This window comes from Xenorhabdus sp. SGI246 (assembly GCF_040838225.1).
GTDB classification, from domain to species: Bacteria; Pseudomonadota; Gammaproteobacteria; order Enterobacterales; family Enterobacteriaceae; genus Xenorhabdus; species Xenorhabdus indica.
Genome location: NZ_JBFPEZ010000020.1, coordinates 1 through 57,671, shown reverse-complemented (window position 1 = coordinate 57,671; position 57,671 = coordinate 1). Strand labels below are relative to the sequence as shown.

At 41.7% G+C, this 57,671-nt stretch carries 53 protein-coding genes, 2 pseudogenes and 1 riboswitch (1 of these 56 running past the window's edge); of the genes and pseudogenes, 30 read left to right on the top strand and 25 right to left on the bottom strand.

Features of this window, described 5'->3' with window-relative positions:
• Positions 1 to 561, bottom strand: partial view of a pyridoxal phosphatase gene (locus ABLA85_RS05495; RefSeq protein WP_367962074.1) — the 5' portion only. Its footprint begins 255 nt before the window's first position; 561 of the gene's 816 nt are visible here — the first part of the coding sequence; the start codon lies at positions 559 to 561; its stop codon lies off the left edge, out of view.
• Between the two features lie 148 nt (positions 562 to 709).
• On the opposite strand from ABLA85_RS05495, the gene pgl reads away from it, so the two are divergent.
• Positions 710 to 1,696, top strand: a complete 987-nt coding sequence (gene pgl, locus ABLA85_RS05490) for a 6-phosphogluconolactonase (RefSeq protein WP_367962072.1) — start codon at positions 710 to 712, stop codon at positions 1,694 to 1,696.
• Positions 1,697 to 1,770: 74 nt separating this feature from the next.
• Here the strand turns inward: pgl and ABLA85_RS05485 are convergent, their stop codons facing one another.
• Positions 1,771 to 2,343, bottom strand: a complete 573-nt coding sequence (locus ABLA85_RS05485; RefSeq protein WP_367962069.1) for a hypothetical protein — start codon at positions 2,341 to 2,343, stop codon at positions 1,771 to 1,773.
• A gap of 247 nt (positions 2,344 to 2,590) precedes the next feature.
• Positions 2,591 to 3,871 carry an adenosylmethionine--8-amino-7-oxononanoate transaminase gene (gene bioA / locus ABLA85_RS05480; RefSeq protein WP_367962068.1) on the bottom strand — a complete coding sequence of 427 codons (1,281 nt, stop codon included), beginning with the start codon at positions 3,869 to 3,871 and terminating at the stop codon, positions 2,591 to 2,593.
• A 95-nt stretch (positions 3,872 to 3,966) separates the two neighbouring features.
• Here bioA and bioB point away from each other — a divergent pair, with 95 nt between their 5' ends.
• The 5 genes from bioB (at position 3,967) to uvrB (ending at position 10,330) form a co-directional block, all read left to right on the top strand.
• A complete protein-coding gene (bioB, locus tag ABLA85_RS05475; RefSeq protein ID WP_367962066.1) occupies positions 3,967 to 5,007 on the top strand; it encodes a biotin synthase BioB in 1,041 nt (346 codons plus the stop codon).
• A complete protein-coding gene (bioF, locus tag ABLA85_RS05470; RefSeq protein ID WP_367962110.1) occupies positions 5,007 to 6,158 on the top strand; it encodes an 8-amino-7-oxononanoate synthase in 1,152 nt (383 codons plus the stop codon). Before bioB ends, bioF begins: the two co-directional genes overlap by 1 nt.
• Positions 6,142 to 6,915 carry a malonyl-ACP O-methyltransferase BioC gene (gene bioC / locus ABLA85_RS05465; protein WP_367962064.1) on the top strand — a complete coding sequence of 258 codons (774 nt, stop codon included), beginning with the start codon at positions 6,142 to 6,144 and terminating at the stop codon, positions 6,913 to 6,915. The genes bioF and bioC overlap by 17 nt, the downstream gene beginning before the upstream one ends.
• Entirely contained in the window at positions 6,905 to 7,588 is a 684-nt protein-coding gene (gene bioD, locus ABLA85_RS05460; RefSeq protein ID WP_367962061.1) for a dethiobiotin synthase, read from the top strand. Before bioC ends, bioD begins: the two co-directional genes overlap by 11 nt.
• 708 nt (positions 7,589 to 8,296) lie before the next feature.
• Positions 8,297 to 10,330, top strand: a complete 2,034-nt coding sequence (gene uvrB / locus ABLA85_RS05455) for an excinuclease ABC subunit UvrB (RefSeq protein ID WP_367962059.1) — start codon at positions 8,297 to 8,299, stop codon at positions 10,328 to 10,330.
• Positions 10,331 to 10,410: 80 nt separating this feature from the next.
• On the opposite strand, the gene yvcK is transcribed toward uvrB, so the two are convergent.
• Positions 10,411 to 11,319 (bottom strand): uridine diphosphate-N-acetylglucosamine-binding protein YvcK, encoded by a 909-nt coding sequence (gene yvcK, locus ABLA85_RS05450; protein ID WP_367962057.1) that lies wholly within the window; start codon positions 11,317 to 11,319, stop codon positions 10,411 to 10,413.
• 279 nt (positions 11,320 to 11,598) lie between these two features.
• Positions 11,599 to 11,810: riboswitch (molybdenum cofactor riboswitch) on the top strand.
• Between yvcK and moaA the strand changes: the two genes are divergently transcribed.
• The 5 genes from moaA to ABLA85_RS05425 all read left to right on the top strand — a co-directional run bounded on the left by moaA (position 11,797) and on the right by ABLA85_RS05425 (position 14,923).
• Positions 11,797 to 12,795 (top strand): GTP 3',8-cyclase MoaA, encoded by a 999-nt coding sequence (moaA, locus tag ABLA85_RS05445; protein ID WP_367962108.1) that lies wholly within the window; start codon positions 11,797 to 11,799, stop codon positions 12,793 to 12,795. (Overlaps the previous riboswitch by 14 nt.)
• Positions 12,796 to 12,827: 32 nt before the next feature.
• The gene (moaC, locus tag ABLA85_RS05440; RefSeq protein ID WP_367962056.1) at positions 12,828 to 13,307 is read left to right on the top strand and encodes a cyclic pyranopterin monophosphate synthase MoaC; all 480 of its coding nucleotides are present in this window, start codon (positions 12,828 to 12,830) and stop codon (positions 13,305 to 13,307) included.
• Positions 13,304 to 13,549: a molybdopterin synthase sulfur carrier subunit gene (gene moaD, locus ABLA85_RS05435; RefSeq protein WP_367962054.1), complete on the top strand. Its 246-nt coding sequence runs from the start codon at positions 13,304 to 13,306 to the stop codon at positions 13,547 to 13,549. Before moaC ends, moaD begins: the two co-directional genes overlap by 4 nt.
• A gap of 2 nt (positions 13,550 to 13,551) precedes the next feature.
• Positions 13,552 to 14,013, top strand: a complete 462-nt coding sequence (gene moaE / locus ABLA85_RS05430) for a molybdopterin synthase catalytic subunit MoaE (RefSeq protein WP_367962051.1) — start codon at positions 13,552 to 13,554, stop codon at positions 14,011 to 14,013.
• 199 nt (positions 14,014 to 14,212) lie between these two features.
• The gene (locus ABLA85_RS05425) at positions 14,213 to 14,923 is read left to right on the top strand and encodes a Bax inhibitor-1/YccA family protein (protein WP_323865467.1); all 711 of its coding nucleotides are present in this window, start codon (positions 14,213 to 14,215) and stop codon (positions 14,921 to 14,923) included.
• A 512-nt stretch (positions 14,924 to 15,435) separates the two neighbouring features.
• On the opposite strand, the gene ABLA85_RS05420 is transcribed toward ABLA85_RS05425, so the two are convergent.
• From ABLA85_RS05420 to cecR, 5 genes are read right to left on the bottom strand one after another with little or no spacing between them, the layout of a single operon-like run.
• Positions 15,436 to 16,542, bottom strand: coding sequence for an ABC transporter permease (locus tag ABLA85_RS05420; RefSeq protein WP_367962049.1), 1,107 nt, complete (start codon positions 16,540 to 16,542; stop codon positions 15,436 to 15,438).
• Positions 16,543 to 16,553: 11 nt separating this feature from the next.
• Positions 16,554 to 17,732 (bottom strand): ABC transporter permease, encoded by a 1,179-nt coding sequence (locus ABLA85_RS05415; RefSeq protein WP_367962046.1) that lies wholly within the window; start codon positions 17,730 to 17,732, stop codon positions 16,554 to 16,556.
• The gene (locus ABLA85_RS05410; RefSeq protein WP_367962044.1) at positions 17,729 to 19,465 is read right to left on the bottom strand and encodes an ATP-binding cassette domain-containing protein; all 1,737 of its coding nucleotides are present in this window, start codon (positions 19,463 to 19,465) and stop codon (positions 17,729 to 17,731) included. The genes ABLA85_RS05415 and ABLA85_RS05410 overlap by 4 nt, the downstream gene beginning before the upstream one ends.
• Before the next feature lie 9 nt (positions 19,466 to 19,474).
• Positions 19,475 to 20,464 (bottom strand): secretion protein HlyD, encoded by a 990-nt coding sequence (gene hlyD, locus ABLA85_RS05405; RefSeq protein ID WP_367962042.1) that lies wholly within the window; start codon positions 20,462 to 20,464, stop codon positions 19,475 to 19,477.
• Positions 20,465 to 20,498: 34 nt separating this feature from the next.
• The gene (gene cecR, locus ABLA85_RS05400; RefSeq protein ID WP_367962041.1) at positions 20,499 to 21,191 is read right to left on the bottom strand and encodes a transcriptional regulator CecR; all 693 of its coding nucleotides are present in this window, start codon (positions 21,189 to 21,191) and stop codon (positions 20,499 to 20,501) included.
• 331 nt (positions 21,192 to 21,522) lie between these two features.
• On the opposite strand from cecR, the gene rhlE reads away from it, so the two are divergent.
• The 5 genes and pseudogenes from rhlE to ABLA85_RS05375 all read left to right on the top strand — a co-directional run bounded on the left by rhlE (position 21,523) and on the right by ABLA85_RS05375 (position 26,072).
• Positions 21,523 to 22,884: an ATP-dependent RNA helicase RhlE gene (rhlE, locus tag ABLA85_RS05395; RefSeq protein ID WP_367962039.1), complete on the top strand. Its 1,362-nt coding sequence runs from the start codon at positions 21,523 to 21,525 to the stop codon at positions 22,882 to 22,884.
• Positions 22,885 to 22,888: 4 nt separating this feature from the next.
• Positions 22,889 to 23,842 (top strand): tRNA dihydrouridine(16) synthase DusC, encoded by a 954-nt coding sequence (gene dusC, locus ABLA85_RS05390; protein ID WP_367962036.1) that lies wholly within the window; start codon positions 22,889 to 22,891, stop codon positions 23,840 to 23,842.
• 40 nt (positions 23,843 to 23,882) lie between these two features.
• Positions 23,883 to 24,044: pseudogene (locus ABLA85_RS05385) on the top strand (IS1 family transposase); the annotation flags it as partial.
• 40 nt (positions 24,045 to 24,084) lie between these two features.
• Complete coding sequence (locus ABLA85_RS05380) at positions 24,085 to 25,359, top strand: bifunctional O-acetylhomoserine aminocarboxypropyltransferase/cysteine synthase (protein ID WP_367962035.1); 1,275 nt, start codon at positions 24,085 to 24,087, stop codon at positions 25,357 to 25,359.
• A gap of 464 nt (positions 25,360 to 25,823) precedes the next feature.
• On the top strand, positions 25,824 to 26,072 hold the full coding sequence (locus ABLA85_RS05375) for a GlsB/YeaQ/YmgE family stress response membrane protein (protein ID WP_367962033.1): 249 nt from the start codon (positions 25,824 to 25,826) through the stop codon (positions 26,070 to 26,072).
• 131 nt (positions 26,073 to 26,203) lie between these two features.
• On the opposite strand, the gene sseA is transcribed toward ABLA85_RS05375, so the two are convergent.
• Both sseA and ABLA85_RS05365 read right to left on the bottom strand, forming a co-directional pair.
• On the bottom strand, positions 26,204 to 27,043 hold the full coding sequence (gene sseA / locus ABLA85_RS05370) for a 3-mercaptopyruvate sulfurtransferase (RefSeq protein WP_367962030.1): 840 nt from the start codon (positions 27,041 to 27,043) through the stop codon (positions 26,204 to 26,206).
• Positions 27,044 to 27,150: 107 nt separating this feature from the next.
• On the bottom strand, positions 27,151 to 27,336 hold the full coding sequence (locus ABLA85_RS05365) for a hypothetical protein (protein ID WP_367962028.1): 186 nt from the start codon (positions 27,334 to 27,336) through the stop codon (positions 27,151 to 27,153).
• Between the two features lie 208 nt (positions 27,337 to 27,544).
• Here ABLA85_RS05365 and dinG point away from each other — a divergent pair, with 208 nt between their 5' ends.
• Positions 27,545 to 29,680 carry an ATP-dependent DNA helicase DinG gene (gene dinG, locus ABLA85_RS05360; protein ID WP_367962027.1) on the top strand — a complete coding sequence of 712 codons (2,136 nt, stop codon included), beginning with the start codon at positions 27,545 to 27,547 and terminating at the stop codon, positions 29,678 to 29,680.
• 54 nt (positions 29,681 to 29,734) lie between these two features.
• On the opposite strand, the gene ABLA85_RS05355 is transcribed toward dinG, so the two are convergent.
• The 3 genes from ABLA85_RS05355 to rhtA all read right to left on the bottom strand — a co-directional run bounded on the left by ABLA85_RS05355 (position 29,735) and on the right by rhtA (position 31,786).
• Positions 29,735 to 29,956, bottom strand: a complete 222-nt coding sequence (locus ABLA85_RS05355; RefSeq protein WP_047682950.1) for an alkylphosphonate utilization protein — start codon at positions 29,954 to 29,956, stop codon at positions 29,735 to 29,737.
• 170 nt (positions 29,957 to 30,126) lie between these two features.
• Positions 30,127 to 30,633, bottom strand: a complete 507-nt coding sequence (gene dps, locus ABLA85_RS05350; protein ID WP_367962025.1) for a DNA starvation/stationary phase protection protein Dps — start codon at positions 30,631 to 30,633, stop codon at positions 30,127 to 30,129.
• A 262-nt stretch (positions 30,634 to 30,895) separates the two neighbouring features.
• Positions 30,896 to 31,786 (bottom strand): threonine/homoserine exporter RhtA, encoded by an 891-nt coding sequence (gene rhtA / locus ABLA85_RS05345; protein WP_367962023.1) that lies wholly within the window; start codon positions 31,784 to 31,786, stop codon positions 30,896 to 30,898.
• 147 nt (positions 31,787 to 31,933) lie between these two features.
• Here rhtA and ABLA85_RS05340 point away from each other — a divergent pair, with 147 nt between their 5' ends.
• The 4 genes from ABLA85_RS05340 to ABLA85_RS05325 all read left to right on the top strand — a co-directional run bounded on the left by ABLA85_RS05340 (position 31,934) and on the right by ABLA85_RS05325 (position 34,937).
• A complete protein-coding gene (locus ABLA85_RS05340; protein WP_367962021.1) occupies positions 31,934 to 32,545 on the top strand; it encodes a TIGR00730 family Rossman fold protein in 612 nt (203 codons plus the stop codon).
• A gap of 23 nt (positions 32,546 to 32,568) precedes the next feature.
• Positions 32,569 to 33,033 carry an N-acetyltransferase family protein gene (locus ABLA85_RS05335; RefSeq protein WP_367962020.1) on the top strand — a complete coding sequence of 155 codons (465 nt, stop codon included), beginning with the start codon at positions 32,569 to 32,571 and terminating at the stop codon, positions 33,031 to 33,033.
• 20 nt (positions 33,034 to 33,053) lie between these two features.
• Positions 33,054 to 33,515: a GNAT family N-acetyltransferase gene (locus tag ABLA85_RS05330; RefSeq protein WP_367962018.1), complete on the top strand. Its 462-nt coding sequence runs from the start codon at positions 33,054 to 33,056 to the stop codon at positions 33,513 to 33,515.
• Between the two features lie 201 nt (positions 33,516 to 33,716).
• Complete coding sequence (locus ABLA85_RS05325; protein ID WP_367962017.1) at positions 33,717 to 34,937, top strand: CynX/NimT family MFS transporter; 1,221 nt, start codon at positions 33,717 to 33,719, stop codon at positions 34,935 to 34,937.
• Between the two features lie 102 nt (positions 34,938 to 35,039).
• Here ABLA85_RS05325 and ABLA85_RS05320 read toward each other — a convergent pair whose 3' ends face one another.
• Positions 35,040 to 35,657, bottom strand: a complete 618-nt coding sequence (locus ABLA85_RS05320; RefSeq protein ID WP_367962015.1) for a short chain dehydrogenase — start codon at positions 35,655 to 35,657, stop codon at positions 35,040 to 35,042.
• A gap of 52 nt (positions 35,658 to 35,709) precedes the next feature.
• Positions 35,710 to 36,714 carry a Gfo/Idh/MocA family protein gene (locus tag ABLA85_RS05315; protein WP_367962014.1) on the bottom strand — a complete coding sequence of 335 codons (1,005 nt, stop codon included), beginning with the start codon at positions 36,712 to 36,714 and terminating at the stop codon, positions 35,710 to 35,712.
• Positions 36,715 to 36,996: 282 nt separating this feature from the next.
• Here ABLA85_RS05315 and ABLA85_RS05310 point away from each other — a divergent pair, with 282 nt between their 5' ends.
• Positions 36,997 to 38,592, top strand: a complete 1,596-nt coding sequence (locus ABLA85_RS05310; protein ID WP_367962013.1) for an ABC-F family ATPase — start codon at positions 36,997 to 36,999, stop codon at positions 38,590 to 38,592.
• 44 nt (positions 38,593 to 38,636) lie between these two features.
• Here the strand turns inward: ABLA85_RS05310 and moeB are convergent, their stop codons facing one another.
• Both moeB and moeA read right to left on the bottom strand, forming a co-directional pair.
• Positions 38,637 to 39,395, bottom strand: coding sequence for a molybdopterin-synthase adenylyltransferase MoeB (gene moeB / locus ABLA85_RS05305; protein WP_367962012.1), 759 nt, complete (start codon positions 39,393 to 39,395; stop codon positions 38,637 to 38,639).
• 30 nt (positions 39,396 to 39,425) lie between these two features.
• Positions 39,426 to 40,667 (bottom strand): molybdopterin molybdotransferase MoeA, encoded by a 1,242-nt coding sequence (moeA, locus tag ABLA85_RS05300; RefSeq protein ID WP_367962010.1) that lies wholly within the window; start codon positions 40,665 to 40,667, stop codon positions 39,426 to 39,428.
• A 181-nt stretch (positions 40,668 to 40,848) separates the two neighbouring features.
• Here moeA and ABLA85_RS05295 point away from each other — a divergent pair, with 181 nt between their 5' ends.
• From ABLA85_RS05295 to ABLA85_RS05280, 4 genes are all read left to right on the top strand, one after another.
• Positions 40,849 to 42,027, top strand: a complete 1,179-nt coding sequence (locus tag ABLA85_RS05295) for a YbfB/YjiJ family MFS transporter (protein WP_367962008.1) — start codon at positions 40,849 to 40,851, stop codon at positions 42,025 to 42,027.
• Positions 42,028 to 42,202: 175 nt separating this feature from the next.
• Positions 42,203 to 42,871: a GTP cyclohydrolase I FolE gene (gene folE, locus ABLA85_RS05290; RefSeq protein WP_047682933.1), complete on the top strand. Its 669-nt coding sequence runs from the start codon at positions 42,203 to 42,205 to the stop codon at positions 42,869 to 42,871.
• A 15-nt stretch (positions 42,872 to 42,886) separates the two neighbouring features.
• Positions 42,887 to 43,393: a hypothetical protein gene (locus tag ABLA85_RS05285; protein ID WP_367962006.1), complete on the top strand. Its 507-nt coding sequence runs from the start codon at positions 42,887 to 42,889 to the stop codon at positions 43,391 to 43,393.
• A gap of 57 nt (positions 43,394 to 43,450) precedes the next feature.
• Positions 43,451 to 44,050, top strand: coding sequence for a DUF418 domain-containing protein (locus ABLA85_RS05280; protein WP_367962005.1), 600 nt, complete (start codon positions 43,451 to 43,453; stop codon positions 44,048 to 44,050).
• 34 nt (positions 44,051 to 44,084) lie between these two features.
• On the opposite strand, the gene sanA is transcribed toward ABLA85_RS05280, so the two are convergent.
• The 6 genes from sanA to metG form a co-directional block, all read right to left on the bottom strand.
• Positions 44,085 to 44,807, bottom strand: a complete 723-nt coding sequence (gene sanA / locus ABLA85_RS05275; protein ID WP_367962004.1) for an outer membrane permeability protein SanA — start codon at positions 44,805 to 44,807, stop codon at positions 44,085 to 44,087.
• A 204-nt stretch (positions 44,808 to 45,011) separates the two neighbouring features.
• Positions 45,012 to 46,709, bottom strand: coding sequence for an NAD-dependent malic enzyme (locus tag ABLA85_RS05270; protein ID WP_367962002.1), 1,698 nt, complete (start codon positions 46,707 to 46,709; stop codon positions 45,012 to 45,014).
• A 215-nt stretch (positions 46,710 to 46,924) separates the two neighbouring features.
• Positions 46,925 to 47,809, bottom strand: a complete 885-nt coding sequence (cdd, locus tag ABLA85_RS05265) for a cytidine deaminase (protein ID WP_367962000.1) — start codon at positions 47,807 to 47,809, stop codon at positions 46,925 to 46,927.
• 162 nt (positions 47,810 to 47,971) lie between these two features.
• Positions 47,972 to 48,667: a CidB/LrgB family autolysis modulator gene (locus ABLA85_RS05260; RefSeq protein WP_367961998.1), complete on the bottom strand. Its 696-nt coding sequence runs from the start codon at positions 48,665 to 48,667 to the stop codon at positions 47,972 to 47,974.
• 2 nt (positions 48,668 to 48,669) lie between these two features.
• Positions 48,670 to 49,095 carry a CidA/LrgA family protein gene (locus ABLA85_RS05255; RefSeq protein ID WP_367961996.1) on the bottom strand — a complete coding sequence of 142 codons (426 nt, stop codon included), beginning with the start codon at positions 49,093 to 49,095 and terminating at the stop codon, positions 48,670 to 48,672.
• 182 nt (positions 49,096 to 49,277) lie between these two features.
• Positions 49,278 to 51,305, bottom strand: a complete 2,028-nt coding sequence (gene metG, locus ABLA85_RS05250; RefSeq protein WP_367961994.1) for a methionine--tRNA ligase — start codon at positions 51,303 to 51,305, stop codon at positions 49,278 to 49,280.
• A gap of 180 nt (positions 51,306 to 51,485) precedes the next feature.
• Between metG and apbC the strand changes: the two genes are divergently transcribed.
• The 4 genes from apbC to asmA all read left to right on the top strand — a co-directional run bounded on the left by apbC (position 51,486) and on the right by asmA (position 56,392).
• Positions 51,486 to 52,598: an iron-sulfur cluster carrier protein ApbC gene (apbC, locus tag ABLA85_RS05245; RefSeq protein ID WP_367961992.1), complete on the top strand. Its 1,113-nt coding sequence runs from the start codon at positions 51,486 to 51,488 to the stop codon at positions 52,596 to 52,598.
• Between the two features lie 590 nt (positions 52,599 to 53,188).
• Positions 53,189 to 53,830 (top strand): uridine kinase, encoded by a 642-nt coding sequence (gene udk / locus ABLA85_RS05240; RefSeq protein WP_367961990.1) that lies wholly within the window; start codon positions 53,189 to 53,191, stop codon positions 53,828 to 53,830.
• A 48-nt stretch (positions 53,831 to 53,878) separates the two neighbouring features.
• Positions 53,879 to 54,460, top strand: coding sequence for a dCTP deaminase (gene dcd / locus ABLA85_RS05235; RefSeq protein WP_047682917.1), 582 nt, complete (start codon positions 53,879 to 53,881; stop codon positions 54,458 to 54,460).
• A gap of 78 nt (positions 54,461 to 54,538) precedes the next feature.
• The gene (gene asmA, locus ABLA85_RS05230; RefSeq protein WP_367961988.1) at positions 54,539 to 56,392 is read left to right on the top strand and encodes an outer membrane assembly protein AsmA; all 1,854 of its coding nucleotides are present in this window, start codon (positions 54,539 to 54,541) and stop codon (positions 56,390 to 56,392) included.
• Between the two features lie 148 nt (positions 56,393 to 56,540).
• Here asmA and ABLA85_RS05225 read toward each other — a convergent pair.
• A pseudogene (locus ABLA85_RS05225) lies at positions 56,541 to 57,671 on the bottom strand (hypothetical protein); the annotation flags it as partial.

Below are 57,671 nucleotides of genomic sequence, written 5' to 3'. Positions count from 1 at the left end.
AAACCAGGACCATTCACATTCCAGACCCACATTTTTCTCAATTTGCTCGCTAACCTCACGCAGTTTCTCTAAATCGGGAGAGCTGGTAGCGAACTTCCAGATGGAATTCACATTGTGCAGCGCTTCCTGAAAATTCTTAATGTGCTGGAGAGTAGGGCGTTGGTGCTCAGGCAGAGAATTTGACCACGCAAAGGTACGGGTAACTGTGTGTGGAAATTCATATAAAATAGCATTATCAACATACATCAGATGCTCAACTTCCGCACCCTGTAAATAAGAAAGTGCTTGAGAGGCTTCTTGAATAGAGAGAGGATTGGCAGCCAGAACCTTTTTAGCGTGGTAATCGTATGAATAAGCTCCGTTACAGCAAATAGCCGGAGTATCGAGTTGGAGTGCTTGGTAGAAAGGGTGAATAGCAACGTGATGACGCCCAGTGACAATCAAGACCTTAATACCCGCCTGGCAAGCTTCATTTAGGGCTGTGATTGATTCTGGCAGAATCTTTTTTTGTGGATCAAGTAGTGTTCCATCCAGATCCAGCGCAATAACGCGGTATGACATGAGTTAGCCTCTAGATTGTTGATGATTTGAGCAAATATTATATGTTAATTAAAAACAGTTAAACTGATATGCACTCAGTTTAACAAACAAATTTTTCCAAGAATCATTACAGATCAATAAAATAGTGATGGAGCTTTAAGGAGAGAAAATGAAACAAGTGGTTTATACAGCCAGTCCGAATAGTTGTCAGATTCATGTCTGGTCTCTGAATATTGTTGGAGAACTTTCGTTACTCCAGACGGTAAATGTACCGGGTGAAGTACAACCGATGGTAGTTAATCCTGATGGTAAGCACTTATATGTAGGGATACGCCCTCAATTCAACATCGTAACTTATAAAATTGGCTCTGATGGGCGATTGGAGCAGCAAGCCATTGCACCATTACCGGGTAGCCCGACTCATATTTCAACGGACAAAGCAGGGCGTTTTTTATTTTCTGCTTCCTATAGCTTCAACAACTTAAGTGTTCACCCTATTGACAAAAATGGAGTGGTTAGAGCACCGATCCAAATTGTAGAAGGATTGAAAGCGCCACATTCGGCCAATATTGATCGGGAGAATCGCCAATTATTGGTTCCATGTTTGAAAGAAGATCATATTCGTATTTTTGATTTAAATGAGCAGGGATATCTGACAGAAAGCCGTGCCGACGAAATTGCAACAGAAGCTGGCGCAGGCCCACGCCATATGGCTTTTCATCCAGAAAAAGAGGCAATTTATTGCATTAATGAGCTCGATTCAACCGTAGATGTGCTACGTAAATGGGAGAAATACCGCATAGTACAATCTGTTGATTCATTGCCTGCTGATTTTTCCAGTGTTCGTTGGTCTGCGGATATTCATATCACACCGGATGGCCGTCATCTCTATACCAGCGAGCGTTCTAAAAGTGTGATTAGTCACTTCCGTGTTTCACAAGATGGCTATCATCTGACATTAGCAGGACATTACCTGACAGAAAGTCAGCCTCGTGGTTTTGCTATAGATTACAGCGGTAACTTTTTAATCTCTTCAGGGCAGAAATCCGATCATATTTCAGTATTCAGCATTGATAAATACAGCGGAAAACTGACTCCTTTGGCACGTTATCCGGTTGGTAAAGGCCCTATGTGGGTAACAGTATTGACATTGTAATTAGAAGCCGCGCAAATTTTTAGCGCGGCATTTGATTCTTCTTCTGAAGAATTATGCGGATATCCGGCCGTCTTTTAGACAAGACTAAAGGTGCCAACCCCTGAGAAAACAATAGGATATGTAACCAGTATATGATGTTGATATACAGAAATTAAATCTCCCAAATAAACACTTCCTTTAAATAAACGTAGATAGATTTTTTGCGGGTAAATGAAAAGTTGGAAATTAAGTGGAGTGTTTATAACTGTATTGGTATGGTGTATCACACCACCAAGATAGAGATTATTAAAATTCAATTGTGGCATATTATATCCACCATAAATATACCCATTGAAATTAGCATTCCTTCTTGTATTCGGAGCAGTTCCAATTAAAACAGGATAAGATGATACTTGAATAAACGGATAACTTCCATATTGGAGATATGTGTTAATATTAAAATATCCACTGACATATTCTGTTATATTTAAGCCAGGATGAGGTAATGAATTTTCCCCAGGTTTTTTACAAAATAAATGAGCCAGTTCAGGTTTTTCTTTTGCTATTGCCTCATAATGTGATTGTTCTTGTGCATACATATCGTTGGACTGTGCAAATATGGCTTCCAGTTCGTCTTTAGAAGGTACAACTAAGTTTTCTTGGTTCATGATATATCCCTCTCTGGTTAGAATAAATATGACTGTGTACGCAATATATCAGAAAATTTATTTTTAAATGATGAAGAATATAACCAATTATTTACTAATATTTATCAGTGACTGATTTTTGAAGTTAAATCGGATAATGACATGGAGAGTTTAATGATATAAATCGATAAATAAGCTGGAAAATAGAAGAGATAATTAAAATTTTAGGAAAATAAGGCCAGCATAATTATAATACTGACCTTAATTGTTAAATTATTGCATCAGTAACAGCATTTGTCAGTTTCGACAATTGCTCAGGCTGAATAATATAAGGAGGCATTAAATAGATTAAGCGTCCAAATGGTCTTATCCAAACCCCCTGTTGTACGAAATGATGCTGTAGAGAGGCCATATCAACAGGCTGTTTCATTTCTACAACGCCGATTGCACCTAATACCCGTACATCTTCAACCGTTTCGTGTGATTTCAGAGGCTGTAACTCTTTTTTTAACTGAGATTCAATTGACTGAATTCGTTGTTGCCACTGGCTCTCAGTAAGTAGTTTCAGGCTGGCGCTGGCAACGGCACAAGCCAGTGGATTGCCCATAAAAGTTGGGCCATGCATAAAACAGCCGGCCTCACTCTGGCTGATGATTTCTGCTACATGGCGAGTTGTTAACGTTGCGGATAACGTCATATAACCGCCCGTCAGTGCTTTACCTAAGCATAAAATATCTGGTTCGATATCAGCATGTTCACAGGCAAATAACTTACCCGTGCGGCCAAATCCAGTAGCAATTTCATCCACAATCAGCAAAATCTGGTATTCATGACAAAGCTGACGGACCTGACGCAGATACTCAGGGTGATAAATTCGCATTCCGCCCGCTCCCTGAACAATCGGTTCCAGGATGACAGCAGCGATTTCGTCATGATGCTGTTGTATCAATTGCCGGAAAGAAACGATATCTTCAGGCTGCCATTCACCATCAAAACGGGATTGAGGGGCATCCGCAAACAGATGATTGGGGAGATAGCCTTTATAAAGGCTATGCATTGAATTATCGGGATCACAGACTGACATTGCGCCAAAAGTATCGCCATGATAACCATGACGTAGTGTCAGAAATTTCTGACGTCTTTTCTCCTGTTTTTTCTCTTTGGCTTGCCAATATTGCAGCGCCATTTTCATGGCAACGTCCACGGCAACAGATCCGGAATCGGCCAGAAAAACACACTCTAATGGCACAGGGGTCATTGCCACTAGCTGTTTACACAGTTCAATAGCAGGTGGATGGGTAATACCGCCAAACATTACATGAGACATTTTGCCAATTTGCGTTGTTGCCGCTTCATTAAGCACAGAATGATTGTAGCCGTGGATGGCGGCCCACCATGAAGACATGCCATCAATTAACTTACGACCATCTGACAATACCAGTTCAACGCCGTTGGCTGAAACAACAGGATAAGTCGGCAGTGGATTGCTCATTGATGTATACGGATGCCAGATATGGCGCAGGTCAAATTCAATATCTGAATGATTCATGATAAATTTGTTGTAAACCTTTTTTAGTTTGTTTTAGTTGACATGATAGCGACGTTATTTAAACTGACAACATTTTTTACACTGGAGAAATTACTGTGAGTGAGCGTCAACAATGGACTATCAAACAGGCACAGGCGCTGTTTGATAAACCTTTTTTTGAATTATTGTTTCAGGCACAGCAGATACACCGCGAACATTTTGATCCACAGCAAGTACAGGTCAGCACACTTCTTTCAATAAAAACCGGAGCCTGTCCCGAAGACTGTAAGTATTGTCCACAAAGTTCCCGTTATAAAACGGGTCTGGAAAAAGAACGCCTGATGGAGGTGGAAAAAGTCATTGAATCTGCACGCAAAGCCAAAAATGCAGGTTCAACCCGTTTTTGCATGGGGGCAGCATGGAAAAACCCACACGAACGGGATATGCCTTATCTGGAGAAGATGGTCAAAGAAGTTAAGGCATTGGGCATGGAAACTTGTATGACACTGGGAATGTTGAACCCATCTCAGGCACAGCGTCTGGCAGAGGCGGGTCTGGACTACTATAACCATAACCTGGACACCTCGCCGGAATTTTACGGCAATATCATTACCACACGCAGTTACCAGGACAGGTTGGATACACTGGAAAATGTCAGGGACGTAGGCATTAAAGTGTGTTCTGGAGGTATTGTCGGCCTGGGTGAGGAAATTCGTGATCGGGCAGCATTATTGGTACAACTGGCAAACCTGCCGAAACCGCCTGAAAGCGTGCCAATCAACATGCTGGTAAAAGTTAAAGGAACGCCACTGGAAAGTAACGAAGACGTTGATCCATTTGACTTTATTCGTACCATTGCGGTGGCTCGGATCATGATGCCGAAATCTCATGTCCGCTTATCCGCAGGACGTGAACAGATGAATGAACAGACTCAGGCTATGTGTTTTATGGCCGGAGCCAACTCTATTTTTTATGGCTGTAAATTGCTGACGACTCCGAATCCGGAGGAAGATAAAGACCTGCAACTGTTCCGCAGATTGGGCATCAATCCTCAGCAGACAAAAACAGCATTCGGTGATAATCAGCAGCAGCAACACCTGACAGAAGCGATCATAAACAGTGCTGAAAATGAACAATTCTATAATGCGGCAATATGATGAATTGGTCAGATTTTATCTCCCGGAGTTTAGCCGAACGCCGGGGCACATCCTTATGGCGTAGCAGACAAGTCCATTTGGGTTCAGATGGACAACGCTTAGACACTCCTGATGGCCCGTATCTGAACTTTTCCAGTAACGACTACCTTGGGTTGAGTCAACATCCGCAAATTATTGCTGCCTGGCAACAAGGGGCGGAGCGGTATGGTGTAGGCAGCGGTGGTTCGGGGCATGTTACAGGTTATACCGCAGCTCACCATATGCTGGAGCAACAACTAGCGGAATGGCTTGGTTATTCCCAGGCTTTACTGTTCATTTCTGGTTATGCCGCTAATCAAGGCGTGATAGCGGCATTGATGGAAAAAGAGGATCGTATTATTGCTGATCGCCTGAGCCATGCTTCATTGATGGAAGCAGCGATGCAATCTCCAGCTCAACTGCGGCGCTTTCTGCACAATAATCCTGATTCTCTGAAACAGCATCTGGCAAAAGAGTGTGCAGGTAAAACATTCGTGGTCACCGAGGGCATTTTCAGTATGGATGGAGATAGCGCGCCACTTGATGTGATCGCACAGCAAACACAAGCTACGGGCAGTTGGTTACTGGTTGATGATGCTCACGGTATTGGTATTCGTGGGGATGAAGGACGGGGTAGTTGTTGGTTGCAGAATGTGAAACCAGAGCTTTTAATCGTCACATTTGGTAAAGCGTTTGGTTTAAGTGGTGCAGCTGTGCTGTGTGATGAACAGACCGCAGAGTACCTGATTCAATATGCCCGACACTTGATTTACAGCACGTCTATGCCACCTGCTCAGGCTGTAGCGCTTTCTGAAGCTGTGCGGCAAATCCGGGCTGGAGATGAATTACGCTACCGTCTGCAAAGTAATATCCGTTATTTTCGCCGTGAGGCGCAAAACTTACCTTTTTCCCTGATGGATTCTGAAACGGCTATTCAGCCTGTGATCATTGGTGATAATGAACGTTGTATCGCCTTATCCCACTCGCTTATGCAACAAAAATTTTGGGTAAAAGCGATTCTTCCTCCGACAGTGCCACCGGATAGTGCCCGCTTGCGTATCACTCTGACAGCAAATCATACCCGACAACATATTGATGCATTACTGGAGGTGTTGCGTGGTTCTGTCTGTTAAATGTGTTGATAAACAGGCGATTGCGGGAGCTTTTGGCAGGGCAGCCTCATGCTATGACACGGTTGCTAAGCTGCAACAACAAACAGGGGAATACCTGATGGAATTGGCTCGTGCAGAAAATACCGGTATGCGGGTATTGGACGCTGGTTGTGGCACAGGTTTTTTTAGTAACCGCTGGAAACAATGGGGTAAACAGGTTATCGCATTAGATCTGGCTGCCGGCATGTTAAACCATGCTCAGAGTCAACAAGCTGCTAACTATTACCTGCAAGGCGATATTGAGCATTTAGGGCTGGCAGATAGTAGTGTAGATATCTGTTTCAGTAACTTGGCTGTACAGTGGTGTAATGATCTGCCATGTGCATTACAGGAATTCCATCGTGTAACCCGTCCCGGAGGCCTTATTTTATTTTCCACTCTTGCACAGGGCTCACTGTGCGAGCTGGAAGCAGCATGGGAGCGCGTTGATTCTTATCGACACATCAATCAATTCCTGTCCTTGCAGGCAATCGCTGATGCGTGTCAACCGTATCGGCATCAATTTATACACAAGCAATATAGCCAGCATTATCCACAATTGCTGCTTTTATTGAATTCCTTAAAAGGTATCGGAGCTACACACCTTCATCGTGGCCGTCAACAGGGTTTGATGACGAGAAAACGCCTGAATGTTCTTTCAGAAGTGTATCCGAGAAATAATGGAAATTACCCATTAAGCTATCAAATTGCTTTTGGAGTCATTTACTGTGACAAATAAATACTTTCTTACCGGAACTGATACCGAAGTGGGTAAAACGGTTGTCAGTTGTGCCTTGTTACAAGCGGCAAATAAAAAAGGCTATCAAACTGCGGGTTATAAACCAGTGGCATCAGGCAGTGAAGTCACTTCGGAAGGGGTACGCAATAGAGATGCTTTAGCTTTGCAGTATAACAGTTCAGTATCTCTGTCTTATCAGGAAGTGAATCCATTCGTATTTGTGGAACCTACTTCTCCCCATATTATCAGTGCGGAACTCAATCAGCCGATCGAATTTACTGTGATGTCACAAGGCCTGGAAAAACTGGCGGTAAAAGCGAATTGGGTGTTAATTGAGGGGGCTGGTGGTTGGTATACACCGTTATCTGAAAACACCACTTTCGCAGATTGGGTGGTCCAGGAAAAACTGCCTGTGATCTTGACGGTAGGGATTAAATTGGGCTGTATTAACCATGCTGTCTTAACAGCAAAAGTTATTCAAGGTTCAGGTTTAGAATTAGTAGGTTGGGTTGCGAATGAAATAGAACCTGCTGGCAAGCGTCAGACTGAGTATTTAGCAACATTAAAACGGATGATTTCTGCACCCTTACTTGGTGTTATCCCCCATTTAAGCGACTCAGATAAAAAAAATAACATTGGAGAATATATAAATATTGATTTATTGGTTAACTAATTATTTATTCTCTGTTAGTTAAAATAGCCCATTGAATAAGTGGGTTCTTGTGGAGATGTCGATATAAAATACATTTTATTTTAACAATTATTGCCCTGTTTTTGTACAAAAAATAGCGTGAAACTATTTCAAAATAGTATGAAAACATTTCGCTATTGAAGAAATCCACAGAAGAGGATAACTCTGCAACCTCCCATACCTAATAGGATTTGTTGAGTTATCCACTGTTCCTGTGGATAACCTTGTGTATTAGGTTTAGAAAAGTAGTCTGACACAAGATGATACGCGGCTTGCGCAAGATTTGCTGTTATTCTCTCCTTTGAATTTTTTTTGTTTAAAATTAGTTGCTTATATAAAATCAATCCTTTTCAATGCCTCTTTATCATTCCCTGCTTTATCATTTCAGTAGCTAAAATGAAAATAGGAAAAAGTAAAATAGTTATCTGGGGATAAAAATAGCCTCAACTAATGTTAACTTAATGTTAATATCACCTTGCGGTTGTTTCTGCTCTTGGTTAACGGTCTGTCGGGTACAACTTTTGAATTGGGGACAATATTATTTTGCTGATCTACTTGAAGCTGGTTTTTTATCCAGTATTATAAGGGCGTTTTGGTTAGCATATATACGTGATGGATTTCAACGTGCAGTCAGCAAAGTTGTAACTTGAAAGATGAGTGTATAAGGCATGCAATGATATCGGGTGGAAGATGAGTAAAGAGACGAGCAAAGTATTCAAGTTATGTTCTGATTTCGAACCTGGCGGAGATCAGCCAGAAGCTATCCGAAAATTACAGGATGGGCTGGAAGATGGTCTTGCCCATCAGACGTTATTAGGGGTTACGGGATCAGGCAAAACATTCACGATAGCTAATGTTATTGCAAATATGAATCGACCAACGATGATTTTGGCTCCGAATAAAACATTGGCGGCTCAGCTCTATAGCGAAATGAAGGAGTTCTTTCCTGAGAATGCAGTAGAGTATTTCGTTTCTTACTACGACTATTATCAACCAGAAGCCTATGTGCCCAGCTCTGATACTTTTATCGAAAAAGATGCATCTGTGAACGAGCATATTGAACAGATGCGCTTGTCTGCAACAAAAGCTTTGTTGGAGCGAAAGGATGTTGTTGTGGTTGCTTCTGTTTCGGCAATTTATGGTTTGGGTGATCCCGATAGTTACCTGAAAATGATGCTGCATCTGACTAACGGGATGTTAATAGATCAGCGCGCTATCCTGCGTCGTTTGGCAGAATTGCAATATACGCGTAATGATCAGGCATTCCAGCGAGGAACTTTCCGTGTACGTGGTGAAGTGATTGATATTTTTCCTGCTGAATCAGATGAACATGCGTTGCGTGTTGAATTGTTTGACGATGAAGTAGAACGGCTTTCTTTGTTTGATCCGTTGACAGGGCAGGTACAATATAATGTTCCCCGTTATACTGTTTATCCTAAAACTCACTATGTAACACCACGTGAGCGTCTCCTTCAGGCGATAGAATATATTAAAGTTGAGCTAGATGAGAGACGTAAAGTTCTTCTGGCTTCAGATAAGCTGCTGGAGGAACAGCGTATAACCCAGAGAACCCAATTTGATCTGGAAATGATGAACGAACTGGGGTATTGCTCTGGGATTGAAAACTACTCCCGCTATTTGTCCGGCCGTGCTCCCGGAGAACCGCCTCCGACTTTATTCGATTACCTGTCAGCAGATGGTTTGTTGATCGTGGATGAATCCCACGTCACTATTCCACAATTGGGTGGTATGTATCGGGGGGATCGTTCTCGTAAGGAGACACTGGTGGAATATGGTTTCCGGTTACCATCAGCGTTGGATAACCGTCCGATGCGCTTTGAAGAATTTGAAGCTCTGGCACCACAAACCATTTATGTATCGGCAACACCCGGTCACTATGAACTGGAGAAATCCGGTAATGAAGTGGTTGAACAGGTGGTGCGTCCAACGGGTCTTATTGACCCAGAGGTTGAAGTTCGTCCAGTTGCGACTCAGGTTGATGACTTATTATCTGAAATTCGTGCCCGTGCAGCAAAAAATGAACGTGTGCTGGTAACCACTCTGACCAAGCGTATGGCGGAGGATTTGACAGAATATCTGGAGGAGCATGGCGAGCGGGTGCGTTATCTTCATTCTGATATTGATACCGTTGAGCGGGTGGAAATCATCCGTGATTTGCGTCTGGGAGAATTTGATGTACTGGTTGGGATCAACTTGTTACGTGAAGGTTTGGATATGCCGGAAGTCTCTTTAGTTGCAATTTTAGATGCCGATAAAGAAGGTTTCCTTCGGTCAGAACGTTCTTTGATCCAGACGATTGGGCGTGCTGCGCGTAACCTGCATGGTAAAGCAATTCTGTACGGTGATAAAATTACCGATTCTATGGCGAAAGCAATTAGCGAAACAGAACGTCGTCGTGCTAAACAACAGGCGTTTAACGAAGAGCACGGTATTACACCAAAAGGGTTGAATAAAAAAATCGGCGATATTCTGCAAATTGGTCAACCTGTTAATGGTAAAGGGAGAACTAAGACCAAAAACAGAGGTAAAGCAGATTTGGGGGGGGATGATTACCAGAAACTCTCGACGAAAGAATTGGAGAGTAAAATCCGCGAATTGGAAGAAAAGATGTACCAATATGCCCGGGATCTTGAATTTGAACAAGCGGCTAGCGTGCGCGATCAGGTTCAGACATTAAGAGCACAGTTTATTGTCAATTCTTAAATTGAAATGGAGAGTGAAATCATCACTCTCCATCGGCAATTTAGTTATGTAATCTGTAAAATAAGCCACTAGCGAATGAATTATCCCAGTTTTTGTAGTGTATCTTCTATCGCTTGCCGTAATAATTCGCGATCATGACGATAAGGTATATCCTGAGCTTCCAAAATTTGCTGTGTGATAATCTTGTCATTTACATTGCTGGTATCTGTGCATGGGCCAACAATGATTGCATTAATCATCTTGCGGCCAATCGTATTCTCTATCATATCGAGTTTATCTTTCAATGAGAGATCAGCAGCAGCGTGACTGAGTTCTTTTCCTAAATTACCGATATAAATCATATTGGCATTACTGCGCCGCAAGGATTGAGTTAAATCTTCTAACAGTAATACCGGCATCAAACTGGTGAAAAAACTACCGGGGCCGATTAGAATTAAATCAGCCTGTTCAATTGCTTCCAGGGCTTCTTTAGTGGCGTTAACATGGGGGTAAAGCATTAACTCTCGCGGAACACAATTTAGTTGGTCAATATTCACTTCACCATACACCGTATTTCCCTGATCATCTACGGCCATTAAATCAACGGATTGTTCAGACATAGGGATCAGATGAGCATTCACTTTCAGTAGATTGCGGATCAGATTAATCGCCTCAAGAGGCCGGACACTTAAATGATCCAACGCTTTCAACATCAAATTACCCAGATTATGTCCTGCCAGCTCGCCATTACCGCCAAACCGATACTCAAACATGGCTGAAGCAATAGTAGGTTCCGTAATCAACTGATTCAGGCAATTGCGGGTATCTCCCCAAGCGATACCACCTTCGGAACGTCTTATTCTTCCGGTTGAGCCACCATTATCTGTTGTCGTGACAATACCAGTCAGCCGGGTACTGAGAGATGAGAGGGAAGACATGACGCGCCCAAGTCCGTGACCACCTCCGAGGGCAACAACACGATCCAAATCGGCTAATGTTCGGTTTCGCATAGGGTTCCTGTTACTGAATAAATACAATTGAATAAATTTTATGTAATCTATCATAAAGTATGACGTTTTGAGCAATTGCCATGATTTTATGTGGTTTTTATCAACTATTTTTCTGCATAAATAGAATGAATAGACGACAACAGTTTGATGTTGATGATATTTCTTAACTCGTTGTATATAAAGATATGTATTGGTAACGAAGTTAGCTTTTTATTGCTTTAAGCGTTAGAATCCACACCAAGACTTGGTTATTCACGTAAAAGTTTACATGATGACCAAGTTTGAAATTAACCCCTAGCCTCTGCATCTAAGTCTTTGCTGTGTAATTTTTACTAATTAGTTCTACCATAATAAGTAGTTCTACCATAAATAGTTCTATCAAATGGATACCACATCGATATGATGCTTTGGCCGTGGCTCTTGAGTCACCAGGGTGCAAGGCAGAAATGCCTGCATCCCCCATGATTGGAAGGTGTTATAGTGGAACAACTCATAGATATGTTCTCCCGCAAGTTTTACTACTTGAGGCTATCGATCACTGATGTATGTAACTTTCGTTGCACCTATTGTCTGCCCAATGGTTACCAACCTAACAGTTTTCCCTCTAAGGAACACAAATCATTTCTGACCCTGCCGGAGATCCGTCGTATCAGTCGTGCATTTGCTGAGCTTGGCACAGAGAAGATCCGTCTGACCGGAGGAGAACCCACTATGCGCCGTGATTTTTGCGATATTATTGCGACGGTGCATGAAAATCAGCAGATTAAAAAAATTGCTGTCACAACTAATGGCTACCGTATGGAGCGTGAGGTTGCTCGCTGGAAAAAAGCTGGCCTTACAGCAATCAATGTAAGTGTGGATAGTCTCGATCCCCGCCAATTTTACGCTATTACCGGACAGGATAAGTTTTTTCAGATTATGCGTGGCATTGATGCAGCCTTTGAAGCGGGTTTCAGCACAGTAAAAGTTAATTCGGTGTTGATGAAGAATATCAATGATACCAGCCTGCCAGCTTTTCTTGATTGGATAAAGCACCGTTCAATTCAATTGCGCTTTATCGAGTTGATGGAAACGGGAGAAGGGAGTGCAATTTTTCAGCGTCATCATCTTTCCGGTGATGTGATTCGACGCCGTTTACTTCAACAAGGTTGGCAGCAGCAGCAGCGAGCACGTAGTGACGGGCCGGCTCAGGTGTTCAGGCATGCAGACTATCAGGGAGAAATCGGCTTGATCATGCCGTATGAAAAAGATTTCTGTCAAAGTTGTAATCGCCTGCGTGTTTCCGCTATTGGCAATCTTCACCTGTGCCTGTTTGGTGAACAGGGGATCCCCTTACGTGATTTATTATCCGATGACACATCACTTAATGATTTGAAATTACGTATTCAGGGCGGGTTGCGTCATAAACGTGAAACGCATTTTCTGCATCAGGGGAATAGTGGCATTACCCCTAATCTTTCTTTTATTGGCGGTTAATTTAACGGCTCAATTTATTTTCAGGAGCAAGCATGTCCCAATTAACTCATATCAATACTGCGGGTGAAGCTCATATGGTGGATATTTCTGCCAAAGCAGAAACTGTGCGTGAGGCCAGAGCGGAAGCTTTTGTTGAAATGCAGGCCGAAACGCTGGCTATGATTGTGGCTGGCGATCATCACAAAGGGGATGTTTTTGCAACGGCCCGTATTGCAGGTATTCAGGCAGCGAAGCGGACTTGGGAATTAATTCCCTTATGTCATCCTTTGTTACTCAGCAAAGTTGAGGTTCAATTAGAGGCACAAACAGAGCATAACCGCGTCAGAATTGAATCCTGTTGTCGTCTGGCAGGCAAAACCGGGGTGGAAATGGAAGCCCTGACAGCCGCTTCCGTAGCAGCACTGACAATTTACGACATGTGCAAGGCAGTACAAAAAGATATGGTTATCGGGCCCGTACGTTTACTGGAAAAAAGTGGTGGAAAATCGGGAAATTTTAAGGTGGAAAAATGATAAAAGTTCTGTTTTTCGCTCAAATCCGTGAGTTGGTGGGAACCGATTATCTTGAAGTGCCCAATGAATATCCAACGGTGGCCCATCTTCGTCAGGCGCTACTTGAAAAAGGCGAGCTCTGGAAATTGGCATTGGAAGAAGGCAAATTGCTGGCATCTGTGAATCAATCTTTTGTTCATGCTGAATATCCTCTGCGTGATGGTGATGAAGTAGCATTTTTTCCACCTGTTACAGGAGGATAAGCGTGAAAAATATACGGATTTGTGTCCAGAAAGAGGTATTTAATGTTGGAGCAGAATACCAATGGCTGGCTCAGTGTGATGAAGATGGTGCGGTCGTGACCTTTACAGGCAAGGTGCGTAACCACAATCTTGGCGATAATGTCCGGGCGTTAATATTAGAACACTATCCGGGCATGACGGAAAATATGTTGCAGAAGATTGCTGAGGAAGCTCGCCAGCGTTGGCCATTACAACGTATCAGCATTATTCATCGTATTGGAAAGTTATATCCGGGGGATGAAATTGTATTTGTCGGCGTAACAAGTGTCCATCGCAGCATGGCTTTTGCTGCGGCTGAATTTCTGATGGATTATTTGAAGACTCAGGCTCCTTTTTGGAAAAAAGAACTCCTTACTGATGGAGAGCGCTGGGTGGAAGCAAAGGAAAGTGATCGGGAAGCTGCCAGTCGTTGGTTAACTCAATGATATAAAATCAGAAAAAATACATCAGTGGAGTATTTTGCGAACTATCTCTAAAACTGGGTAAAGAAATAATATGTCACTAAAATTGTCATTAATTGGCAGATGGTTTTGTTCATGTTTTATGCTAATGTATAGCATTTGAAATAGATTGTTTATTTTTAACAGTCTTAACCCTTAAACATTGTCATAAAAGGTACTCGTCATGGACCGATATCAACGTTCTAGTGGTTCGATTGTCCAGCAAGCTGGTTCAGGTATACAAACTTATATGGCGCAAGTCTATGGCTGGATGACTTGTGGTCTGTTGTTAACCGCATTTGTTGCATGGTATGTGGCAAATACGCCAGAAATTTTATATGCCATCTTCAGTAACTCTATCGTATTTTATGGTTTGATCATTGCCCAACTTGCATTGGTCTTTGTGCTGTCTGGTCTGGTGCATAAAATGAGTGGTGCTCTGGCGACAGGGTTGTTTATGCTCTATTCCATGCTAACCGGGCTGACGTTATCCAGTATTTTTGTCGTTTACACCAGTAGCTCTATTGCCAGCACTTTTGTTATTTCGGCAGCGATGTTTGGTGCACTGAGTGTCTATGGTTATACCACGAAGCGTAGCTTGAGCGGTTTAGGCAGTTTCCTGTTTATGGGGCTAATCGGTATTGTACTGGCTTCTCTGGTCAATATCTGGCTAAAAAGTCCGGCTCTGATGTGGGCTATTACCTATATTGGGGTTCTGATCTTTGCTGGTTTGACTGCTTACGATACTCAGAAACTGAAAGAAATGGGTGCTGAGCTGGATGTCAATGATAAAGAGAACCTGCGCAGATACTCCATTACTGGTGCACTAACGCTGTATCTGGACTTTATCAACCTGTTCCTGATGCTGTTGCGTATTTTGGGTGATCGTCGTTAATTGCCCACGGCTTAGATTTTTGATGAAAAAGACCTTGTCTGATACAGGGTCACATTGTGAATAGCCCCTAAACCTCATTATTTAAAGTAATGAGGTTTATTTTTTATAGAATAATTGGCATACAAATAATTATCCTATATACCATCAAAATATGGTCAACAAAGCGGTAACTTGAGGTGCGATAGCAGGACAGTGGCACAGAATGTATGATATATAGCTTAGCTCTAATGCGAAGGTATGAACGTAAACTCACGAGCGAAAGTATACCTGTTAAACTTAATAATCCCGGTAAAAACGAATCTATTGAATCTAATGTTATTAGGAAAGTGATTACTTATAATAATTCAATTTTTCTAAAGAGAAAAAGAGATATTGAAAAGTTATTAGGTGTTTATAAAAAATAATAACGGGTGTCACTCTATAGAATATGTGCTAATTCATTTAAAGAAAAAATAGTTAATTCACTTATATGGGCATTTGTTATTACAACAGTATAAAAGTAATCTAAAACATCACGCAATCTTACTCCGAAATAACCGATAAGCGATTCCATTTGTAGTGACAATAATCAGCAATAATGGCCATAAACTATGCCAAATAACCGAAAAGTCAGCACCTTTTAAATAAATCTGCTTGGTTATATCTGTAAAATGTCGAATTGGGTTTATCCACGTTATGTTTTGCAACCAGACTGGCATATTCTCGACGGGAGATATATAACCAGAGAGCAAAATAGCTGGCATTATAAACACAAACACACCGATGAAAGCCTGTTGTTGAGTTGAACAGATGGCGGAGATAAGGAGGCCAAATCCAACCAACGACAATCCATAAACCAGAATACAACCATAAAATAATAACAGTGAACCGGAGAAAGGGATCTGGTAACACAATGTTCCAATCAGTAAAACGATACTTGCCTGAATCGTTGCTACAACTAACGCTGGAATGGCTTTGCCAATAAAAATCTGCCAGGTAGTCAGCGGGGAAACCAGTAATTGATCCAATGTTCCCTGTTCTCTTTCACGGGCAACGGAAAGGGCAGTAACGATAAGAACACCAATAGTCGTTATCATGGCAACCAAAGATGGAACGACAAACCATTTGTAATCCAGATTGGCGTTATACCAGTTACGAATGATCAACTCACTGTTATTGAGACTCGGTGCATTACCCAGTAATTCTTTCTGGTAATCCATTACAATTTGTTGAAGGTAATTAGCGGCAATTTGTGCACTGTTTGAATTACGTCCATCCAGCAGGACTTGAATTGAAGTAGGGGTATGGCTGGCGAGATGGGCACTGAAATTTTGTGGGAAACGGACCAGTAACAGGGCATCACGATTATCCAATGTTGGGCGGATTTCTTGTGAACTGTTCAACATAATAACATCAGGAAAGGCTTTCGATTTAGCTAGCCGCTGGGTTAATTCAATGGAAGCCCGTCCTTTGTCTTCATCATAAATTGCAATAGTAGCGTTTTTTACTTCCAGTGTAGCAGCCCACGGAAACAGGCTCATCTGGAAGATCACGGGTAAGATCAGCGTGGCTCGTGTCTTAGGATCTCTCAGGAGAGACTGCAATTCTTTCATGACGAGTGTATATAGACGATGAAACATGTTCTTTCCTTTTAATCCAGATGCCGGCGGGTTTTCCATGCAGTCAGGCTAATAAACACGATGGCACTGGCAATCAGAAACAGCAAGTTTGTGATTAAAACAGTACCGACATTACCTACTAAAAATAGCGTCTGTAAGCTGCTGACAAAATAACGAGCAGGAACGATATAAGTGAATACCTGAATCAAAGCTGGCATGCTGTTAATTTCAAACACAAAGCCGGATAGCATAATCGCTGGCAAAAAGGCGGTATTCAGGGAAATCATTGCGGCATTAAACTGATTGCGTGTGACCGTTGAAATAAATAATCCCATTCCCAAAGCTGTAGCAAGATACAGGCTGGAAATCAAAGCGAGTACCCAGAGGGAACCATGATAAGGAATGCCCATAATAAACACAGCGAATACCATGCAAAGCACCATAACGAAAGAGCCCAGAACCTGATAAGGCAATAACTTAGAAAGCAACAGTTCGGTTCGGGTAACCTGGGTGGATAAAAGGGCCTCCATGGTGCCTCGTTCCCATTCACGTGCGACAACCAGAGAAGTAAGGATTGCGCCAACGACTGTCATGATAATTGAAATAGCACCGGGGATTAGGAAATGTTGGCTGATAGCGGCAGGATTAAACCAATAACGAACTTGCATATCAATCAATGGAGTCGTTGAAACGCCACGATCCTGACTTTGTTGCTGTAACCAGATTTGCCAGATACCTTTAGCGTAGCTTTGCACAAAATTGGCGATATTGGGTTCACTACCATCTGTGATTACCTGAATCGGAGCATGATCGCCGACACGAGCAAGCCGGGCATCGAAATTAACCGGAATAACAATAATGCCGCGGATTTCACTCGCCTGTATTTTATTGATTAAAAGTTGGCGATCATTGCTGATTGTGGCATCGATATAAGGCGATCCTATAAATGCGTGCACCAACTCGCGGGCATCTTCGCTTTGTTGCTCCATCAAAATTCCGAGGCGAAGTTTGCTGGAATCAAGGTTGATCCCATAACCAAAAATAAACAGTAATATGATTGGAATAACCACAGCAATTAAGGTACTACTGGGATCGCGGATAATCTGTTTGCTCTCTTTAATACAAAGTGCTTTTAATCGCCGCCATGAAAAACTGACTGCTTTTTGAGTAGAGGGAATAGAGGCAGGATGATTCTGTTCAATGCCATTCATTGCAGCTCCTTATCATAGTTCACCACGAGATCGATAAAAACATCTTCCATGGAAGGATTAGGGCGGTCAGTGGCTGATATTTGTTGTTTCAGCTCATCGGGTGTACCTGCTGCAATTAACTTTCCGCGAAAAACCAGCCCGATACGGTCACAATACTCTGCTTCATCCATGAAATGTGTCGTTACCATCACAGTCACACCTTTATCCACCATACCGTTGATATGCAGCCAGAATTCACGACGAGTCAGTGGATCAACGCCCGAAGTGGGTTCATCCAAAAAAAGAATATCCGGTTCATGCATCAGGGCGCAGGCGAGGGCAAGGCGCTGTTTAAAGCCGAGTGGCAAGCTGTCGGTAGTTTGGTACAGAATTGGCTTCAGACTAAAAGCACTGATCATATCTGTCATTTTTTTCTGTTGATGGCGGCCACTCAAACCATAAACACCGGAAAAGAATTTCAGGTTTTGTTCTACAGTTAAGTTACCATAGAGTGAAAATTTTTGAGCCATATAACCGAGACGCTGGCGAGCTTTACCTGAACTGGTTTTTAAATCCATGTTCAGTACCAGCGCATTGCCGTGAGTGGGAAGCATTAATCCGCACATCATTTTGAATGTCGTCGATTTCCCGGCTCCATTCGGTCCCAGTAAGCCGAAAATCTCCCCGCGTTTCACCTGAAAGTTCACATGATCTGTCGCAGCAAAATCCCCGAATTTTTTTGTCAGGTTACGGGCTTCTATCACGATTTCTGTCGGATTCGGTGGGATTTGGGGCATGATTTCTGCCAGCTCTGAGCGGTGGGAAGGGCCACCACCTAAGAGGTCGATAAAGGCATCTTCAAAACGTGGTTCGGCATCCAGAATTTCTACATCGGGTAAACCTAGTTGCTGAAGTAACTCATCTTTATCTGCATCCGCTTTTAAAATTAAACGGAGATATTTGCCCTGGATCACACCATCAGTCACTTGTGGCAAGGTGAGTGCATGTTGCAGTGTTTTTCGGCGGGAGTCAGGTTCGATATCAAGCAGAAAAGAGCGTCCGACAATACTTTGGGTTAATTTCTGTGGTTGGCCGCGATAGAGTAATTCTCCCTGATTCAGTAACAAAACATCAGGGCATAACTCAGCCTCATCCAAATACGAGGTGCTCCATAAAATCAACATGCCATCGGAAGCGAGTTCATGCACCATCTGCCATAATTCCCGCCGGGCAATGGGATCTACGCCAACACCGGGTTCATCAAGCAATAACACTTTTGGGCTGCCGACCAATGTACAAGCAAGCCCTAGCTTTTGCTTCATTCCGCCAGAAAGTTTACCTGCCAGCCTGTCAGTAAAACGTGTTAAATCAGTGAAGGTCAGTAACTTTTGGAAGGTGATTTTTCGTTCCTCTCCAAGTACACCGCGGAGATCAGCATACAAGTTGAGATTTTCTAATACGGTTAAATCTTCATACAGACCGAACTTTTGCGGCATATAGCCAAGCTCAGAACGAACTTCAACACTGTCTTTAATGGGATCAAGCCCCATGATTTCAATATTGCCACTATCAGGTTTTAATAACCCTGCCAGCATTCTTATCAGTGTGGTTTTTCCTGCTCCATCCGGGCCGACAAGACCCGTTACAGAACCCCCGAAGATTTCTGCATTCAGATGGGATACAGCGGGTTTTTCTAACCCTGGAAAAATTTTCTCCACACCGTTCAGTTTTATCGTATATTCTGAACTGGTCATATTTCAGCCTTACTTGTGTGGTTCAGTAAAACGTAATGTGACAGGCATTCCTTGTTTCAACCCCTCATCGGGATCGCTGACAATAATGCGCAATCGGTAGACCAGATCGGTTCTTAAATCCGGGGTTTCAACATTTTTGGGGGTAAATTCAGCAGTCGGAGAAACAAAGCCAATTTTACCGTGATAGGGTTGGTTTTTCCGCCCATCGGTATAAATCAGGATATCGCGTCCTGCCACCGCCTGATTGAGGTTAGGTTCATTGATATATGCTCTGATCCAGACCGGACTAGTCAGTGATAGCGTAAGTACTGTATTTCCGGCGGCCAGAATAGTCCCTGGTTCAATGGCTCTGGTAAGAATAATGCCGGCGGATGGTGAAATAAGGCGGGTATCTTGTAAATTGAGTTCAGCTTGTGCAACAGTTGCTTCGGCCTGTGCGAGTTGTGCTTTAACGGCGGCGATTTCTTCTTTGCGATACCCTGCTTCAAACTGACGTAATTTATCTTTTGCGGCTTGATAAGCGGCCAATGCCTGACGTTGCCCTGTTCTGGCGTTTTCCAGATCATTGGCTGAGATCATTTTACGTTGCCATAATTCCTGTTGACGTTTCAGAAAACTATCAGCAAAGCGGAATGCTGACTCTTTCTGAGCAACTTCGGCGCGTACCTGAGCGATTTCTTCAGAGCGATAACCCGCTTCTGTTTTGGTAAGATTTGCCCTGGCTGCATCGCGATTTGCTTTAGCTTGATTCAATGCATTATTAAAAGGGGTGTTATCGAGTTGACCAAGGAGCTGTCCTGTGGTGATGGTATCTCCTTCATCCACTAGCAGATTTTCTAATTTACCACTAACCCGAAAGCCAAGGTTGACAGTTCTGACATCAACATTGCCATATAGGGTTAACTCTTTGTCATTCTTCTCCTGATAATAATAAAGACTAATAACACCGATAATCATGATGATCGCCAATAGGACAAGAGCAAACTTTTTAGTGTTCATACTACTATCCCTTATGCGTTATTAAATTTTCAAATTATGCTGTTTTTTGGTTGTTTTTTCGCAACCCATTAAGCAAGACATTAATGTGTTGAGTCAAAACCTGGTTAATTAATTCGTACTCTTTGGTGCCAATATTATCCCAACCAGTTTGGCGTAATAGTGCTTCTCGTGCCAGCCGGAAAGAGAGGATCTCGCCTAATAAGGCATGAGTATGGATTTGTGTTGAAATTTTTCTTTCATCAACACCGATATAATGGGCGATCAACTTATTCAGGCGAGAGTAAATTGGGGCAAGCCCTTGTTCATGGATGACGTTATAAGCTTCTGTCGGTGTCAATTGCTCATGTGACATAATGCGACTGAGATTCATACTGCTTTTATCGAAAATAAGACGGTTATAGCTAATCAAGCCTTGATGAATAAATGCCAATATCTGGTCTTGTGAGTAAGGTTGAGGAGTGGTGATAAAAAATTGATCAATAGTTTTAATCAGCAGAGAAAATTCAGCTTTTAGTCTGTCTGCAATATGGTGTGCGACGGCGAGGTATAACCCTTCTTTGGAACCAAAATAATAAGCGATAGCAGCAATATTCTGTTTTGCGTGTTGGGCAATATGACGAGTGGTTGCACCTTCCAGACCTGATTTACCAAAAATTTCTAATGCAGATTCAAGAAGTTGTTGTTTAGCTTGTTCACCTCGTAAAGTCTGAGCCGTTTTCGCTGCCATGTTAAGAAATATCCTGTGATAAAAATTGCTGAAATGGTTATAAATATATCAATCGTATGATTAACTTTAAAGCCATAGCCACTGGATTTCAAGATGTAGTCAACAAAGCTAAATTTGCACGACAAACGACAAAAGAGTATAAAACAGGCTGATGTAAATTTACTTGTGTGCTCATGCTGATTGAAAAAACATATCTGTTATAATGCCATGCTTATGGTGCATTGCAGTTTGTGTAATTTCTTTTGCGGTTTAATCGCGTCTGTTTTTTCTTCCCATAAAACTGCCCCTGAATTGATATCAGGAATGGTGAAGTCCGGAGTATTTCTTATTTATGAATTTTGAGTCACTCGGCTTGTCGGCTGATATTTTGCGTGCCATTGAAGAACAAGGCTATGCAGAACCTACCCCTATTCAGCAACAGGCAATTCCTGTTGTGCTATCTGGTAAAGATCTCCTGGCTAGTGCCCAGACAGGAACGGGGAAAACGGCGGGTTTTACTTTACCTGTCTTGCAGTTATTGATCGAATCTCCCATTCAATCCAAAGGGCGTCGTCCGGTCAGGGCATTAGTCCTGACACCAACCCGTGAATTAGCCGCACAAGTCGGTGAAAATGTGCGTAATTATAGCAAATATCTCCGATTGCGTTCATTTGTAGTATTTGGTGGGGTTAGCATCAATCCACAAATGATGAAATTACGTGGTGGAGTCGATATTTTGGTCGCCACACCGGGCCGTTTGCTGGATCTGGAACATCAAAATGCCGTGGACTTATCCCGTGTGGAAATTCTGATTTTGGATGAAGCCGACCGCATGTTGGATATGGGATTTATTCATGATATCCGTCGGGTACTGAACAAACTGCCCGCTAAGCGTCAGAACTTACTGTTTTCAGCCACATTCTCTGATGAAATCAAAAATCTTGCTAATAAATTGCTGCGTGATCCGGTTAGTGTGGAAGTCGCTCGTCGTAACTCGGCTTCTGAACAGATCGATCAGTCTGTCCATTTTGTGGACAAGAAACGCAAGGGAGAATTGCTTTCTTATATGATTGGCAGCCAAAACTGGCAGCAGGTGTTGGTATTTACCCGCACTAAACATGGTGCGAACCGTCTGGCAGAACAACTTAATAAGGATGGTGTTACTGCGGCGGCTATTCATGGTAACAAGAGTCAAGGAGCCAGAACTCGTGCATTGGCCGATTTTAAAGCAGGCCGGATACGAGCATTGGTCGCAACGGATATTGCTGCTCGTGGATTGGATATCGACCAATTGCCTCATGTTGTTAACTATGAATTACCTAATGTTGCAGAGGATTACGTACATCGTATTGGCCGCACGGGTCGCGCAGAAGCTACAGGACAGGCAATATCACTGGTATGTGTTGATGAGCATAAGCTATTAAAAGATATTGAACGCTTGCTGAAACGGGAAATTCCACGTATTGCGATTCCTGGTTATGAACCTGATCCTTCCATTAAGGCAGAGCCTATTCAGAATGGACGCAACGGGCGCAGTAATCAATCTCGTGGTCAGGATCAGCGAAACAGTAACAAACAGGATGGTCAACAACATCATAGCCGTAACTCACGTGATAGCCGTAACCCACGTGATAGTCGCAACCCACGTGGCAAAGGCGCATCATCACAGCCGCGCCGTCATCGTAGGCCAGTCAAAGCGGTAGCAGGAGAGTAATTCCATGCGTGTTTTGCTGGCTCCGATGGAAGGGGTTTTGGATTCATTGGTTAGGGCGTTGTTGAGTGAGGTCAATGAATATGACCTTTGCATTACCGAATTTTTGCGTGTAGTGGACCGCTTGTTGCCAGTGAAATCTTTTTACCGTTTATGTCCTGAATTGCATCATCAGAGCAGGACTCCATCGGGTACGCCGGTCAGGATACAGCTTTTGGGGCAATATCCTGAATGGTTGGCTGAAAATGCGGTCAGGGCGGTGGAATTGGGATCGTGGGGAGTTGATTTAAACTGTGGCTGTCCTTCCAAAGCAGTTAATGGTAGTGGAGGAGGGGCCACGTTACTGAAAGATCCTGAACTTATCTATCGTGGTGCTAAAGCCATGCGAGAAGCTGTACCGGCAGAATTGCCGGTTACAGTCAAAGTACGTCTAGGGTGGGATTCCGATGCCCGTCAGTTTGAAATTGCGGATGCTGTTCAGCAAGCTGGTGCAACGGAATTGGTTGTACATGGGCGTACTAAGGAAGATGGCTATAAAGCAGAATGCATAAATTGGCAGGCAATTGGAGGGATCCGCCGACGCCTTACTATTCCGGTGATCGCTAATGGTGAAATATGGGATTGGCAGAGTTCACAGGAGTGTATCAACGTTACCGGGTGTGATTCGCTAATGATTGGACGTGGTGCGCTACATGTGCCGAATCTAAGCCGTGTTATTAAATATAATGAACCGAAAATGGCATGGCATGAGGTGCTCCAACTCCTGCAAAAGTATATCTGGCTGGAAAAACAAGGAGATACAGGCATATATCATGTCACACGTATCAAGCAATGGCTTGGTTATCTACGCAAAGAATATGATGAAGCTGATGAACTATTTATGCAAATCAGAGTATTGAAAACTTCGTCTGCTATATCTGAAGTTATTTCTTTATCCGTAGAGAGTGGTTTGTATGTATAATTAATTAAAGTGGCAGTGCAATTTTTATTATATACCTTTCTTCACACTACATATCGAACGTAGAAACTTGACCTTATTTAACTGAATTTAAAGGCTAAATAGTAAAGTATTGGGTTATTCAGAATCACTGAAAATGCACGATAAAGTCATTGGTGCCTTTATCGAAACAACATATTATGTTGGCGGTCGATCAGCAGGTTGAATACATGACCTTACTCTGTAATTCACTGAAGGAAATGACAATGAAATTAGAAACACTGTCCATCCATGCCGGTTACTCACCTGACCCTACAACCAAAGCCGTTGCAGTCCCAATCTATCAAACAACGTCCTACTCTTTTGATGATTCCCAGCATGGTGCTGATTTATTTGATTTAAAAATTGAAGGCAACATTTATACCCGCATCATGAACCCAACTAATGATGTATTGGAAAAACGTATCGCTGCTTTAGAAGGAGGGATTGGGGCGCTTGCAGTTGCTTCTGGCATGGCAGCAATCACCTACGCCATCCAGACGATGACTGGCTTGGGAGATAACATTGTTTCCGTAGCAAAATTGTATGGTGGAACTTATAACTTAATGGCACACAATTTACCGAGTATTGGGATTGAAGTTCGTTTCGCTGATCATAACGATTTTACTACCCTTGAAGCGATGATTGATGAAAAAACCAAAGCCGTCTTTTGCGAAACCATCACCAATCCAAGCGGAAATATTGTTGATATCCGGGCATTAGCTGATATTGCCCATCGGCACGGCATTCCGCTTATTGTCGATAATACTGTTGCAACACCTTATTTGTGCCGCCCGTTTGAACATGGTGCGGATATTATCATTCACTCTCTGACCAAATATATCGGCGGTCATGGAACTTCTATTGGTGGAATAATTGTTGATTCAGGCCAATTTTCTTGGGCAGAACATCAAGATCGTTTTGCGGTTTTAAATACACCGGACCCTTCCTATCACGGTATAAACTATATCGAACATTTTAGTTCCGCGGCGTTTATCGCTCGCTGCCGTGTCGGGCAACTGCGTAGCACTGGTGCGGCACTTTCCCCTTTTAATGCCTTCTTGATCCTACAAGGTCTTGAAACATTAGCTCTTCGTATGGAGCGCCATACTGAAAATGCCCTGAAAGTTGCTCAGTATCTGGAACAACATTCTCAGGTTTCCTGGGTGAATTACGCAGGGTTGCCGGCACATCCTGAATATGATTTGGCTGTTCGATATATGGATGGTAAATCGTCTGCCATTATCTCTTTCGGTATCAGAGGAGGGGAAAAAGCAGCGATTCGCTTTATTGATACCCTGCAATTGATTATACGTTTGGTTAATATTGGTGATGCAAAATCATTGGCTTGTCATCCGGCGTCCACAACTCACCGCCAACTGAATGATGAAGAATTAGTAAAAGCTGGAGTGTCACGTGATCTGATCCGTCTATCTATCGGAATCGAACATATTGATGACATTATTGCCGATCTTGCACAAGCACTGGATGCAGCAAAATAATTTTCAATACTATTTGAATAAAAGCCTAAATTGGATAGGCTTTTATACTATTATGAGAGTATATGGATTTTGATGATAAATAAAATTATTTATATTAATTAATCCATTTTTTTATTTTTTATCTTATTCTGATTTTTTATAAATATTATTTATGATAATTTTCAGTCGATCTACAAGTTGTATTATTTACAAAAATTAGAACTGGCTAATTTATGATAATGCTTAATCTGGAAAAATTAATACTGATATTAAATTAATTAGTGCCGATTTTTAATATCAGCGAATTCTATAAATATCACTCATTACTTACAAATACCTTATCTTTTACTATTTGCAATTCTTTTATTTAGTGTCTTAAATTAGGACGTAGAATTAAGAAAATTTCAGTAAGATCATCCCATAGCTACTTTTAGCTATTAACTAATATTAACTCTTAATTAACTAATAAATTCAGGAGGTTGGATATGGGTATCTTGTCATGGATTATCTTTGGTTTAATTGCTGGAATTATAGCAAAGTGGATTATGCCGGGAGATAATAGCAGTGGTATCATTATGACGGTGATTCTGGGGATCATTGGTGCGGTTGTTGGTGGTTATATCAGTACTTTCTTTGGTATGGGAAAAGTAGATGGTTTTAACTTGGGAAGTTTCGCTATTGCAGTTATTGGCGCATTAATCGTTCTGTTTATATACCATAAAGTTTCTAACTAATCGATTGGCAAAAGTAATAGGTTTAATTTGGTTGATATCATATGGTCGATAGAAAAAAGTATTAGAAAAAGGGCATAATACTTTAATGCCCTTTCTAATTTCGATGTGTTTATACTCTATCAAACAGATCTCTACTTTTCTAATGGAAGCATATCATCCGCTCCCCATTCAGCCCAGGAACCATCATAGAGTCCTGCTGTTTTATAGCCTATTATATCAAGCCCTAATACTAAAACGGCTGCTGTCATACCAGAGCCACAACTGGTAATAATTGGTCGATTTAAATCGACGCTTTGATGTTGAAAGATTTGTTCGATTTCATCTGGCGATTTATAACGTCCGTTCTCAATTAATGCTGTCCACGGGACATTTTTGGCACCAGGAATATGACCCATTCTTAAACCGGGACGCGGCTCTGGTACTTTGGCCTGAAAACGATCTTCCGTTCTGGCATCAATAAACTGTGTCGGCGCCTTGCTTTGCAGGGCATCAAGGATCTGTTGTTGGGAAAAAACATATTCAGGCGTAAATTGAATATTGAATTTCTGCGGCTGGCGGTTGACTGCTCCTGATTCCGTTGGATAACCTGCCTGTAGCCAGCCTTGTAAGCCACCTTCCAGAATACGGATATGCTGAGCACCAAAAATCTTAAACGTCCACCATGCACGAGGGGCAGAAAACATGTTCCCTTGATCGTAAATCACTACCAAATGATTTTCACTGATCCCCATTGTGCTGGCAGCCAACTGGAAAGTTTCTGGCTCCGGTAGCATATGTGGTAATTCGGTTTGGAGATTAGCTATTTTATCAAGATCAAAAAACTGGCTGCCTGGGATATGGTTTTCCACCCACTTCTGATAATAATCGATAGCTTGGGTTGGCATAGGAGCACTGGCATCAATAATGACGACATTCTCATCATTGAGATGTTCGCTTAACCACTGTGGAGTCACAAAATATTCATTGTTCATAAGCTTCCTCATCTGATGTGCAATGTCAGATATTGCATACATTATGCTGTTTAGTTCAGATACTGTTAAGTTCAGGGGTTGCGATAAATTTGAAAGTGTATTGATGACTATTGTTGTTTTGTTGATGTACTTTCTTGTTGTACTGCTTCCTGCTGTATTTGCTCTTGCTGTGCTTGTTGAGGTTCTTTTGTTGATGCTATTGAACGGTTATACATATTCATTCCTGCTAAAATAATGCCGCCAATGGAGCCAAGAGTGAATAATACGATAATAATAAGCAGGATTTTTTTCATATTTGTTCTCAATAACGTTCTTGGTTACAAGGTTTTTTAGTTACAAGGTTTTTGTCACATAGAAAGCCAGCAGTATATAGGCTTCTGCATTCCAGACAAGCGATATACCCTCCACTTTTAAAAGCGGTTTCTAATAATTACGATACCAGGCTGATCTGATAGCAACTCTGTGGGAGAATAGTGTTCCAATTTTTATGCAGCAAAACTCATGGCACTTTCCAATTCAATAAAAACTCAAATCAGCCAATGGTATAAGGCACTATCCATCCATATCAACGGCTTCGTTCCAAGAGCTCCGCAGCGTCAGATGATTGCAGAAGTAGCAAGAACATTGGCTGGTGAAGAAGGGCGGCATTTAGTGATAGAAGCGCCAACAGGTGTGGGAAAAACGCTGTCTTATCTTCTCCCCGGTATTGCTGTCAGTCGGGCGGAACAAAAGCCACTGGTGGTAAGTACAGCTAATGTCGCCTTACAAGATCAGATTTACAGCAAGGACTTACCATTATTGCAAAAGATTATTCCCGATTTGAAATTTACCGGGGCTTTTGGTCGTGGGCGTTACGTTTGTCCGCGTAATCTGGAAGCTCTCTGTGCTGCTGATGGAGAGCAAATTGATTTGATGTTTCTGATGGAAGATCAGACAACGATTGCTAATAGTGAGGAACGGGAGCTGTGCCGCCGATTACGCAATGATTACGCAACTTCTGTTTGGGATGGCTTACGCGACCACCATAAACTGGCATTGTCGGATTCATTATGGTTAAAGATCAGCACGGATAAAATGAATTGTCTGGCGAGAAATTGTCAGTTTTACCATCGTTGCCCATTCTTTCTTGCCAGAAGGGAGATTGAAGATGCTGATGTCGTGGTTGCCAATCATGCTTTGGTTATGGCAGCACTGGAAAGTGAATCTGTCTTACCGGAAGCTAAAAATTTGCTGCTGGTTTTGGATGAAGGCCATCATGTTCCCGATGTTGCAAGAGATTCACTGGAAGTTGAAGGGGAAATCACATTATTTCAGTTAAATGGGCAACTGGATTCGTTTGTTCGTCACGTAGAACAGTATTTGCTTCAGTTTCGTCCAGCAAAACCGCCCACTTTAGCCAATATTACCCGTTTGCAGACACACTGTGAAAAAATCCGTGAATGTTTTAAAGAATTATCGGGTATTACACAGGTATTATTGCCTGAACACAGTGAAGTGGAAGAATATCTGTTTGAATTGGGAAAACTGCCGGATAATTTGCTGTTGTGTTGCCAGCAACTATTCAAACTTACTGATGGATTACGCGGCTTATCTGAAGCGATTTTAAGCGATCTTACCGAGCAAACAGCCAAACAGGATATTGTCAGACTGCACCGTGCTATTTTGCAAACCAGTCGGACATTAGGTTATTTCGAAAATATGGCGAAACTATGGAGATTGGCTGCACAGGAGGAATCTTCCCATGCTCCGATATCAAAATGGTTAACACGCCGTTATGAGAAGAATCAATCACATTTCTACTTTCATTGCGCAGGCATTCGGGTAAGTGAGCAATTAACTCAATTATTATGGCGGAATATTCCTCATGTTGTGGTGACATCGGCAACATTACGCTCCCTGAATAGTTTTTCCCGTATTCAGGAGCTGACAGGGTTACATGAAAATCATGATGATCGTTTTATTGCGTTATCATCTCCTTTTGAGCATGTGCGGCAAGGGCATCTGGTTATTCCTCAGATGACAGAAGAACCTACAATTCATAATGAAATGAAGCATCTTGAAGAGATGGCTCGTTATTTTCGTGCACAAGTTCTACAAGGTAAACATCAGGGAATGTTGGTGTTATTTAGCAGCCAACGGGCAATGGACGGTTTTCTCATTTTCGTAAAAGACTTACGATTGATGTTACTGGTACAAGGAGATCAGCCGCGATATCGACTGGTGGAAACCCATTGCAAACGTATTGATGAAGGGCAGGCCAGTGTTCTGGTTGGGTTACAATCTTTTGCAGAAGGGCTGGATCTAAAAGGCGATTACCTTTCACAAGTGCATATCCATAAAATTGCTTTTCCACCTGTTACAAATCCCGTCATTATCACTGAAAGTGAATGGCTTAAGTCTTTAAAGCGTTATCCATTTGAAGTGCAAAGTCTGCCGAGTGCTTCTTTCAGTTTGATCCAACAAGTGGGGAGATTGATACGCAGCCATGAATGTTATGGGGATATAGTGATTTATGACAAACGTCTATTGACTAAGCGTTATGGTTCCCGATTGTTGAAGGCGTTGCCTGTATTTCCGATTGAACAGCCCAAAATACCCTCGGAAGAAGAATTGGTGCGGATGAAAAAGGATAAATAATAAAAGAGTTAATATTATTTATCCTTTAAGTGAAATTTTATGGATAACCGCTATTTATCCTACTTTTTTCAAAAAGCAGGTTTTTAATACTAATCCTTTGATTTTATCGGCATTACATTCAATTTCATCTTCCCGATTGGTCAGACGAATATTTTTAATTAATGTGCCGCGCTTCAATGTCTTAGAGGTTCCTTTGACTTTCAGATCTTTAATGACCTGGACTGAATCACCTTCATTCAGCAGTGCACCATTAGTATCTTTGACTTCGATATCCATCGTATATAATCCTCATGTTTATTTTTAGAACAGACAGGATTATAGAGAGAAAAATAATTTTTTAAAGGTTAGTCTGTTTTTTTATGCCAAAACTTCTATTTTAGGTATTTTTAATAACAAAAAAGGCCGTGGTAGCGGCCTAAAAATCATGAAAGGATACTCTCACTATCTTATTGCTCAATATTTGCTTCAATAAACCATAAAAATTTGTCGAGATCACGAGAAGCGGCGGTGAACATATCTGCGGTGTCTTCATCTTTTGCATCAACAATAGCCTGACGGATATCATTGGCAACAATGGCATAGCGATCTGCCAGTGCTTTTAAGTGATCTTGTACATCATGAATATCTGTTGGATAACTTTCTAACCGAGTCCCTTTATGAACATCCTGAGTTGTTCCCAGAGCCGTACCGCCTAACTGCACTACACGTTCTGCAAAAGTATCAAGATGCTCAACAAGTGTAGTACGGAAATCATCCAGCATTTGGTGAATGGCAATAAAGTTTTTGCCGCGTATATTCCAATGAGCTTGTTTGGTCATCAGGGACAAGTCAATAAATTGGATCACCATATGGTTCAGGGTAGAAATAGAACTTTGCTTAATACCTTCATCAATATTATTACGGGTGTAGATCAGCTTAGAGGGATTTTTTCTGATAAATTTTGCTGTACTCATTGTCACGCTTCCTTAATTTAAACTATACCTATCGTCTTTCAGGTTTCAGCCCCACTGGCTATATATTGAAATCCAAAAGGTATAACGAATTATCTTATTGGTTATATTAAAAGTAGCTGATCATTTATCAGAAGTCATATTGCTTTATTCTATCAAATTGATAGTTGATAAAAATATCATTAATCAATAATGGTAATAATCAAAACCGGATAATACTAAGTTCGTCCGGTCTTGATGAGTGATATAATATGATTAAAGCAGTTTATTCAACCTTTCCGATTTTGGTTTTCTGTTTCATGGTGGAAGTAGAACCAATTGAGGCACAGATAATGCAGAAAAGGGCGAGCCATTGCGTCGTAGTTAAGTGCTCGTTCAGGAAAATGATACCTGACAAGGCACCTAATGCAGGTTCCAGACTCATTAAAGTACCAAATGTTTTAGCAGGTAAGCGGGTAAGCGCAATCATTTCCAGTGTATAGGGAAATGCAGTCGATAAGATGGCGATCCCTAAAGCAACAGGCAACAATGAGACATCAAACAGGAGTTCGGGGCCGGTTTGGATTAACCCTACTGGAAAGAAAATCAAGGCAGCAATTAATGAACCAATCGAAACGGTTGCAGCACCATAGCCCGCACCAGCACGTTGACCGAAGATAATATAGAGCGCCCAAAAAAAACCGGCTCCTAATGCATACAAAATACCTATAGGATCAAGTGTGCTGACATCGTCCCCAATAGGTAACAGAAAACCTAATCCGGCAATGACCAAAGCGATCCAGAGAAAATCCAGTGGACGACGTGAGGAAAACATGGCAACAGCAAGAGGACCAGTAAATTCAAGCGCAACGGCGATACCAAGAGGAATTCTGGAAAGTGCCATGTAAAACAGATAATTCATTCCACCGAGTGAAATGCCGTAGGCAAGGAGAGGAATGATTGATGACCGCTGAAATTTCAGACGCCAGGGCTTAAAGATCAGGAATAAAATCACTGTCCCCAGTGCGAGTCTCAGAGCTGTTACACCAGGCGCACCAATGACATGAAATATTGTTTTGGCTAATGATGCACCAGCTTGAATTGATATCATTGAAAATAATAATAAAATGATAGGAAGCAGAGGAAAAGATACCGCCCGATGTTTGGAAAGAGACATTTGCAGAAAACCTCAATTACAACATGTTATTTAGGAGTGTTATCTTCGCAGCGAAATAATCAGAACTCAACTGTATTATGTGTTGTATGTTCATTCAGCTAACGTATAATCAGAAATTAAAAAAATAATAATGTGGAGCTTAGACACATGAAAGAGATTGTATTGAAGAGTTCATCAGAAAAAAATGAGGTAATAAAGAGCATTGCAGTTTATTGTGGTTCAAGTTTGGGAGTATCTGAAATTTATCAAGAGAGTGCCATTATTTTTGCAAAAGAGCTTGTTAAACGCGGTATTACTTTGGTATATGGTGGTGCTAGTGTAGGAATTATGGGAATAGTTGCAGATACAGTATTACGCGAAGGAGGTCAAGTTATTGGTGTAATTCCGGCATTGCTGGAAGAACGTGAAATTTCTCATAAGAATTTATCTGAACTTCATATTGTGGAAACCATGCATCAGCGTAAGAATAAAATGATTGAACTTGCTGATGGTTTTGTTGCATTGCCTGGTGGCTTTGGTACATTGGAAGAATTTAGTGAAGTCTTTACATGGAGTATGATTGGCCTTAACAGTAAACCATGTGGCATTCTGAATATTAATGATTTTTATGATCCTCTGATCTCTATGATTAATAAAATGGCGGACGAGTGTTTTTTACAGGAAAAATATCGCAATATGGCAATTATTGAGAAAAATCCTACTGTATTACTTGACCGTTTTGATCATTATGAAGTCCCTTCAATAAAAACTTATAATTAATTACTGATATTAGGAGCATAGGCATGATAATAAGAACAGCCTCTATACAGGATCTTGATGCTATTTCATCACTCTACAATAGGTTATTCAGTGAAATGGCTGCATTGCAGCCAGACCGATTGAGAGAGGTGGAACAGGATAGAGAATTTATTATTTCCAGTATAAATGATGATAAATTCTATTTATTAGTTGCAGAAGATGATAATGGTGATATTAAAGGCTTCTGCATTGCACAAGAAAATAAAACACCGCCATTTAACTGTCTGATACCGAGAAATTATGGATATGTTATTGATTTAGTTGTCAGTCAGGATGTCAGAAGTCAGGGTATTGGTCAGCAATTATTAACAGAAATGAAAAGGTGGGCGAAGGAAAATAACTACACTCATTTGGAACTCAATGTTTTATCAAAAAATGTTGCAGCGACGAAATTTTATGAAAGGGAAGGTTATAAAGAAATTAGTAAATTAATGGCTATTACATTGTGATTCAATTCAGTGGAAAGCAGATGAAAATTTCGCTAGTTGAAGTAAATGAAGATAATTATCGAGATGTTATGTCTCTTGAAGTAGAACCAGGACAAGAAAAATTCGTTGCGTCGAATTCGGAGTCAATTGCTGAATCAAAATTCAACCAATATTGCAGACCAAGAGTAATATATTTGGGTAAAAAAATTGTCGGTTTTGCTATGTACGAACGTTGTGTGAATGAAGGAAGACCGAATGAATATAATCTTTATCGCATGATGATCGACAAATCGCATCAAAATAAGGGAATCGGCAGTGTTGCCATGCAATTATTGCTGGATGAAATGAAACAACAAATAGATTGTCATAAAATATCTGTTTGTTATGATAAAGTGAGTAAGCAACACCGTAAATTCTACCAGCGTTTTGGTTTTACCGAAGTGGGTTATTGTGATGAGTATGAAGAAATGTTAGCGGAGATCATTGTAAAAAAGGAAGTTTAGCTACTCATCAAAGAGAAAAAGTATTTCCCATATGATTAACGTTGTTAAAAAATGTTATTGGTAAATTAATAATTCTGGAGCTTGCTAAAAGAATATTTGTCTGCCAGAATTTAAAATAAATATGGCAGTAATTTTATTTTGTGTATCTTCAATCTCGTTAAGTCAAAATATGATAAACCTCCAAACTTCTGTGGTGAAATAATGAAAATAGGGAAACACTTTAGTAATAGCTTTATTCTTAAATTACTATTGTTTATTATGATTGCTGGTTTGGGATTGAGGGTGCCGATATCTTATATTCCACCGATGTCACAGGAAATCATCGACGATTTAAAAATAAGTCATTCTACGTTCGGTTTGATAACATCGCTGTCACCCTTGTGTTTTTTTCTCTTTTCTCCCTTAACTCCTTATTTTGAAAGTAAAATAGGTTTATATAAAACCTTATTGATGACATTTATTGTTGCTATTGCTGCTTATCTTTTAAGGTTAAACAGCTCTCTGGTATTACTGTTGACTTCTACAGTCATGTTTGGGTTTGCCATTGCATTGGGAAATATTGCATTACCTTCATTTTTTAAGAGCTTGGGGAATAACAGGGTCGCTCTTTTATCATCATCTTATACGGCTTCTCTGTATTTGGGGCCAGCAATGGCAACGGGCCTCACTTTACCTGTTAAGCATATTTTCGGGCTTTCCTGGAACGAAGTATCATGGATTTGGATCTTAATCCCGATATTTTCATTGTTCTTGATTTTATTATTTTCTGATAAAAAATCTCAGTCCTCAGGCAATAACCCGAATTCCCCCAGTCATTATGATGATAAACCGAATAAGATCATTAACCCGTGGGTAAGTATTCCATGTTGGGTTATGGCTGTTTATTTTTCTATTTTATCGCTTAATTTTTATATCATTACTGCCTGGTTCCCCGAAATTATCAGTTCTTACGGTTTAGGCCAGACTGAGGCAGCATCCTACGCAGCTCTGTTCTCATTGATTGCGATACCTTTTGCAACATTAACGGCATTTTATATCTATAAGATAAAAAGACAGGAAATAATGTTCATTATTAACCCAATTATCGGTATGTTGGGAATTGTACTATTCGTTTATGGTCAGAAGAGCCTAATTCCTGTTGCAGTTATGATCATGGGAATCGGTGCTGGTATTTGTACAGGAGTTGCATTTTTACTGCCGTTGTTGCGTTTCAATCATACCGCCAATGTTACAAGAGCAAACTCAATGATACAGTCAATTGGCTATTTGATCGCATTTTGTGGCCCGGTTGTTTCTGGTTATATTCATGATTTAACTTCCTCATGGAATATCGTTATGTGGATGCTTTTCATTATTCTAGGGATTCAGGGGATTTTGGGGATAGTAATTGGAAAAAATGAGAAGCTTGATGCTAACAAATAGTATCGATTATTAGCGGTTATAAAAACCGCTAATAATATACTTTATAGATTGTAAATGCAGACAACAAAACTGCAATTTGAAAGACGATAGATAGAAAAGAGTTTATATTTTAATAACCATTCCTGTTTCTTTACTATAAATGCTACGTATATAACCTTTAGCTATTTGTTCTCCTGTACAAGTTTCCTGTCCGGGGAAGAACCTGGCATAACGGGTAAATGATTCATCCAGTAATCTTGGGCTAACTGCGTTGATTCGGATATTGGTGATTTCAGTTGCTGCCGAGCGGACAAAAGCATCGATAGCACCATTGGTTACAGCCGTTTGTGACCCATTAGGCGACATTATTTTACCGACAATACCGGATGTTAAAGTGATTGAGCCACCGGGTTTAACGTATTGCAAGGCACGGAGTGCAACGTTGATCTGACCCAGTGCTTTATTCCTGAGACTTTCCTCATAGTCACTCAGCTTTTCTGGTTTCGTCCAGTTGGTTTTACCGAATGCACAGACAATAGCTTCAAACATTTTATTTTTAGATAAAAAACTGTCTAATTGTTGAGTATCAAAAATATCAAGCGGGTATTCAGATGAATTTCGGCTGGCTTGAAGAATTTCAAGGTCTGTAGGGTTATCATTCAGCAATGGATGGTATTTTTTAATATTACTGATAATGTGCCTTCCTATATTTCCTGTTGCTCCAATCACTAATATTTTCATATTGATGGCTCCGTAATTTAATTAGATTAGATCATACCGGATAGAATAATAATTATTTAGTTTTAGAGTGTAGCTCAGCTCTATATTCTTTTAGAACTTCATCAATAACCCAACTGGTTCGTGAAGCGGATATACCATTAGAAGGGCAGATATCTTTTCCCTGTAATTGGTGCACTATTGTCTGGATTAATGGCATTTGAATGTGTGTGGGATTTTCAAAATGGAACTGATGCAGTGTATTGTTTTCATCGTAATATGAAATTGGGGAATCACCGAATGTTGCAAAGGTTATTTTACCTTTTGTACCAACGATTTCTACTTTATCTTCACGAGAGCTGGCAACAAAATTCCAGATACCCACTCCCTGAACCTGATTTTCAAACATAAATGACATTGAAACACAATCTTCTGCCGGATAGGCTTTTGCCTGTGAATTAGAGTGTCCTTTGACTGAGATAATTTTTCCCAGAAGAAAATCCAACATATCCAGTGTATGGCAAGCTAAATCAACAAATAATCCACCACCGGATATTTCTGGTTTGACAAACCAGGGAAGATTTTCCGCATCCAGATAACGGGATTCCATTTCTCTAAGTAATTGACAGATCACTATACGTGGAGTGCCAATGGCACCGGAATCAATTAGCGATTTTATTTTGACAAATCTCGGCAAGGCTCTGCGATAATAAGCCACGAATAATGGCACATTATGAGACTGGCAGGCCGCAATCATTTCATTGCATTCTGAAAAAGTCAGAGCCATTGGTTTTTCTACATAAACTATTTTGCCCGCCTCAGCAGCCAATAAAGTATATTCTTTATGAGTAGAAGGGGGAGTGGCAATGTATACCGCATCAATATCAGGATCGTTAACCAGAGTTTTGGCATCAGAATACCATTTGGGCACATTATGTCTTTTGGCGAAATCTTTAGCTAAATCTGCATTGCGCCGCATAACGGCAATTAATTCTGAATTTTCCAATTTATAAAAAGCCGGGCCACTTTTTACCTCTGTTACATTACCACAACCAATAATACCCCATCTGATTTTTTGCATTTTATTTTTCCGGTATATCAATTTGTTAAGCTATAAATTTCCTTTCTAGTCTATAATACCGTCTTGTTCTGTTCTATGCTCCCCGTTCGGTAATTTATATTTTTACATTAGAAAAATTTATTTTCCTGATTTCAGCGGAAGGGCATTGATGATGTGTCTTTTGAAATGACTGTTTGAAGTAGCTTTGGAAGCAGACTGGCGATACTTTTTGCTTGTTGTGGCATAATAGACAACTATCGATTTTTCTAAATCCCTTTTTTATTCACTATAAGAGCAAACGTTGTGTTAAGTACAAACAACATTACTATGCAGTTTGGCAGTAAGCCTCTGTTTGAAAACATTTCTGTCAAATTTGGTCACGGTAACCGCTATGGACTGATCGGTGCCAATGGAGCGGGTAAATCAACTTTTATGAAAATCTTGGGGGGAGATCTAACACCGACCTCCGGCAATGTCAGTCTTGATCCGAATGAACGCTTAGGTAAATTGCGTCAGGATCAGTTTGCCTTTGAAGAATACACTGTATTGGATACAGTCATCATGGGGCATACGGAATTGTGGCAAGTGAAGCAGGAACGTGACCGTATTTATGCCATGGCAGAAATGAGCGAAGAAGATGGTTATCGTGTTGCTGATCTGGAAGTCGCTTATGGTGAAATGGATGGTTACAGCGCGGAAGCTCGTGCTGGAGAATTATTACTTGGCGTTGGTATTCCGGTAGAACAGCATTATGGTTTGATGAGTGCAGTTGCTCCGGGTTGGAAATTACGTGTTTTGCTGGCACAGGCACTATTTTCTAATCCTGATGTTTTGCTGCTTGATGAACCAACCAACAACCTGGATATCGATACTATCCGTTGGTTGGAACAAGTACTGAACGAGCGCGACAGTACGATGATTATCATTTCCCATGACCGCCATTTCCTGAACACAGTGTGTACTCATATGGCTGATCTGGATTATGGTCAATTGCGTCTGTTCCCCGGCAATTACGATGAATACATGGTGGCGGCCACTCAGGCACGTGAACGTTTGCTGGCAGATAATGCCAAGAAAAAAGCCCAGATTGCTGAATTACAAGCATTTGTCAGCCGTTTTAGTGCTAATGCTTCTAAATCTAAGCAGGCAACTTCACGTGCCCGCCAGATTGATAAAATTCAGTTAGAAGAAGTAAAAGCTTCCAGTCGCCAGAATCCATATATACGCTTTGAACAGGAGAAAAAACTGTTCCGTAATGCGCTGGAATTAGAAGGTCTGACTAAAGGTTATGACAATCGGGCACTGTTCAAGGATCTGAACTTGCTGATGGAAGTTGGCGAAAAAATGGCGGTGATTGGTGAAAACGGTATCGGTAAAACAACATTGCTGAAGACGTTGATCGGTGAAGCTGAACCGAACAGCGGTACGATTAAATGGTCTGAAAATAGCACTATTGGCTATTATGCACAGGATCACGCCAGTGATTTTGATGGTGATCTGACTGTATTTGAATGGATGAGTCAGTGGAAGCGTGAAGGTGATGATGAACAGGCAGTACGTAGTGTGCTGGGACGTTTATTGTTCACTCAGGATGATATTAGGAAAAAAGTCGGCGTATTATCTGGTGGAGAAAAAGGCCGGATGTTGTTTGGCAAGCTAATGATGCATAAATCAAATATTTTGGTGATGGATGAGCCAACCAACCATCTGGATATGGAATCTATTGAATCACTAAACCTTGCGTTGGAACTTTATCAAGGCACATTGATTTTTGTGTCTCATGACCGCGCATTTGTCAGCTCATTGGCCAGTCGTATTCTGGAAATTAAAACCGATAAGGTTATTGATTTTAAAGGTACTTATGATGAGTATCTAAGAAGTCAGGGGATTGTTGAGTAACTCCCCCTCGTTTTTCAGGCCCCGTAGATTAACAACGGGGCCAGTTACTCGCTGTCCTGGCATACCTCACATTGAGGATCTTTAAGCAATCTTATCTCACGAAACTGCATTGTCATCGCATCGAACAATAATACTTTGCCTCTGGCAACTTCACCGTATTGAGTCAGCAATTTAATCGCTTCCATCGCCTGCAACGAACCAATTGTGCCTACGAGTGGTGCCATTACACCTGTTTCAACACAAGTCAGGTTATTTTCACCAAATAATCGGCTTAGGCAGCGGTAGCAAGGTTCTCCTATTTGATAGGTAAAAACTGATAATTGCCCTTCCATGCGAATAGCCGCACCGGAAACCAATGCTGTTTTATGCCCATAGCATAATCGGTTGAGTTGCTCACGAATTGCAACATTATCTGTGCAATCCAGCACAGTATCATGCTGACTAATTAGCTGATCTAAGGCTAAGTCATCCAATAATCCTGCAATGGGATGGATAGCAGTGTGAGGGTTAATTTCCTGTAGTGTTAGTGCTGCTGAATGTACTTTAGCCATACCAATGCGTTCATCGCGGTGAAGGATCTGACGTTGTAAATTAGAGAGGGAAACGGTATCAAAATCTAATAAAGTGATTGCTCCAACACCTGCTGATGTTAAATATTGGGCGGCAGCGCAACCAAGTCCACCCAAACCGACTATCAACACTTTGGATGATTTTAATTTTTCTTGTCCTTCAAAATCAAAGTGATGTAGAACAATCTGCCGATTGTAGCGTAGAATTTCTTCATCAGTGAGTTCGATAGTCATTTTCTCAGTTAATCACTGTTTTTCATTTAGTTATTGATTTTTCAGCAAATGGTTGAAAAATTCGATCTGTACGGTTTCTCCGGTCGCAACGGAACCTCGTTCCTGCTCTAGGACGATAAAGCAATTGCCGAGGCTATATGAACTGAAAATATGTGAACCTTGATGCCCGGTGCTTCGAACTTCTAACTCACCTTGCTCATTGAGTGCAGCGATCCCACGCTGGAAATCCAGCCTGCCGGGGGATTTTTTCAAAGGTGTTATAACCTTGGCGCTGAACCTCATTGGTGATTGCCATGCAGTAAAACCCGATAAGTGTGCAATCAAAGGTTGTACTAATTGGTAGAAAGTCAGCACAGCGGATACCGGATTACCCGGTAAACCACAGAACCACGCGTTTTTTAATTTACCAAAAGCAAAAGGTTTACCGGGTTTAATCGCCAATTTCCAGAAGCTAATTTCACCCATTTCATCCAAAATCTGTTTAGTGTAATCCGCTTCACCAACGGAAACCCCGCCACTACTGATAACTAAATCTGCGAGTTCATTGGCTTGTATAAAAGTGCAACGTAGAGCATCAGGATCATCAGGGATGACACCGAAATCAATGACATCACAGTCCAATTTTTCCAGCATCAGACGAATTGCAAAATGGTTGGTATCATAAATTTGCCCTGCTTGTAATGGCTTACCAATTGCTTGTAGCTCATCACCGGTAGAAAAAACTGCAACTTTTAATTTGCGCATCACATCAACTTTCACAATCCCCAGAGAAGCAAGCAGAGGTAATTGTGCGGTAGCGAGTTTCATACCCTGTGGCAGGACTGCTGTATTTTGAGCGATATCTTCGCCGATGGTACGAATGTTTTGTCCCTGATGGACAGGATATGTAAACCGAACGCCTGATTCAGTCACTTCTGCCTGCTCTTGCATAACGACAGCATCAGTACCTACGGGGATCGGGGCACCTGTCATAATACGAATGCAAGTGCCTAAAGGCCATTCCCCTTGAAATGGTATACCAGCCAGTACTTTTCCTGCTACGGGTAAAACTTGAGTATTGTTCAGATCAGTAAAGCGAATAGCATAGCCGTCCATTGCTGAGTTATCAAAAGGGGGAATATTAATTGGTGAGATAATATCTGTAGCAGTAATACGGCCTGCTGATTGTGTCAGGTTAATTGTTTCTGTCTCGGTAAGAGGAGTGGTTTGTGTTAATAGCTTTTTCAGCGCCTGTTCGAGTGAAATTAAACCTGAAGTATAACAATGATCCATGTAGGCTCCCAATGTGCGACAAGTGGCATGACGGCATTATGGCAAATATCCTTTTAATGGGGAATTGCTAGTACTTAATGGATATGATTAGTGACTAAGAAAAGATGTATATTATATTCATGATTTGCTATAACTAAATAATGGCAATTAAAACAATTAATTAAATAAATATTTAATCACTATGAGAAATCAAATCATCGCACCAAACAGCCGTAACTATCAAGCTATTCAGATTGCATTGAGTGGTTTTCTTGCTTTAGTTGTTGCAATGGGAATAGGACGCTTTACTTTTACTCCACAAGTTCCGTTGATGATCGCAGAATCGCAATTCACTCTGACAGAAGCCGGAATTGTTGCTGCGTTTAATTACCTTGGCTATTTTGCTGGCTCTTATGATGCAATGCGGGCACGGCAGTTTATAGAGTATCGTCTGTGGGGCGGGTTGTGGGGAGCGGTCATTATTACACTTCTGTCAGCCTTGCTGGATGGCCCAGTATTACACAGTATTGCCCGCTTTTTTATTGGTTGGGCGAGTGGCTGGACATTGGTATTAGTGGCAGCATGGGCGAATGATGCACTGGCAAAACTGAATCGTCCGGGGCTAAGTGCGGCTGTCTTTGCAGGTACTGGAATAGGAATTTTGATCAGTGGCACACTAGCGGTGGGGATTCAGTCGTGGGGAATGAATGCTGCTCAGGCATGGTTTATTTATGGCATTCTGGCCTTGTTGTGTAGTATTTATGCTAGTTGTCATTTACCGCGTCGTGGCGAATTATATCGCCCACAGACAGTTACCCAAAAACTGGCGCTGACTCCAGAAATTAAACGGTTGCTATGGAGTTACAGTCTGGCGGGATTTGGCTATATTCTGCCTGCCACATTCCTTTCTCAAATGGCATCTGAACGTTTTCCTGGCAGCCTATTTGCACAATTTGTCTGGCCGATATTTGGGGGCGCTTCTGTCATTGGTATTGTATTGGGGATTCTGTTAAGTCATGTATCGACAGCTCAGGTTCGTTTAGCGATCACAATCTGGCTTCAGGCACTCGGAATATTGATAGCCGAGGTAATGCCGGGGATCAGCGGCCTTGCCATTGGGGCATTGTTGATTGGCGGTGGTTTTATGTGTGTGGTGCAACTGGCTTTGTTGTATGGGCGTGAATTAGCGCCTAATCATACTCATTATATGGCGGGATTATTGACCACAGGTTATGCTGTGGGGCAATTGGTCGGGCCGATGTTATCTGCTATTTCAACATGGCTGACTGGTAAACTGGAACCTGCTTTATATATCGCATTTATTGGCTTGGTTATTGCTGGATTGTTGGTATTTAATCGCAACAGAATTTATCGGGAATAATCCTGATTTGGTGCATTAATGCAGTGACGGTATAGTTATGAACCTAACCCAATGGATTTCAATATGCGCTGATAAAAATCCGATTTGAAAGACGATGGGCGACGGGTATAGCTATTCAATACTCGGTATAGCTATAACCCATCATATAATGGAAGTATTACTCTTGGAGAAATCAATGTCATCTTTAAGTACAGAAGCCGCGCTGGTGCATTCGGCACTGGTCGCTCATGGTCTTGAAACCCCATTGCGTGAACAAACTTTAGAGCCCGAAGTGCGTAAGGCACGCATTGAGGAACATATGACAGAAATTATGAAACTGTTAAACCTGGATTTGAGTGATGACAGTTTGGCTGATACGCCGGGTCGGATTGCGAAAATGTATGTAGATGAAATATTTTCGGGTTTGGACTATAGAAATTTTCCGAAAATCACTTTGATACAAAATAAAATGAAAGTTGATGAGATGGTGACGGTGAGAGATATCACACTGACCAGTACTTGTGAACACCATTTTGTAACTATTGATGGAAAGGCCACTGTAGCTTATATTCCTAAGGATAAAGTTATTGGGTTGTCAAAAATTAACCGTATAGTGCAATTTTTTGCGCAACGCCCCCAGGTGCAGGAACGTTTGACACAGCAAATTTTAATTGCGCTACAAACTTTGCTTGGGACAAATAATGTTGCCATCTCTATTGATGCTGTTCATTACTGTGTGAAAGCCCGTGGTATTCGCGATGCAACCAGTACTACAACAACGACTTCTCTTGGCGGTTTATTTAAGTCCAGTCAGAATACACGGCAGGAATTTTTGCGAGCCGTTCGCCACTTACACTTATCGTGATCCGTCTTTATTATCATGACAAGTCGTCAGTTAAATAGTGGAGTAACGAGCCATAGGATTGTGGCTCTTGATAGTGTGCGTGGTTTCGCCATTTTGGGCATTGTATTACTGAATATCTCTAGTTTTGCATTGCCATATGCTGCTTATATGAATCTCTTTTATAAAGAGGATGTCTCATTTTCTGATGTATTAACATGGTCCGCCTTGAGTACTTTTGCTCAGGGAAAATTTTTATTTATTTTAACACTACTGTTTGGTGCGTCACTTGAGTTATTGAGGCAACGAGAGCATAACTGGAATCTCTATAGGCTGTTGATCCTGGCTGTTATTGGTTTATTGCACGGGATTTTACTGTGGGACGGCGATATCTTGCTGTCATATGGATTGGCCGGCATTTTTGCGTTGCATTTGATCAATACTCGCCACAATCTGTTTGGCCAGGGGGTTGTATTTTACCTGTTCGGTTTGATGATGTTTTATCTGTTGGGATTATTCCCAGTGGAAGAAAATAGTACTTTCTAGCGTCCATTAGAACAGGATATTTTTCATGAAGTTTACTGGAAAACCTATGGTGGGTTCTTGGCGATAGAGCATCGTATACGTCAGGTCAGTGGGGCAATGATAGTGACCGCGGTACAGTATGGCTGGCAAATGGTTGGGACAATGCTTTGTGGGGCAATGTTAGTACGTAATGGATGGTTGAAAGGAGCATACAGTCGTTACCATTATCGGCGGATGGCGTTGTGGCTGTTTGTCGTTGGTCTGGTGATCCACTCTGTTGCTCTGTTAGTTCAGTATTTATACCCATACAATTATTTTACCGCCTTGACTGTGCGTCATACCATTGCTGAATTAGCGACACCATTCTTGGCGTTGGCTTATGTGGCACTGATTTATGGATTCTGGCCGGTTATTTCCCGTTGTCGAGTTATTTTCTGGTTCCAGCAGGTTGGCAGAATGCCGTTAACCTGTTATTTAATGCAAACTTTGATTTGTACCGTACTTTTTTATCATTGGGCGCTATTTAATCAGTTCACCCGTTTGGAATTGTTAATATTTGTTCCTTTTGTCTGGGGGGGTAATATCGGGTTCGCCTGTTGGTGGTTGAAATATCATCAAAAAGGGCCTATTGAAACACTTTGGCAAGGCCTGTCTGGAAAATTGGTAGAAAGATTTTAAACCGTGCAGAGCCTATTGTTTGAAAAATAGGCTCTTATTTATTGGGCTGTTTTTTCTCCAGTTCCTGTAACTCTTTTGGTGATACGGCAGGGTAGCCTTCAATTCCGCTAGGAGCGACCTGCTGGATAGGAATTGGTGTCAGAGGGCCCAGAAAACGTGGCTCACGCTTCAAAATATAAAGGTCAGCTAAAGCGCCGAGGCGAGCGAACACTTCCCGCATACGTATAGTCATCATATTTTTGGGGGAAGACACCGCATAACATTGTGCTTCTATTCCCATGTGCATTGCAATGAACAGGGCGCGTTCACAATGGAAACGCTGGGTGATGATAGTGAAGTCATTGGTATCAAACACTTTTCTGGTTCTGACAATCGAATCTAATGTGCGAAAGCCAGCAAAATCCATCACAATTTTTGAAGCCGGGATCCCTGCTTTGATCAGGTCTTTTCGCATCGTATTTGGTTCATTATAACTATGTTGGGCATTATCTCCGCTCAGCAGCAGGTATTTTACTTTCCCGCTATTATAAGCGTTAACAGCACCTTGAATTCGATAGAAATAATATTGGTTATACGCACCAGTTTTATAATATTTGGACGTACCCAATACCATACCAACTTGCTGTTCAGGTAACTGTCTAAGATCGTCAAAAACATAGGGAGCGGTTTTCCAACTGATCCAGCGATCAAGCATAATGGCTGATAGCATAAAAACAGCTATTATGAAAATCAGACTGGTAATCAGGCGCTTCCACATTATTTTTTGCCTTTTACATAATTATAAACAAGTGATCAAAGGCTACTTTACTTGATATACCGAAGCAAGTATTGGATGAACATACCGAATAGTATGCTCTTTATTATTAGTATGTTTATTGGATGATGGAGGTTGGCAGTACTTATACTAAAGACTTTTACTAAAAGGCCTGTCAATGTTATTGGCAGGCCAGTGGGCAATATATTAGAATGATGTGCGTTTATAGACGCGGTATTCTGGTTTCCAGAAGTTACGTTCAATAGCTTCTTCAAGTGCATCTTCAGAAGTAACCGTTGCTACTCCCTGAATCTGGGCTTTTTTCGCGACTTCTTTAGCGATCTTACGGGAAACGCTCTGAATATCATCAATCAATGGCAATAACGGGCCAGACCCCGTATGTGCCAGTGGTGAACAATCTGCTAATGCGCGGCTGGCAGCCATCAGCATATCATCTGTCACGCGTTTAGCCCCGGCAGCAATAACACCTAACCCGATACCAGGGAAGATATAAGAGTTATTACATTGTGCAATTGGGAATTCTTGACCTTCATATTGTACTGGTGAGAATGGACTGCCAGTTGCGACCAATGCTTTACCTTCTGTCCAGCTAATAATATCTTCAGGACGGGCTTCAACGCGTGATGTCGGGTTGGACAGCGGCATTACAATTGGACGTTCACAATGTTTATGCATTTCACGGATAATTTCTTCCGTGAACAGACCAGACTGGCCAGAAACACCAATCAAAACAGTAGGTTTGGCATTGCGTACAACATCCATTAGCGACAGGCTATCATTGTCAACATCCCAGGATTGCAGTGTGCTACTTTTCTGAACCAGTACACTTTGAAAATCCAGCAGATTGGGTTGTTTATCAGTGAGCAGTCCAAAGCGATCAACCATGAATACACGAGCACGGGCCTGTTCATCACTTAAACCTTCCGATTTCATTTGGGCGATAATTTGCTCAGCAATCCCACAACCAGCGGAGCCCGCACCGAGGAAGGTAACAGTTTGGTCTTTCAATTGACGGCCTGCGGCATGGCTGGCGGCAATCAGGCTACCGAGAGCAACAGCGGCTGTACCTTGAATATCGTCATTAAAGCAGCAAAGATCATTGCGGTAGCGAGTCAATAATGGCATCGCATTTTGTTGAGCAAAATCTTCAAATTGCAGCAGTACATTCGGCCAGCGGCGTTTTACAGCCTGAATGAATTCATCTACGAAGTCATCGTATTCTTTGCCTGTAATACGAGGATGACGCCAGCCCATGTACAGGGGATCGTTCAAGCGTTGCGGGTTATTGGTCCCCACATCCAACACGACAGGCAGGGTGTAGGCAGGGCTGATCCCGCCACAGGAGGTATATAAAGATAATTTACCGATAGGGATCCCCATCCCCCCAATCCCCTGATCACCAAGACCCAGGATACGTTCACCATCGGTGACAACGATGACTTTAACATTCTGTTTAGTCGCGTTTTGCAGCATGTCATCAATATAAGCCCGGTTCGGGTAAGAGATGAACAAACCACGGGCACGGCGGTAAATGTCAGAGAAATGTTCACACGCTTCACCGACAGTTGGCGTGTAAATAATAGGCATCATCTCGCTGAGATGGGCGTCAAGGAGCCGGTAGAAAAGAGTTTCGTTGGTGTCCTGAATATTTCTCAGATAAATATGTTTATCCGCGTCATTTTTGAAATCGCGATATTGACGATAAGCACGTTCGGCCTGCTCTTCAATTGTTTCAACGGCTTGAGGTAATAAGCCATGCAGATTGAAATTGCTGCGTTCTTCTTCCGTAAAGGCGCTGCCTTTATTCAGCAGGGGAAATTCCAACAGGATGGGGCCAGCGTAGGGAATATAGAGAGGGCGTTTACTTTCGTGTTCCAGTTCCATGATGCTTACTCTTTGGACTAATCAATAACAAAATCGGCAAATCAGCTATAGATCCTAAGAAGATAAAAAAAATAAGTACAGTAAATGTTACTTAAATATGTCTATCATGAGCAAAAATGAGAGATAACATACAGAATTAGCTAATTAAATGTTATTTAATTTCTCACTTTTGCCCAAAATTCTTCCAGAATGACCATTTTTTCGCAATGAAACTGTCAGAATCTATAGCACTCTGTTTGCTTACAGCCGAGGGAAACTAAGGTGGATTCAGTTGCATTCCATTGTGATAATTGATTGTTTTGTCCTTCTACTAATATCGCCCGTTTGATGGTTCGGCAATCACTGCCTGACAAGTTCATCAAGATCAGCGCTGCCTGCAAAGGGGGTAAGCTCGGATTAAATGCCGCATTTTCTGCATAGCGACCGGTATAAATACGATTTTGCTCATCCATCAAAGCAATACCTGAGTGGGATTGGCTATAAGGTGAATGGCTCTGATTCGCAGCATCCAGTGCAGCCAGCACGAGTTCGTCATTGGTATCCAACTGATAGCCATGATGAATGCTATCCAGTAACAAGGGAGTATCTCCTAAATCGCGTGGGCCGAATGCTTCTGGCAGATAGTCAGCCAGCGTTAACCGTGGGCGATCAGGTAAACAGATTTCCAATTTTGTTCCACTGTTTAATTCATTCATAAATTGGCGGCAATGGCCACAAGGAGAACAATTAACAGTGACGGATAGCAGTTTTTTCTCACCACGTAACCAGGCATGAGTAATGGCTGATTGTTCGGCATGGACAGTTTGCTGTAACGGAACGCCCACAAATTCCATATTGGCACCAAAATAGAAGTTTCCGCTTTCTCCTTGTGCAATGGCACCGACATGAAAGTGTGATATGGGAGCAATGGAGCAGGCCGCAGCGAGTGGTAACAGGGCAAGTGCTAGTGCATGATCATCAAAGCCGCAGCTCTGCTTAATCGACTCCACCTGCTCTGCTGTCAGCATAGCCGGAAAATCATCATTACCAATGTAGGGCAATAGGGCCTTTTGCAATTTAGGTGTGATTTCTGACCAGATAGCGTGAAAACGAGCTTGCATAGAATAATCTCCAAATTAATCAAAGGTTATTCTAGGATGATCAGTTAGGTTTGTAATGTGATGTATGCCATATAATTAATGAAATTTATGTAACAAAAATATTATTTTAACAACTTGCGTCAAATTTTTTACCATTTGAACAATTTATTCACTTTTTGGTAACTAGCCAAAAAGATGCAGTAACACAGGAAATAAGAAAGGGGCAATTAATGAAGTAATAACGCCGCAAGTCATTAGTGCCAGCGAACTATATGCACCCTCGACATAATCTATTTCAGCACATCGTGCAGTTCCTAGGGCATGAGAAGCTGTACCCATCGCCAGTCCTCTGGAAGCCTGGGTTTTAATTTTCAAGAAATTAAACAGGTTATGACCAAAAATCGCACCTAATATACCGACAGCAATGACGCAGGCGGCACTGATGGCTGGAATACCTCCAATAGAATGAGCGACTGCCATGGCGATAGGGGTTGTCACTGACTTTGGTAATACAGAAGCCGCAATTTCAGGGGTAGCGCCTGCCCATAAAGCAATAGCTGTCCCTGTGACCATTGCAGTAACACTGCCGATAAAGCAGATACTGATAATAGATTTCCATTGGGCACGGATTTGATGGAGCTGTTCATACAGCGGAAAGGCTAGAGCAACAACAGCAGGTTGTAACAAATCATTCAATACCCGGCTACCGGCGAAATAGTGTTCATAAGAGGTATGAGTCAGCAGCAGCAGGGGAATAATGACTGCCATTGATACCAATAAGGGGTTGAAAACAGGAAATCTGAATCGGACAGATAGTTTTTTGGCTACATAAAAGACAGCCAGGGTTAATGGCAGTGACCACCAGATGTGGGTTAGCATTTTTATTTTCCCTCCTGTTCTGATAATTGTTTTTTGTGATTAGTACTGATAATGGTGCGTTCGCGATGAACATAATGAGAGCTGTAAGCCACGGTAATCATGACGATGACGGTACTGATGATACAGGAAAGGGCAATCGGGAGTATCTGCTGGCTCAGTTGTGGATAATATTCCATGATGCCAACTCCGATGGGTAAAAAGAGCAATGTCATATTTTTCATCAATAAGCTACAGCCCGGTTTTACCCAATGAGCGGGAATAATCTGAAGCGACAGCAAACAAAACAGAAGAAGCAAGCCAATAATACTACCGGGGAGAGAGAAGGGGAGATGTGCTGAAATGAGATTCCCTACAATGAGGCATAAGTAGAGCAGCACAAATGCACGCAGATATTGCCAACCTGCCATCAGTACGTTTTGAAAAGACATAACGTATAATTCCTCAATGCAAAGAGGGTTATCATACGATTAATACTGTTAATGTGCTATAGGTCACATTAAAAAGCGGGTTCAAAAAACCCGCTTTACTATTTTCAGGTCGTTATCTTTTCAGAGCATCAGTTTTTCAAAACATCAGTCTTTCAAAACATCAGTCTCAGAGTATCAGGTGTCTATTTGACCTGCATACCAGGTTGAGCACCGCTGTCCGGGCTTAACAGGAAAATTTCTTTTCCTCCAGGGCCTGCTGCCATCACCATGCCTTCTGAAAGACCAAAACGCATTTTACGTGGCGCAAGATTAGCTACCATGACGGTCAGGCGGTTTTCTAATGTTTTTGGATCTGGATAAGCAGCACGGATGCCGGAGAAGACTTGACGAGTTTCACCACCAAGATCAAGGATCAATTTCAGCAGCTTATCCGAGCCTTCAACAAAATCAGCCTGCTTAATCAACGCAATACGTAGATCAACTTTGGCAAAATCATCAAATGTAATGGTGTCCTGAATTGGATCATCTGCCAGAGGACCTGTCTGGGTTTTTTGTGGCTCAATGCTCTCTTTAGAGTCGTCTACCATTGCTTCAACTTTAGCCATATCGATACGGTTAAATAGTGCCTTAAATGGCAAAACATCATGATTCAGCAAAGGTTGCAGGATACCATCCCAAGTCAGTTCGGTATTCAGGAAAGTCTCTGCACGGGTAGCGAGACCCGGAAGAATAGGTTTCAGGTAAGTCATCAGCACGCGGAACAGGTTGATGCCCATTGAGCAGATAGCTTGAAGATCTGCATCCCGGCCTTCTTCTTTCGCCACAATCCACGGTGCTTGTTCATCAACATAACGGTTAGCGAGATCGGCCAATGCCATGATTTCACGGACAGCCTTACCAAATTCACGATTAGTGAAATCTTCTGCAATTCCCTGTGCGGCATCAACAAATTTCTGGTACAGCGCAGGGTCAGCAAGCCGATCTGCCAGTTTGCCAGCAAAACGCTTATTGATGAAACCCGCATTACGTGAAGCCAGATTAACAACTTTATTGACGATGTCACTGTTTACGCGCTGAACGAAGTCTTCCAGATTCAGGTCGATATCATCAATACGTGAAGAGAGTTTCGCTGCGTAGTAATAACGTAAGCAGTCTGCATCCAGATGCTTCAGATAAGTCTCTGCTTTGATGAAAGTTCCACGAGACTTAGACATTTTAGTACCGTTGACAGTAATGTAACCGTGAACAAACACATTGGTTGGTTTGCGGTAATTGCTGCCTTCTAACATAGCTGGCCAGAACAGGCTATGGAAATAGACGATATCTTTACCAATAAAGTGGTAAAGATCTGTTTTAGAATCTTTCGCCCAGAATTCGTCGAAATTCAGGTCACTACGTTTGTCACACAAGTTCTGGAATGAACCCATATAGCCGATTGGTGCATCCAGCCAGACGTAAAAATATTTACCCGGTTCATCAGGAACCCCAAAACCGAAATAAGGCGCATCGCGGGTGATATCCCATTGCTGCAGACCTGCTTCAAACCACTCCTGCATTTTGTTTGCTACCTGCTCTTGCAAGGTGCCAGAGCGGGTCCATTGTTGAAGCATATCGCTGAATGCTGGCAGGTCGAAGAAGAAATGCTCTGTGCTACGCATTTCTGGTGTTGCACCGGATACAACTGAACGAGGGTTGATCAACTCTGTTGGAGAATAGGTCGTTCCACACACTTCGCAGTTATCGCCGTACTGATCTTCTGCCTTACATTTCGGACAAGAGCCTTTGACGAAACGATCAGGCAGGAACATGCTTTTTTCTGGATCGAACAGTTGAGAAATGGTTCGATTCTTGATGTAACCATTTTTTTTCAGTTTCAGATAAATTTCTGATGCAAGCGCTTTGTTTTCTTCACTGTGCGTAGAATGGTAGTTATCGTAACTGATAGCAAAACCAGCAAAATCCTGTTGATGCTCCAAGTGTACTTTGTCGATCATCTCTTCTGGCGAAATCCCTGCCTGCTGAGCTTTCAGCATGATTGGTGTACCGTGAGCATCGTCAGCACAGACAAAGTGCACCTCTTTGCCGCGCATTCGATGATAACGAACCCAAATATCAGCCTGGATGTGTTCTAAGATGTGACCGAGATGAATTGGACCGTTAGCATAGGGTAACGCACAGGTCACCAGTAATTTTTTCGCGACTTGAGACATAGTTAGGATCTGACTTCCGTAAATTGAAAAGGGTTTTTGATGTTACCTGATAAGAAGCATTGTCGCTAGGGTAATGCGAGAACTTCATCACTTTTGTTTTGTACTTATCGCAAGCTATCTGCTTCTGCTATGATGGACGAACAGTTTTAGGTTGAAAAAGATAAATCAAAAGGAGCCGGGATGAACTCACGATCCCCCGAGCAGACCAATCCTGACCTGCTGAGAGAAAGCGTTGCGAAAATATTGGTAGCGTTCAAACATCCGACATTAGAACAAGATTTAGTGACCCTGAAAGCATTGCATCGTTGCACTGTTCTGGATGGGATATTACATATTGAATTAATGATGCCTTTCGTTTGGAAACGAGCTTTTGAAACACTGAAGGAAGAAACAACTCATCTCTTACAAGTGGCTACAGGTGTAAAAGGTGTTGAATGGCGGCTTTCCCATGATATCTGTACCTTACGCCGAGCTAACAACTTACCGGGTGTTAATGGCGTACGTAACATTCTGGCAATCAGTTCAGGAAAAGGGGGGGTGGGTAAATCCAGCACGGCAGTGAATCTGGCACTGGCTTTAGCTCAAGAAGGAGCAAGAGTAGGTATTCTGGATGCAGATATCTACGGCCCATCGGTTCCTAATATGCTTGGGACAGCCAAAGAGCGACCGACTTCTCCTGATGGTCAGCACATGGCCCCCATTATGGTACATGGTATGGCGACAAATTCCATTGGTTATCTTGTCACTGATGATAACGCAATGGTATGGCGTGGTCCGATGGCCAGTAAGGCCCTTATGCAGATGCTACAAGATACATTGTGGCCGGATCTGGACTATCTGGTAATCGATATGCCTCCGGGAACTGGGGATATCCAGTTAACATTATCCCAGAACATTCCCGTAACTGGTGCATTGGTTGTCACAACACCGCAGGATATTGCCTTGATTGATGCTATGAAAGGCATTGTCATGTTCCAAAAAGTCAACGTACCCGTGTTAGGTATTATTGAGAACATGAGCACACATATCTGTAGTCACTGTGGTCAACATGAGCCGATTTTTGGCGAGGGAGGCGCAGAAAGACTGGCGGAAAAATACAAATGCCAATTATTGGGTAAGATCCCTCTGCATATTTCACTGCGTGAAGATCTTGATCGCGGAGAGCCTACGGTTATCAGCCAACCTGATAGCGAATTTGCGGAGATTTATCGTGAAATTGCCGCTAACATTTCAGCCCAGATATACTGGCGAGGAGATAAAATCCCGACGGAAATTTCTTTTCGTGAAGTTTGATTTAAGTGAACATTTGGTTTAAGTGCTCAAGAGAGCAAAGTAATACATTGCTTGAGAACATCTTCTGAGTGGATCACACAGCCCTGTTAATAAACTGATAAAAGAATATAATGGCTTTATTGAGAGATTTAATAGACTAGATTAATAAGTATTCCATTGATATTGCCGTCATTGAATTTTGGTTTATGGTACAGGGATAATGCAATATCAAAAAAGTAGAACAATGGCTCTATTGTTACAGGGCCATCGGTTACAGAGCAATTGTTCTACACTTGGCAGTTTCTATTTTATCTACTATACCTATCATCTGAAATTCAACAGAATATCTTCAAGGAATTATTTCGGGCACAATCTTGAGACGGGTCTTGGAAATCGTTTTGGTACTGGTTTTTGAACATTATTTTTGAGTCATTTTTTCATTTGCAGACCTGTGGTTGCGGAATTTTTATGCGAAGCGTATCGAAAAAAGCGAGACTTATCTTGTTTGCGCTGGCATAGAAGCTACTAACTCCCTATAATCCGCCAAACATAGCGTGACAGAATGCTATTTTCCCACTTTATTTTTTCTTTTTAACCAGGTTATTTCTAGTATGGCTGATGAAGCACATAAGTGTACAATCGTAGGTATTTCAGGTGCCTCCGCTTCGGGCAAAAGCCTTATTGCCAGCACACTTTATAGAGAATTACGCGTTCAGGTTGGTGATCACAATATCGGAGTTATTCCAGAAGATTGTTATTATAAAGACCAAACTAATACCCCACTGGAAGAACGCTATAAAGTCAATTATGACCACCCAAGTTCAATGGATCACAATTTACTATTCGAACATATTCAGGCACTGAAAGCCGGGAAGTCCGTTGAATTGCCCCAATATGACTACGTTGCTCATACCCGCAAACCAGAATCCATTCATTTTGAACCGAAGCGAGTTATTATCCTTGAAGGTATCCTATTATTAACGGATAAGCGTTTGCGCCAGGAACTGGATTTTTCTATTTTTGTTGATACACCGTTGGATATCTGTCTGATGCGTCGCATCAAGCGCGATGTGAATGAGCGTGGGCGTTCACTAGATTCTGTAATGGAACAGTATAAAAAAACAGTTCGTCCGATGTTCCTGCAATTCATCGAACCATCAAAACAATATGCTGACATTATTGTTCCTCGTGGTGGTAAAAACCGTGTGGCTATCGACATATTAAAAGCTAAGATTGGCCAATTTTGCGAATAACCTGATGTTCAGGAATTCATAAGTATCATCGTATTTTGAGAGGAAGTAATGCGACTCTGTGACCGTGACATTATTAAATGGCTTGATGAAGGTAAACTGGAAATTACCCCACGTCCTCCTGTTGAACGTATTAATGGGGCAACTGCTGATGTTCGCCTTGGGAATCAGTTTCGCGTTTTTCGTGGTCATACTGCTGCTTATATTGACCTGAGTGGTCCTAAGGCTGAAGTCAATGCGGCACTTGATCGTGTCATGAGCGATGAAATTAGTTTGCCGGATGGGGAGGCTTTTTTTCTGCATCCTGGCGAACTGGCACTGGCAGTGACACTGGAATCTGTCACATTGCCTGCTAATCTTGTTGGTTGGTTGGATGGTCGCTCATCTCTGGCTCGTCTTGGTTTGATGGTTCATGTCACTGCTCACCGGATTGATCCAGGCTGGCGTGGTCAAATTGTTCTGGAATTCTATAATTCAGGAAAATTACCGTTAGCCTTGCGTCCGGGCATGGTCATTGGAGCGTTGAGTTTTGAGCCGCTTTCAGGCGTTGCTGACCGTCCTTATAACCGACGTCAGGATGCTAAATATAAAAATCAGAAAGGAGCCGTGGGGAGCCGAATCAGCGAAGACTAATCTTTCCTGGTGAAAATTTCTGGTAAAGTAGTCATTTGGTGAAAATAGTCATCTTGTGGACATGAGACTGGGGAAGTCATGAAAAGATTGTTGACGACACTCGTTATTTTATTAGTAGTAGTTGTTACGGGGTTAACAGCATTAGTTGTGTTGATTAATCCAAACGATTTTCGTGGTTACATAGTCAAACAAGTACAAAAAAAGAGTGGCTATCAGCTTGTGTTACAGGATGATCTACGTTGGCATGCCTGGCCAAAATTGAGTATTTTGACCGGGCAAGTATCACTGACTGCTCCCAATGCGAAAATGCCTGCTGTTATGGCAGAAAATATGCGTCTGGATGTTGAGTTACTGCCGTTGTTATCTCATCAACTTTCTGTCAAAGAAGTGATGCTTAAAGGAGCTGTTTTGCGGTTTACTCCGGATAGTCAGCCACCAAAAAAACCAGAAACCCCCATTGCGCCTGAAGGTGATTTTCATTATCCCATAGCGAACGATGCTCACAGTTGGAAACTGGACATCGATAAGATCAAAATAGAGAATAGCTTGTTGATTTGGCAAACCGATACCCATTCGCAGTTAAATATGCGGGATATTGATTTGCTGATGAAACGCCAGGATCAGAGCCACGTTAATGTTGAACTCAATGGCAAGATCAATAAAAATCAGCAAGAATTTGCCTTTGAAGTTAATGCTTCTTTTGGTATTTCTGATTATCCACATAATTTAACTGGCGATATCAGTTCATTTAAATATCAGCTACAAGGTGTTGGTCTCCCGCCAGAAGGCATAGCAGGAACGGGTAGTGCGGCTGTAAAATATGGTGCTTTTTCCTCATCTGTTTCGTTGCAGAAAATAGCACTGACAATGAATGGCAGCGAATTGACAGGTAATGTTGCAATTAACCTGAAAGATAAACCACACTATTCCATCAATCTGTCTTCGCCAAAATTAGATTTAGATAATTTGTTAGGATGGGATAAATTATCACAGCATAGTTTACAGGCAAAACTTGATTATCGGGCTGAAAATAATTCGGCAAAACCTGTCATTGCAAAATCTGTTTCTCCTTTATCAAACTATGATCTCAGTTTTCTGAAAGAACTTAATGCTCATCTGTTATTCATGGCGAATAAATTTATTTATCAAGGCATGGATATTGATAATTTTGTCTTTAAAGCCGTCAATGATGAGGGAATAACAGAGATTTCGAAATTGAGTGGTAACGTATTTGGTGGTCGTTTTGCACTGCCTGCCACAATTAATGCAACAGTTAATCCAGCTAAATTACATGCGAAACCTCTGCTGCGAGATATTGACTTACAACCACTACTGAAAGCTTTGGCTCTGCCATCGGTGTTTAGTGGACAACTTACGCTGGATGGAGATCTTTTGGGGGATGGCTACGATGAATATGCAGTCACCCATTACTGGCGGGGAGATCTAAATATTGGCCTGAGAAATGCGCGTTTGGACGGGTTGAATATTCCTTTGCTTATTCAACAATCTTTTTCGAGAATGACTGATTTGGTTCAACAGCCGACGAATATTCAAAACTTTACTGATGCACAAAATCTATCAGTAAAAGCTCAACTGAATAAAGGTAAGATTAAAATTAATAACCTTTCTGCAGTATCTGGTATTTCGAGCATTGAAGGGCAGGGTGAGGCAAATTTACTGAAACAGAATGTCGATGTTGCATTGTCGGTTCAGTTAACCAGTGGGTGGGGGCAAGAAAACGAATTAGTTAGTCGTTTAGAAAAACTAAAAGTACCACTGCGGGTTTATGGTAATTGGGATAATCTGCAATATACCTTGAATGTAGAACCAATATTGCGTGATGAATTACAGCAAAAAGTCAAACAATCCATCAAAAACTGGCTTGAGAATAACGATAATAGTGAAGTAAGAAACAGGCCGCTGAATAACTAGTTGAATTTATGATAATTGATAAAATAAGCAGGTGAACGTTAAAACGTTCACCTGCTTGTGACAAAATTGATAGTGGGTTGATAGTGGTGTTACACCACTATCAACTTATAGCTCAAATAACAGATGGTTTTTTCATTTCCTGTTTCTGTTAATATCCCATAACCTCATAATAGAATTGTGGAGTCCAGCCTAATTGTGGAGTAGTGACCGATATAGTTAAGGTATCTTGCGATATTCCCACTCCATCCGGATTATTGCGCTGTATTTTAACATCAGCCGGATAGCTAGGGCTTTGGCTATCGAAATTATCTCCGACAATACTGGCATGACATGAAATGATGCCATTTGACAAGCTGATTGGTAATTGTACTTTGTAGTAATTGGTGTAATACGTTATTCCACCGAAAACTGATATATTAACTTCTTGAATTGAGCCACTGGCTACGGCAATCCCGTTTATCTGGATGATATCGCCAAGTCTGATGACAGTGGCGTCTTGTCCGATTAAACGAGATTCAATATTTAATCCAACCAGATTAGCTAAACCAAGATTTCTTACAAAAGCATTTTTGTCCGGAATATCAGCCCCATTCTCATTTTTTGCCAGCCGACTATTGGCGTTCGTGTTTACTTTCCCTATACGAGAATCTACTTCGTTTTTGCCATAGGCGCCAACATCGGATGCAGTAAGTGTAATGTCTGTTAACAGTGCCTTACTATTCACTGTACGAGTTAATGGAACTTTGCCGTTTACATTATTATTGGCATCATTTGCTAACTTCCTGACTGTATGAATTTGTTGATCGATTTCTCCTCTAGCATAGGTATCTATATCAGATGCAGTAAGTGTAATGTCTGTTAGCAGCGCTTTATTATTCACTGTACGAGTCATTGGCACTTTGCTATCAGCATTGTTATTGGCAGAGTTTACTAGCTCATGAATATTATCAATAAGCTGGCCGGTTTCTTCTTTGGTATAGGCATCGACATCAGCCGCCACCAGTTTAATGTCATTCACTAACTCTTTATTGTTAATCCTGCGGGTTAACGGCACCTTGTTGTCTGCCACTTTCAGAGCCTGCTGGGCTTCCTGCATAGCCTTTCGGGCTTCCTGCATAATCGGGGCACCGCCGTCTTTGATCCGCGTATCGGTTTCGGTCTTGGTATAGGCGCCAACATCGGCTGCCACCAGGGTGATGTCATTGTCCAGCGCTTTGTCGTTGACACGGCGGGTTAACGGCACTTTGCTGTCCGCGGCTTTCAGGGCCTGTTGCGCTTC

Excerpts from the sequence above, each read along its gene's own strand:
- udk (WP_367961990.1), top strand. The coding sequence starts at position 53,189 with ATGGCTGATGAAGCACATAAGTGTACAATCGTAGGTATTTCAGGTGCC.
- ABLA85_RS05285 (WP_367962006.1), top strand. The coding sequence starts at position 42,887 with ATGACAAGTCGTCAGTTAAATAGTGGAGTAACGAGCCATAGGATTGTG.
- moaC (WP_367962056.1), top strand. The coding sequence starts at position 12,828 with ATGTCCCAATTAACTCATATCAATACTGCGGGTGAAGCTCATATGGTG.
- yvcK (WP_367962057.1), bottom strand. The coding sequence starts at position 11,319 with ATGCGAAACCGAACATTAGCCGATTTGGATCGTGTTGTTGCCCTCGGA.
- apbC (WP_367961992.1), top strand. The coding sequence starts at position 51,486 with ATGAACTCACGATCCCCCGAGCAGACCAATCCTGACCTGCTGAGAGAA.
- cdd (WP_367962000.1), bottom strand. The coding sequence starts at position 47,809 with ATGCAAGCTCGTTTTCACGCTATCTGGTCAGAAATCACACCTAAATTG.
- ABLA85_RS05260 (WP_367961998.1), bottom strand. The coding sequence starts at position 48,667 with ATGCTAACCCACATCTGGTGGTCACTGCCATTAACCCTGGCTGTCTTT.
- rhtA (WP_367962023.1), bottom strand. The coding sequence starts at position 31,786 with ATGTCTCTTTCCAAACATCGGGCGGTATCTTTTCCTCTGCTTCCTATC.
- ABLA85_RS05415 (WP_367962046.1), bottom strand. The coding sequence starts at position 17,732 with ATGAATGGCATTGAACAGAATCATCCTGCCTCTATTCCCTCTACTCAA.
- ABLA85_RS05425 (WP_323865467.1), top strand. The coding sequence starts at position 14,213 with ATGGACCGATATCAACGTTCTAGTGGTTCGATTGTCCAGCAAGCTGGT.
- ABLA85_RS05365 (WP_367962028.1), bottom strand. The coding sequence starts at position 27,336 with ATGAAAAAAATCCTGCTTATTATTATCGTATTATTCACTCTTGGCTCC.
- sseA (WP_367962030.1), bottom strand. The coding sequence starts at position 27,043 with ATGAACAATGAATATTTTGTGACTCCACAGTGGTTAAGCGAACATCTC.
- ABLA85_RS05340 (WP_367962021.1), top strand. The coding sequence starts at position 31,934 with ATGAAAGAGATTGTATTGAAGAGTTCATCAGAAAAAAATGAGGTAATA.
- ABLA85_RS05325 (WP_367962017.1), top strand. The coding sequence starts at position 33,717 with ATGAAAATAGGGAAACACTTTAGTAATAGCTTTATTCTTAAATTACTA.
- ABLA85_RS05335 (WP_367962020.1), top strand. The coding sequence starts at position 32,569 with ATGATAATAAGAACAGCCTCTATACAGGATCTTGATGCTATTTCATCA.
- asmA (WP_367961988.1), top strand. The coding sequence starts at position 54,539 with ATGAAAAGATTGTTGACGACACTCGTTATTTTATTAGTAGTAGTTGTT.
- ABLA85_RS05380 (WP_367962035.1), top strand. The coding sequence starts at position 24,085 with ATGAAATTAGAAACACTGTCCATCCATGCCGGTTACTCACCTGACCCT.
- moeB (WP_367962012.1), bottom strand. The coding sequence starts at position 39,395 with ATGACTATCGAACTCACTGATGAAGAAATTCTACGCTACAATCGGCAG.
- pgl (WP_367962072.1), top strand. The coding sequence starts at position 710 with ATGAAACAAGTGGTTTATACAGCCAGTCCGAATAGTTGTCAGATTCAT.
- ABLA85_RS05355 (WP_047682950.1), bottom strand. The coding sequence starts at position 29,956 with ATGGATATCGAAGTCAAAGATACTAATGGTGCACTGCTGAATGAAGGT.
- metG (WP_367961994.1), bottom strand. The coding sequence starts at position 51,305 with ATGTCTCAAGTCGCGAAAAAATTACTGGTGACCTGTGCGTTACCCTAT.
- ABLA85_RS05485 (WP_367962069.1), bottom strand. The coding sequence starts at position 2,343 with ATGAACCAAGAAAACTTAGTTGTACCTTCTAAAGACGAACTGGAAGCC.
- dcd (WP_047682917.1), top strand. The coding sequence starts at position 53,879 with ATGCGACTCTGTGACCGTGACATTATTAAATGGCTTGATGAAGGTAAA.
- moeA (WP_367962010.1), bottom strand. The coding sequence starts at position 40,667 with ATGGATCATTGTTATACTTCAGGTTTAATTTCACTCGAACAGGCGCTG.
- ABLA85_RS05330 (WP_367962018.1), top strand. The coding sequence starts at position 33,054 with ATGAAAATTTCGCTAGTTGAAGTAAATGAAGATAATTATCGAGATGTT.
- rhlE (WP_367962039.1), top strand. The coding sequence starts at position 21,523 with ATGAATTTTGAGTCACTCGGCTTGTCGGCTGATATTTTGCGTGCCATT.
- dusC (WP_367962036.1), top strand. The coding sequence starts at position 22,889 with ATGCGTGTTTTGCTGGCTCCGATGGAAGGGGTTTTGGATTCATTGGTT.
- bioA (WP_367962068.1), bottom strand. The coding sequence starts at position 3,871 with ATGAATCATTCAGATATTGAATTTGACCTGCGCCATATCTGGCATCCG.
- ABLA85_RS05320 (WP_367962015.1), bottom strand. The coding sequence starts at position 35,657 with ATGAAAATATTAGTGATTGGAGCAACAGGAAATATAGGAAGGCACATT.
- sanA (WP_367962004.1), bottom strand. The coding sequence starts at position 44,807 with ATGTGGAAGCGCCTGATTACCAGTCTGATTTTCATAATAGCTGTTTTT.
- folE (WP_047682933.1), top strand. The coding sequence starts at position 42,203 with ATGTCATCTTTAAGTACAGAAGCCGCGCTGGTGCATTCGGCACTGGTC.
- hlyD (WP_367962042.1), bottom strand. The coding sequence starts at position 20,464 with ATGAACACTAAAAAGTTTGCTCTTGTCCTATTGGCGATCATCATGATT.
- dinG (WP_367962027.1), top strand. The coding sequence starts at position 27,545 with ATGGCACTTTCCAATTCAATAAAAACTCAAATCAGCCAATGGTATAAG.
- ABLA85_RS05375 (WP_367962033.1), top strand. The coding sequence starts at position 25,824 with ATGGGTATCTTGTCATGGATTATCTTTGGTTTAATTGCTGGAATTATA.
- ABLA85_RS05420 (WP_367962049.1), bottom strand. The coding sequence starts at position 16,542 with ATGTTTCATCGTCTATATACACTCGTCATGAAAGAATTGCAGTCTCTC.
- ABLA85_RS05295 (WP_367962008.1), top strand. The coding sequence starts at position 40,849 with ATGAGAAATCAAATCATCGCACCAAACAGCCGTAACTATCAAGCTATT.
- ABLA85_RS05315 (WP_367962014.1), bottom strand. The coding sequence starts at position 36,714 with ATGCAAAAAATCAGATGGGGTATTATTGGTTGTGGTAATGTAACAGAG.
- ABLA85_RS05410 (WP_367962044.1), bottom strand. The coding sequence starts at position 19,465 with ATGACCAGTTCAGAATATACGATAAAACTGAACGGTGTGGAGAAAATT.
- moaD (WP_367962054.1), top strand. The coding sequence starts at position 13,304 with ATGATAAAAGTTCTGTTTTTCGCTCAAATCCGTGAGTTGGTGGGAACC.
- ABLA85_RS05255 (WP_367961996.1), bottom strand. The coding sequence starts at position 49,095 with ATGTCTTTTCAAAACGTACTGATGGCAGGTTGGCAATATCTGCGTGCA.
- bioF (WP_367962110.1), top strand. The coding sequence starts at position 5,007 with ATGAATTGGTCAGATTTTATCTCCCGGAGTTTAGCCGAACGCCGGGGC.
- cecR (WP_367962041.1), bottom strand. The coding sequence starts at position 21,191 with ATGGCAGCGAAAACGGCTCAGACTTTACGAGGTGAACAAGCTAAACAA.
- ABLA85_RS05270 (WP_367962002.1), bottom strand. The coding sequence starts at position 46,709 with ATGGAACTGGAACACGAAAGTAAACGCCCTCTCTATATTCCCTACGCT.
- uvrB (WP_367962059.1), top strand. The coding sequence starts at position 8,297 with ATGAGTAAAGAGACGAGCAAAGTATTCAAGTTATGTTCTGATTTCGAA.
- dps (WP_367962025.1), bottom strand. The coding sequence starts at position 30,633 with ATGAGTACAGCAAAATTTATCAGAAAAAATCCCTCTAAGCTGATCTAC.